Genomic DNA, 57671 nt, shown 5'->3' with positions numbered 1-57671 from the left:
CTATTCTTTGTTCTTTTCGTGTAAAATTCTTAAACCATCTAGTGTTAAAAATCTATCTACATGATCTATACTTTTAGTTTCTGAAGCAATAAGAGTAGATAATCCACCTGTAGCTATAACTTTAACATTTTCTTGATTTAACTCTTTCTTCATCATATCTATTATTTTTTCAACTAGCCCTACATAGCCATATATTATACCAGCTTGCATAGCAGATACTGTATTCTTACATGTAACTGTACCTGGCTTAACAAGTTCAACTCTAGGTAGTTTAGAAGCTCTTTGGAATAATGCTTCACTAGATATTTTTATACCTGGTGCTATAGTTCCACCTAAATACTCTGCATTATTTGTTATTGCACAGAATGTAGTAGCTGTCCCAAAATCAACGACTATAACAGGCGTACCATATTTTTCAACACATGCAACAGCATTCACTATTCTGTCAGCTCCAACTTGTTTAGGATTATCATATTTTATATTTAATCCTGTCTTTATACCAGGACCTACAACCTTAGGTTCTTTTTTACAGTACTTTTTACAAAAGTTTTCAAGAGAATGCATAACATCAGGCACTACAGATGATATTATAACATCTTCTACACAGTTCATATCTATATTCTCATATTGGAATAAGTTACTTATTAAAATCCCATATTCATCAGATGTTTTATATTTATCCGTAGTTATTCTCCAATACTTTATAAGCTCTTTACCTTTATATAGCCCTAAAACCATATTGGTATTTCCAACGTCAAATACTAAAAGCATATATCATTAACCTTCCTTCTATTTTTTCCTTTTATTAAAAACTATACAAACAGCTGATACAACAAAGCCTCCAACAATAGCTTCTGGTATTCCGCTTGTTGCTCCTAGTGTTAATATTAAAGTTTTTGCTGCTGATGCACTTTCTCCTAAAGCCTCAGCATATCTAGCTCCATACAATATATATATCATCCCTAGTACACCTACTGTGTTAACTAAAGATCCTACAACTCCTGTTATCCACCCAGATACAAAAACATTCTTAGTAAATTTAATAGTAAGCTTATAAACATAATAAGCTATTACACCTATAAGCATCCTTGGTAATATAGATACCAATGGATTTATAAATGCAAAAGAAGTTATTGTAGGCATAGTAAGCGCTTTTAATAAACTTGTCGCTCCAAATATAAATCCTACCGTAATACCAACTAAAGGTCCTTCTACTATTGCACCTATAATTACAGGTATATGCATTATAGTTGCATTTGTTGGTCCTATAGGAATAAACCCTAAAGGCGTCATAGATAACATAATAGAAATTGCCGCTAATACTCCTATTATCGCCATTTTTCTAACATCAACCTTTTTTACAGGTCTTGATTTAACTTTCAAAACCTCTGGTGATTCCATCACAACTTCTGCTTCCACAACTTTTAGTTCTGATGGATTTGACACTTCTTCTTTCGATGACTTTAAATTCATCATAAAAATACACCTCCGTTCCAGCTCATAAAAGATGCCGGACTTCTAAATTTTATTTTTCGCTATAGTAAAGTCAAGCTCTAAAAATTAGATACCTGCTATAACAAAACAATTGTATCAATAGTAATTTACATTGTCAATAATTCTTGAGTACGAGCTATATCTTTATATGAACGTATTTCTCCTATAGACTCCGCATTTTTTATTGCATTTATTATACTTTTTTCTACAACCTCTGTAGCTAAAGATCCTAAAAGGGTAATATCCGTTTCAACTTCTCCCGTAGCCATAGTAAATATAGTATCTCCATCATGAGGAGTATGTATAGGGAATATTGCTTTTGCATATCCATTATGAGCCATTTGAGATACTTTCTTACATCCCGCTTTATCTAATTTAGCATTTGTAGCTACAATTCCTATTGTAGTATTATCTATACTAAATCCTCCTTTATTAACTCCATTTTTCATCAACTCATAACTATTTAGCACATTTTTCTTTTCATCATCCATAACCCCTGCTATCACTTTTCCATTTTCATATACATCACCAAAAGCATTAACCGCAACCAAAGCAGATACAACCAATCCATTAGGAAGTTTAATTGAATGACTACCTATTCCACCCTTCATAGCATACTCTATACCCTTTATTTTACCTACTGTAGCTCCACAACCTGCACCAAAATTACCTTGGTTTAACTTTGTATCACTTGCTACCTGACAAGCTCTATATCCCATCTCTATATTAGGTCTAGACTTCGGATTTCCAACTCCTAAATCAAACAATACTGCTCCTACAACTATAGGTACCTTAGCAACACCTACATCAAAACCTATGTTATTCTCTTCTAAATATTTACTTACACCACATGTAGATTCTAGTCCAAAAGCTGAACCACCAGATAAAACCACTGCATGTACTTTTTGAATCATATTTATAGGATTTAATAGGTCTGTTTCTCGTGTACCTGGACCTCCTCCTCTAACATCAACGCCACATACAGCGCCTTCCTCACATATAACAACTGTACATCCTGTTAATCCATTTCTATCCTCAACTTGTCCTACTTTTAATCCTTTAACATCTAATATATTATTATACATATCCCTTTACTCCTCTTATCGATACTTCTCCTGACATAATTTCCTTTATAATATTATCTTTAGTTCGTACTACTAAGTTACCCTCTTGATTCATATCTAAACATTTAACTAACTCTTTTTCTTCACCTTTAATCAAGTACACATCTTTTCCTATAATAGCAGAGTGTTGTCTACATATATCTAGCGTTTCTTCCTTTAATTCTTTATTTATATACTGTAAATATAAATTTTCAAATTCCTTTAATATCTTTCTTATTATATCAACTCTAGATATTTTATGGCCTTCTTTATATAATGAAGTCGCAATTTCAGATATTTCCTGGGAAAACTCCATAGTTTTAACATTTATACCTATTCCTAGGATAATATAATTTATTCTATCGATTTCTGCTGATAGTTCAGTAAGAATACCTGCAACCTTCTTATTATTTATTATAATATCATTTGGCCACTTTATATTTGCTTGCACCCCTAAATCATTTAAAACTTTAGCTATACTAGCCCCAGCTATCAAAGTTATAAAGGGAGCTTTTTGAGGTATCATATTTGGTTTTAATATAATACTCATCCAAATACCTTCTTTAGATTTAGAATGCCACTGCCTACCTATTCTTCCTTTTCCTTTTGTTTGCTCCTCGCTAATAATCACAGTTCCCTCGGGTTCCTGTGATGCTACTTTTTTAGCATAATCATTAGTAGAGTCTATAGTTTCAAAATGAACTATGTTGTTCCCCATAATCTTAGTTTCTAGTTTATGAGAAATATTTTGATATGTTAGCAAATCTTCTGGGTCTTCTATTAATCTATACCCTTTCCTATTTACAGATTCAATATTATATCCTTCTTCTTTTAGAACTTTCATATGCTTCCATATTGCAGCTCTAGATATACCTAACTTTTTAGATAATTCTTCTCCTGAAATAAATTCATCCTTACTATCAAGTATAGTTTCTATTATTTTATCTCTCATGTCCAACCTCTATTCAATATTAGTAATTATTATAAATTATACATTATATCTATATAAGTTAATATATAGTCTTTAATTTGTACCTCTAACATTAAAAACTCTATTTTTTTATAGTGTCTATTTTGAAATTTATTGGATAGTTAATTATATTTTCATATAAATTATTTATATTTTTTATTTAATACTATCTTTCTATATATAAAAAATGACCTATAAATAGGTCACCTCAACTGACACCTAACGGTCGTCAGTTTTTTTGTATTCAAATTTTGCTCTGCAATTAGGACATACTAGTTCTGGCATAGGCTCATCTTCTAGCGGATCTATCGCTCCAAATATTATATCCATTCTAAATTCTTCAATAAGAAATTCTGGCACTCCTTTTTCAAATCCACATGACTTACAGTGGTAATTATATAATTTTTGACCAATACTCATCTCTTCTAATTCTTTTAACATAGTCATACTCCTAAAAATTTTATTTTTTATATTATACCTTATTTTGAGTACGACAAAATAAGGTTACTCATATTTCCAAAATAACCCTTTTAAAATAAGCATATTCGTTCACTTTTATTGGTATCTACTATTCTTATTGGCTTAAATTCATCTATTTCATTAATAATATTTTTATAATTTGATTTATTCAATACATTATATATCAAACCATATTTACGATACCAAATTTCCCATAACATCATTTCATTACCACAACTAGTACATATAAATGGATTTACTCCAAAAGTTTCTATCAATCTTTCTTTAAAACTTCTCTTCTTATTTTTCTGTTTCTGAATTAATTCAAATATATTTCTTTGTTTCATNAGAAATAATTTCTTAATTCTTCTGGTATTGTAAATACTGCATGTCTATGCTTTACATTTAACATATTCTCTGCTTGCTTTTCAGACCATTTAATTGAATACATTCTCCCACACTTAGTACAGAATTTACTTTTACATGAAAATCCATGAATATATTCTTCATAACAGTTCAAACATTTATGTTTTATATATCCATGCTCTATATTTCCACAATTCAATGCTTTTTCTATTACATTAATTATATGCTGACGCATTTCTTTACTTTTTATTCTTGATAACTTATCTTCTTTAAATTTTTCAAAATGATTTTTTAAAATTATATTTATAATTTTACTTTTTTTATATCTTCTACACTTATTCATATCACTATTATACAGAAGTTTTCCACAGGTTTAAATGTAATATAATGTCCTTGTAAGTAAAAAAGAGCCTTAAAGGCTCTTTTTTATTATTTATTTTCATCTTTATCTATTTTTCCCTGAGAAAATTCATCTCTTCTATTTAAATCAGTATCTGATTGTAATTCTCTAGATAAAGTTTCTTTCTTTTCGATTGCTTCGCTATTATTTGTTTCGTCATCTTTTTTTGTTTCTAAGACATCTAATGGCAATTCTTTATTAAATGCTTTTAAGAATTGTTCTGCATCTAGTGTTTCATATACTAATAATGCTTTAGCTACATATTCTAGCCTATCCATATTATCTTGTAGTATCTTTTTAGTTTGCTTGTATGACTCATCAACTATTCTTCCGATTTCCTTATCTATTTCATAAGCTACTTCTTCAGAATAATTCTGCTTACTTGCAAAGCTATTTCCTAAGAATACTTCATCATCTGAGTCTCCAAATGTCATAGGTCCTAATTTTTCACTCATACCATATTTAGTAACCATATTTCTAGCAGTTGCTGAAACTCTTTCTAAGTCATTTGATGCTCCTGTAGATATATCATCTAAAGTTAATTCTTCAGCTACTCTACCACCAAGTAACACAACTATGTTTTCTTTCATTTCATTTTTAGTTGCATAGAACTTATCTTCAACAGGAAGTTGCATAGTAAATCCTCCAGCTCTTCCTCTTGGAACTATTGTAACTTGGTGTACTGGGCTTACATGAGGTAGTACATGCGCACAAACTGCATGCCCTGCTTCATGGTAAGCAGTAAGTTTTCTTTCAGGTTCACTTATAACTCTAGATTTTTTAGCTACACCTGCTATAACTTTTGTTATAGCTTCTTCTATAGTTTCCATATGAATTTTCTTTTCTCTTTTTCTAGCAGTAAGTATAGCTGCTTCATTCATTAAGTTTTCTATATCAGCTGGAGTAAATCCAGGTGTTCTTCTTGCTAATACTTCTATGTTTACATCATCTGCTAAAGGCTTATTCTTAGAATGCACTTTAAATATTGCTTCTCTACCTTTTACGTCTGGTGCACCTACAACTATTTGTCTATCAAATCTTCCTGGTCTAAGTAAAGCCGGGTCTAATATATCTGGTCTGTTTGTAGCAGCCATTATTATTATACCTTGGTTTACTCCGAAACCATCCATTTCAACAAGTAATTGGTTAAGAGTTTGCTCTCTTTCGTCATGACCTCCGCCAAGACCAGCTCCTCTTTTTCTACCAACAGCATCGATTTCATCTATAAATATTATTGCTGGTGCATTTTTCTTAGCTTGTTCAAACAAATCTCTAACTCTAGATGCTCCAACCCCAACAAACATTTCAACGAAATCAGAACCACTTATACTGAAAAATGGTACTCCAGCTTCTCCAGCTACAGCTCTTGATAAGTAAGTTTTACCTGTACCAGGAGGCCCTACCATAAGTATACCCTTTGGTATTCTAGCTCCTAGTTCTATATATTTTTTAGGATTCTTTAAGAAATCAACAACTTCTTGTAAATCCTCTTTCTCCTCATTTAATCCTGCAACTTCCTTAAATGTTACTCTTGTTTTTTCATCATCCTTATGAACCTTAGCTTTTGATTTACCAAAGTTCATAACTCTTCCGCCTCCGCCTTGAGACTGATTCATAAATACAAACCAAAGTATTACCATAAAGAATATTAATAATAAAGTAGGTAATAGTTCTACAAACCAAGGTGTAGATGGTTTAGCTTCTCCACCAAAAACAATTTTACCTTCTTTAGCTTGATCTAGTACCTCTTTTGAAAGAGTGTCTCCCATTATCTCTTTAGGTACATAAGATCTAAATTTAGTATTTGAATCCTTTATAGTACCTTCTACTGCTGTATCACTTACAAAATATAGTCGCGATATATTTTCATTTGTTAATTCTCTATATACTTTTGAAAATTCTAAAGTCTCTACTTTCTGTGTAGGTTTTCCTGAAAACTGAACTATACCTACAATTATTATAAAAATTACTAGGTAGAAACCTATTCCTTTGAAAAATTTATTCAAAAGAAGCCCTCCTTTCATACGTTGTTTTTATTCTATAGATTCTTAAAGGTAACCTTTAAGACTTCTTTTGTTTTTTCATCTATTTTATAATTTTCACTAGACTTATATTTACCAACTTGTAATATACCTTGTTCATCAGCTATTACAGGTACCTTACATCTTTCTTCTCTTGGTATTTTTAAGTCTATAAATAGATCTTTAATTTTTTTAGATCCTCCTGCAAGTTTTATTTTATCACCTTGCTGTCTACTACGTACAACCATACCCCCTTTTATTTTGTTTAAATCAAACCCTTTAGACATTTTGTCTACTTTTCCATTTTTATATCTATCTATAGTCATTGTTTGGGTTTCAATTATAATATTTGTTTCTTTTATCTTAACAAATCCATTGTTAGGTATATTATATAAGAAATCTATTTCCTCAGTAACTATTTCTGTAGTAGTTAATGTTATACAATCTTGCTTTCTATATACAAATACACCTCTTGGAAGAGTTAACATCTTATTAATTTTAGATTCACTTTCAAATTCTAATACATCTTCTATGTGTTTTTGATCTATAAAATTCGTATCACCTAAAATAGATTTTATACCTTTTCTTAAAACCCTTACCTTTATTGCATTATGCAACTTACTAAAACCATTTATTTTTATGTCTACTGTATCAGAAGTAACTTTGCATATATCTTTAAACTTAGATTCAGCTTCAGCTTCAATATAATCACTATCACTTCTTAAACTATTACTCATCCTTACTATAGATTCTATTAAATTAGTATTAAAATTATCCGTCATATATGGTATTAATTCTAATCTAATTTTATTTCTAGTATAAATATTTTCTAAATTACTTTCATCTATTCTAGGATTTAAATTATGTACTTTACAGTATTCTTCTATATCTTTTCTTTCTATATCTAGAAGTGGTCTAATTACACCATTTTCTCTAGCATATTCTATACCTCTAAGACCTTGAAGACCTGTTCCCCTCATTATTCTCATTAAAACCGTTTCCGCTTGGTCGTTTAAATTATGTCCAATTGCTATTTTATTTGATTTAGTTCTTTTCTTTATCTCATCAAACATTTCATATCTAAGTTTTCTTGCCCCTTCTTCTATCGATAGACTATTATCTTTACAATATTTAGGAACATCTATAGACTTTAAAAAATACGTTATTCCCATTTCATCACATATCTCTGAAACATATAAAGCATCTTTTTGTGCTTCTATTCCTCTTATTTGATGATTTAAGTGGGCTGCATATAATTCTATATCTAGTTTATCCTTAAGTCTACTTAATATGTGCAATAGACAAACAGAATCTGGTCCTCCAGATATTCCTATAACAATCTTGTCTCCTGACTCTATTAAGTTATGTTTATTTATAGTGCTTAGCACTTTTTCAAAAACCATATTTATACCTCTTACATTTAGTTTTTTTATAACTCGTATCTATAGTTTTCTATAAAAAAACTATAATCCCTTGTATAAATTTTTAAAATATACAAACTTTAATATAACTATTATAATACCAAATAAATTAAATAAAAGGTAGTATTTTAACTACCTTCTATAAAATTTATAAACCGCATTATATATTATACTCTATTAATATATTTATTTCATTTTTTCCTTTAAATAAGTCTAATATATTTATATTATATTCTATATTTAATTTTATATAATTTTTTTCACTTTTATCAACTACTAATTTATTTGTTTCTGTTTCTATTATAAATAGACCTTGATTTGTTCTATATTTCGTCAAATGCTTATGCTTTTCTTTAAATACCATTAAAGAATTTACATTTCCAAATCTTTTTATAGAAACTTCATCATCAGATATCCTTACTGTAGTTGTTATTTTTTGATCTTCTTCAATTTCTTCATAAACTACATATATATCTTTATTTTTTTCAAATATTTTTCCTATAGTATCTACCTCTATAGTATCTACTGTTCCAACTTCATCATATTGTTTTGTAAGTATCTTTAGTTTTGCCTCCAAAATAAATCCTCTCCTAAAACAAGTATAAACTTTAAGCTTCTTGCTCAAAGTTTATACTCATAATTAATATTGTTATATTTTTACGCTTTTTATGTCATCTATTTCTTTCTTTAAAAATTCTTCTGCAATAGAAGCAAATTTTTCTGGTATATCTGATACATAATACTCATACTTAGGATCTTCTTCAGTTTCTTCTCTAAGTATATTATCATTTTCTAGTATTCTCTTTAAATCTTTTGCGGTTTCTCTTGCAGGATTTACTAACTTAACATTTTCTCCAACAATTTCTCCGATTGTTCTCTTTAGCAGTGGATAATGTGTACATCCTAATACTAAAGAATCTATACCTTTATCCATTAACTCTTCTAAGTATCTTCTTGCAGTTAATGATGCTATGTCAGTATTTGCCCATCCTTCTTCTACTATAGGAACAAATAAAGGACATGCTTTATCTACTATTTTTATCTCTGGATCTATTTTAGCAATTTCTATATTATATGCTTTTGACCTTATAGTCCCATCAGTTCCTATAACTCCCACTATTTTATTCTTAGTAGTATATGCTGCAGTCTTTGCACCTGCTTCTATAACTCCAATTATCGGCAAATCATACTTTTCATTTGCTTCTTTTAATGCTCTTGCCGTTGCTGTATTACAAGCTATTACTATAGCTTTTACATTTTTTGAAATTAAAAAGTCTATAGCCTGAAAAGTATATTTTATTATTGTCTCTTTAGATCTAGGTCCATAAGGAACTCTGGCTGTATCGCCAAAATAAACTATATTTTCATTTGGTGTGATTTTCATTATTTCTTTTAATACTGTAAGACCCCCTAGTCCTGAATCAAACACACCTATAGGCCTATTATTCATTTGTAACACCTACTTTACTTTTTAGAATCTAGTGCTAGCTCTATAAGTCTATCTATAAGTTTAGAGTATTCTAAACCTGTAGCTTCCCACATCTTAGGATACATACTTATATTTGTAAATCCTGGTAATGTATTTATTTCATTTATAAATATTTCACCTGAATCTTTATCTATAAAGAAATCTACTCTAGAAAGTCCTTTTCCATCGATTCCTTTGAATGCCTCTATTGCCATTCTTCTTATATCTTCCATATCTTCTGCTTTTATATTTGCTGGTATATCATAAGTTGAAGTACCATTTATATATTTATCTTCATAATCATAGAAGTCTTTAGCTGGCTTTATTTCACCTGCTATAGATGCTTTAACTTCTCCATTTCCGATAACAGCAACTTCTATTTCTCTAGCATTTATACCTTTTTCTAAAACTATTCTTGAGTCATATTTTAAAGCTTCTTCTATACCAACTAGAAGTTCTTCTCTATTTATAGCTTTAGATATACCTACACTTGAACCTAGATTAGCTGGTTTTACAAATATAGGGTAGTTTAATTTTTCTTCTATCTTGTCTAATTCTTGATCTTTATTTATATTAAATTCCCATTTATTTGTATATGTGTAATCTACTTGTGGTAATCCTATTTGTGAGAATACCTTTTTACATATAAGTTTATCCATACCTACACTAGATGCTAAAACCCCACATCCTACGTATGGTATTTGGCTTATTTCAAATAATCCTTGTATTGTACCATCTTCTCCGTATGGACCATGTAACACTGGAAATAATACATCTATCTTTTCTACTCTTCCATCTTCAAATTTTAATCCAACTTCTTTATTTCCTGAAGGTATTAAGTTTATCTCAACACTTGGATTAGCTAAATTAACCCAACTTCCATCTTTGATGTTTTCTTCATTTCCATCATAAAACATCCATCTTCCTTCTTTTGTTATTCCTATAGTAAAAACATTATATTTATCTCTATTAATATGCTTACAAATCGACGCTGTTGATAATAGTGAAACTTCATGTTCACCAGATTTTCCACCAAATATTAAAGCCACATTTATTTTACTCATAATATGCTCACCTTTCTTCAAATATTTGTTAATATTAACCATTATATGCATTTTGTTATCTAAATGATTATTATAATTTATTTTAACAAAAAAATAAAGGAGCAAACGCACCTTTATTAGTATTTGAAGTATATATTTTCAACTATTTCGCAAATACATGATTTCCTATCCTCATATATGGATTTAGTGTCTTTATCCAATTACATGTAGCTATATCCGGATTCCAAAAATAGATTGCATTATTAGTTGGATCATTACCATACAATGCATCTTGTGCAGCAGTATATGCTGACTCTGTAGGTTGCATATTTATAGATCCATCTTTAACTACAGAAAATGCATTTTTCTGATATATAACATCCTTTATAGTATTTGGAAACCTTGGATCTTTTACCCTGTTTATAACTACTGCAGCTACAGCAACTTGTCCTTCATAACTTTCCCCTCGAGCTTCTCCTGTAACTAACTTAGATAAAAGTAATAATTCTTCATTTGTAATATTTATTACTTCTCTTTTTTGTTGTTTAACAGTTTTAGCTTGAATAGGAGATGCTTTTATATTAGAATTTGTATCTAATTCATTTGAGTATATTAAGCTTGTAGGAATAAGCACACAAGTTAAAACTATTATTAAAACTTTAAGCTTATAACACCTATCCATAAATTTTGTCACTCCTTTAATTTTCTATTTGATTATATCTTGTATTATTTCTACTATTTTAAATTTAATTTGAACTCTATCTACTTGCTTACTAGTTTTTTGAGATATTAATTCATACTCCTCTTCAGTTAATACTTCTCTTAACTTATCATCTGTATCTTTATCTATTATACCTTTTTGTTCATCTACAAAGCATAGTGGTGGAAACATAACACACCACCAATTTTTTCCCTTTCCTTCACCTATTATTATTCTTAATGCTTTATACTCACCTGCTGGAAGTACTACATTAGAATATTGTTTTGTAGGGAATTTACTATAGTCAATTCCTACTTTAACATCATAGTCATATCCATTTTCTAAGATAATATTTTTACTTATTTTCTCAAGTTCATCATATTCTTTTTTTATTATTAATTCACTTTCTTCTATACTTTCTGATTCTAATAATTTAGGTTGTAAATAATTTATAATAGCATCTCTTACTTTTAATTTTAAATTTTGGTCTTCCTCTGAGTCACTATTTGCTATCACATGAAATCTTATAAGTTTATCTTTATAATCTTCTGATGCTGTACTTATTTTTTTTACTTCCCCACTTATTGATATTGTCATAATTGATATAATTGAAATTAAACTTAATATTAATATACTTAATCTTATTTTTATTTTATTAACCATCATTAATCCCCCTCAAAATATTACTATTTTGAGTATTACCACTTTAAATTAATTTATACTAGCTAAGCTAATAAAAATTTAATTTAATCGTATAAATATAACTAATCACTTTTTAATCTGTTGTGCTAGTTATTTTAATAAACATATTGAAATTACTATTTGAAATTACTATATAAAGTTTTTTAACTACTAAAATATAGCTTGTTAGACTCTAGCATGTTCAATAATTATAATTAACTTGCACAATGAGTTTTTTTATTATAAAAATATTTTTCTTAAATTATTTGTTATTAATTTATTGTTTATGCATAATTTTTTATAATTTATAGTTATCTAATATACAAAAAAATCATTGGACAAATTTAATTATCTTAAATTAATCCAATGATTTTTATTTTTATAATTCTTTATTATTTACTGTCGTTTCTATCATAAAGTTTTCAGCCTTTTGAATATGCTCCATAGCATACTTTTTAGCAAGCTTACTATCCCTTCTTTTTATAGCATCTAATATCATTTTATGTTCTTCTATTATATTTACAGTAGAATCATAGTCTGATATATACGTAACTCTAAATCTATAAACTTGCTCCCATAAAGAATTTATTAATTGATGCAATTTTTTATTATTTGTAGATTTAAATATACATTCATGAAACTCTACATCTTTTCTTAATAAGGCTTCTACATTTGATTCATTTATACCATATTTAAATTCTTCTACTATAGATTCTAATTTTTTTATATCTTCATCTGTTATTCTTTCAGCAGCAAGAGATGCTGCTAAGCCTTCTAAGCTAGCCCTTATTTCTAATACGTCTATTAAATCTTTTAATGACATATTAGCTACATAAGCACCTTTTCTTGGAAGCATAACAACTAACCCCTCTAATTCTAGTTTTCTTATAGCTTCCCTTACTGGCGTTCTACTTACACCTAATTGCTCAGCTAATTGAACTTCCATAAGCCTTTCTCCTGGCTTTAATCTTCCTTCTACTATTGCTCCCCTTAAGTTCTCAAATACCACATCTCTTAGTGGTTTGTACTCATCTAAATTTAACTTAGTTAAATTCTCCATTAACTTCAACTCCTTTTTCACTACTTCTGACAACATAAACTTGGTTATATTTCTTTAGTAGTTCTCCCTTTGTACTTAATGCATCTTCCTCTTTATCAAATAACCCAAAAACTGTAGGCCCACTTCCACTCATCATAGAACCTAAAGCATTATTTTCTAACATTACCTTTTCTATATCTTTTATCTCTTCATGCATTTTACTTGTTACAGTTTCAAGTACATTTACCATATTTGTTGCTAATAAATTTATATTCCCTTTTTTTAGACATTCTATCAAGAATTTATTATCTGGTCTATTTTTAATATTTTGTAAATCTAGTCCTTCATATACTTCTTTTGTTGATACAAATAAATTCGGTTTACAAACTAATATAACTGTATCTTTAGATAGTCCTTTTATATAAGTTAATTCTTCTCCTATTCCTTGTGCTAAAGCTGCATTTCCTGATATACAAAATGGAACATCCGCACCTAATTTAAGCCCTATTTCTTGTAACCTCACTTCTGATAAGTTAAGTTTCCAAAGTTTATTAAGCCCTACTAGAACTGCAGCTGCATTACTACTTCCTCCAGCCATACCTGCTGCTACTGGAATATTTTTTTCTATAAATATTTCTACACCATTTTTTATGTTAAATTGATCTTTCAATACTTTTGCTGCCTTATAAACAATATTATTTTCATTTAAAGGAATATCGGAACTATTGCTGTTTATATTAATTTCATCTATCTCAATTTCTTTTATCTTTATGATGTCATATAAATCTATTGTCTGCATTATCATTTCGACTAAATGATATCCATCTTCTCTTTTTCCTAGCACATCTATTGATAAATTTATTTTAGCTCTGCTTTTTAATTCTATTGAACTCATTTTAGCCTCCTTAAGTATTTATAATGCGTTTAATGCTCAATACTTATATTATACTACAAAAAATAAAATAATAGGGGACTATAATCCCCTATTTATTTTATTTTAATAACCACTAATTATAATTACTTGCTTTATATATAAATATTTTAATAAAATAAGTTTATATTAATCACACACTGCTACTTTTTTTTCTAAAATTAAGCATTTACCTGGTTTTAATGGTTCTTCTATTTTTAATTCATTTAATTCTGCTATTTCAGACTCTGTTGTGTTATATTTTTTTGCTATATTCCAAAGATTATCGCCTTCTTTACATATATATACTATTATACTTGGTGCTTTAGATAAGTCATATTCTCCTAAATCTTCACCCTTCACTATAAAACTTTCTGTCTTTTTATCTACTGCTTCTATAAATCTTTTTATTTTCACTGATAAATCTATATCATCTCTATTTAAATCAACTTCTAATTTTTCTATAGAAACTGTATTAAATATATTACAAGTATCAGTTAAATCATCTATTGTTATATCATGTTCAAAAGGTATTTCTTCACTTATTCTATAAACTGATTTTAGACCTTCTACAGGAACATATAGTATATCAATTTTTATTATACCTTGTATTATACTCTTATCCCCTTCTGCATAAGAATTCTCTATAGATATAGATGGGCAAACACTTACTATATCTTTTATTTGTATATCATCATTACTATTTTTTATAGTTTCTCTTACAACAAAACTTTCTGTTTCAGATTCTATTGTTTTGTTTACTTCCATTGTTCTATAATCGAATTTTATTATTTTCTCAGGAGAGTAAGCATCTTGTAAAATCTCTCTTGTTATTTCATCTGTAACTTTTACTTTGCATTCAACTGTACAATCTATTTCTAGTAAACCACTATTACTTTCATTATTTTGTTTAAATACATAATTGAATTCTTCCATAGATAATAAAGTTTCTTCTGTCATACCTTCACATGCACCTGGAACTTCTATAAATTGCGTAAAATCTATTCCTATCTTATCTAATTCAACTAATTCTCCATCATATGTACAAGCTAAAGGATTTATTTCTACTACTCCACCAACTATAACTTTATTATCAGATACTCTAGTTTCTTTTATTTTAGCATATGGATTTAAACTTATTATTGATTGAACTTCTTCTGTATTTATAGTTATAGTATCTCTTATTGCACTTTCTGATTTTTCTATACCTACAATATCTTGATAGCTTATTTCTTTTCTATGTTTTTGAACACCTTCAACTTGAGCAACATCTTTTACTATATCTAGTCTTTGCTTGTCAAATATACTTCCTCTTAAATTAATAAGAGCTCCTACTCTTATTTTTCTTTCATTCATTATAGTGCAATCTACATGCTCTACTTCTGGGAATAACATATATTCCATATCAGAAACTATGTTATCTTTTTCTATAACCTCATTTATGTCTATCTTACCATCTACATTTGAAACTGTTGTTTTATCATCTGTCGTATATATTACATTGTAGTTAAAGCTACCTCTACAAAGTACTTTCCCTTCTGTAAGTTCTACTTTCTTTAAAGATATGTACCCTTCTGTTTTTATTATCTCATATACATCTGATTTCTTATCAGGCACAACTGCCTCTGTTTCTATAAATGTTTGAAATTTACCAAAGTCTATTCTGTTATCTACTTTTATTATATCTTTTATTAATTCCATACTGGCCTCCCCATATATTAAATATAAATATCACACTATATTTATATTTAATATACAAAAAAAAAATTACACCTATTTTTGATAGGTATAATTTTTTAACTTACGTGTAATTTATCTTGATTTCTAAATACTTGCAATTTTACATTAGATGTTAGTAAATCTGAGTAGCTATAAGATACTCTAGAACAACCTTCATTGTCACTATCTAACTTTACAACAAACACACTCGGATAAACTTTTTCTAAAATTCCCTTTTTTGTAACAACTTGTTTTCTTCCCTTGTTAGCTTTAAGTAGTATTTTCTTACCTAAATGCCTCTCTAAACTTTCCCTTATCTTATCTAGAGTTTGAACAGTGGCCATAATATCACCTTCTTTAAACGTTTGTATGTTTACATAATATCATAAGTACAATTTTTTGTCAAATGTTTAAACTAATTATTTTATATACTTTTAATAAAAAAGTCAATATATTTTTTTGCCATATTTGTCATATTATTTATTTTTTTTAATATAACATAGATTTAGGCATAGCCCATCTAAATTTTCCTCTTGTTTCAGAACCTCCTATACCCTTTAAACCTGTTACAGTCTGTTCTATGACTTCTTCTATAGGAACTATAGTATCTATCCTTGAGCAAGCAATCTTTTCAACTACAAATACTGGATCTAATGCATGTATCATTATTCTTCCTGGTGAACTAGCATAATTAGCTCCAGCTCTTATTAGCTGTTCATAATTCGATTGGCATGCTCCTGCAAATATAACTAAATTATCTAGGTTAGGTTCCCATTTACGAGCTTGCTTTACTGCTTTGATAAAGTTTAAAGAATTTCTATAGTTATTTAAATCTGTAATATTTCCTTTTCTAGATGTAAGAGCATCATGACCAGTTATAACTAATATATCTGGATTGTGTTTTTCTAAGAGATTAATTATCTCTTTATATTGATTTTCTTCAGGTATAGCTACACCTACTGCAGGTATTCCAAGCTCTGTATATACGTCTAAACATATTTTTAAGTATTCCTTATCTCCGTCTATTTGTAGTACCTTTCCTGGTATACCGTAAACATTTGGATTTGCTTGTAATTTTGGCACAGCTCTATTCATTTTCTTTTCTCTATCTTGGGCACTTCTAACTGATTTATATATTAAATTTTCTACTGTAGGATCTATTAATATCTGTTTTATATCTGATACTTTTACAACTTCTAAGTCTTCTAAGTATGCATCTGCTATTACCCTAAATGCTACACCTTTTAAAATAGCTATCTTTTCATTTTTATTATCTATACCAAATCCAACTATTTTAAATATTATATCTTTGTTGTATGATTTTCTAGTTACTATATCACCAATTTTCATAACTTGCCTCCTAGCTATAGTTATATTAATATATGATATGTAAAAATATTTTTTTTGTTACCTCTACAATAATTTGCTAACGGATTATTAAAAGAGTTTTACCCTAAAAAAATTAGCCAATTGGATGTTGAAAGATACATCCAATCATCTAAGGTTTACGCCTATTTTTAGTATATTATCACTGAAAATCTTTATAAAAAAGAAAATAGCCATTTTATATAAGTTAAAAATGGCTATTTTGTCTACAATCTGAGGCTATCTCTAAATAGAGATAGCCATCTTCTTATTATATATTTATTCAAATTTAAATACTAAATTAAACTTACCTTTTGAACTTCCACCTTTAAAGTTTTTACCATGTTTACTTGTAAAACTTAACTTAGATACATAAGGATTAGATAAATTAGTTGCTCTTTTCAAAGTACCCAATTTAATTTCATCCATATTTTCTAATAGCCATAAAGGTTGGTCTTTTGTTAATTCTACATCTAAATTAGAGTTTACATATAATCCTTCTTTGTTAAATATACCTAAAGATATTTTTTTCATAGATTCATCTTCAGATAATGTATTCCAATTTGAAACTGAATTCGGATCAACAATTTCAAGTCTATCGTAATTTCTATTTTTGGTAGTATTACTTTCTACTCTAGTAAATGATTCAATAGAAACACTAACATCACTTGTATTATTATTTTTAACATTCATAACTCCAGATATAAATGGATCTAAATCTTCACCGTCATCATCTTCTTTTTTCTTTAAGTTTGTTACAACTTGGAATGGAATAGTTGTCGGTACAGAAACATTTATAGTTCTACTAACTGTTATATTTATTACTTCTTCTGTTTCTTCTCCATTTAAATCTGTAGCTTTATATGTTACTTCATAAATATTTTCTAAATTTGGATTTACATCGTGTTCTACAACCTCTAACTTAGTTTCTTTTCCAAATAATTCGTCATCTCCATCTCTGGCTATTACAGCCTGTTTAAGACGACTTATTATAGCATCCTCATCATTACTATCTATAGAGTTAAGCTCTATTCTACTTAAACTAGTTTCTGTTATTGTAGGTCTATCGTATACTACTATAGTACTTGATCTTCTAGCTGTACGATTATTACTATTTACAACACTATATGTTACCTCGTATACACCAACTTTATTTGTATTTACAGATGTAGTGTCGATAATTATAGTTCCAGTTGGATATGTTTTTGATTGTGTATTTTTACCAATTATAACCTTCTCACTATAATCACCATCTATATTATCTCGAGCTCTTAATTCATCTATTAATTGTTCTATATTAAGATCTTCATTTTTTAGTACTCTAGCATCTTTTACACCAGTTATTTTAGGTGCTTCTTTATATACAGCTTCTAATCCTGTTTCTGTTAATCTAAATACCGCATCTTCTAAGTTCCTACTATTGTCTACACCATCTGAGTAATCTTCTCTTTTTCCTTGAATCTCTCCTTTTATAAGAAGTCTCTTAGGAATTTTATGCCAAATAGTTAGTGTATCTCCAATTTCAAAACTTCTATTGTTAAATGCATCTCTAAACTTATTGTTATCACCTTGATCTCTAGAATACCCTGTAACATTTGCTTTTGTCTGTCCATTTGAACCTGTTAAAGTCATTCTAAATGTTTCTATGTTTTCTCCTAGACCATATTGAAGACTCGTAGAATTATAAGAAATGACATTTATTCTTTTTGTAATTGGATCAACTTTAAATTTAATAGGTATATTTTCATCTGCAACTAATGAAATTATATTTTCATTTGCATTTAGATTACCATTATCAGCATCCGTATAAATAGATTTTAATCCTGAATCTGTAACTTTAAACTTTATTGAAGTTAAGTTTTCTGGATTTTGTACTCCATCAAAGTACTCTTCACGTGCATTTCTAACACTTCCTTTGATTTTAAATTTACTTGGATGCCCTGCAGTAAATTCAAATATTGTTCCATACTCAAGTTCTATATTTCTAATAGCATTAAGCTTAGGTGTATTTCCATTATCGATACCATTAAGACCTATATTAAACCTAGGTTGAGTTTGGTTTGGATTATATATTTTTATTGTATAGTAATTTTCTCTATTCATACTCCACATAGTATCATTTGTTGTTTCTAAAGTCATACGCACTTTATTATTCTCAGTAGCTGTAAAATTCATTTTTATAGCATCAGGACTACTATCACCATCAAAGTGTATAGTATTATTTAGTATACCATTTGTTAAATTTACTGTTCTAGTAGCTATTTTACTTCTTCCCCATGAATCTGTTACTTTATATTGAAGAATATTTTCTCCAACTTTAGCATATCCTTTTATATTTTCATAGGTATCATCTGTATTACCAGTATAACCTGGATTCCAAGTAACTTCTACATTATCTTTAGTTAATTTGTCATGGTCGTCTAAAAGTTTTACACCCCTCATATAAGGAATTTCATCACCTTTTACAAGATTTAATTTTATACTTTCATCGATTACTATTTTAGGTTCTTCATTATATACTGATTCTAAACCAAGATCTGTTAACTTAAATCTTACATTTTCTATATGATCAATATTTTGTATCCCATTTGTATAATCAGATTTCTTATTAACTACTGTACCTTGTATTTTAACACATGATTTAGTATCTTCTGTTATACCTTCTATACCTATATAGCCGCCTCTTTCATACTCAAAATCATTTAATTCATCTAGTCGTGTGTTAGTATCGCTTCCTAACAGGTTAACTTCTTTTACAACTTTTCCAGCTGAACTATATATTTTTATAGTCATAAAAGTAGATTCTATGCTACTTGAATTAAATTGAACACTAGATCCTTTTTCGATACTAAGTTTATTTTTATCATTATCTTCATCTCTAACAAACTTTATAGAAAATGCTTTATTATCACCATTTTCATTTTGTGAAGTTCTTCTAGTTCTTTTTGGATATACATCAATACTATTATTTTCCATAGAAGATTTAATATTTATTCTTCCTGACTTTTTACCAACTCTACCCCAGTTATCTTCAACAACATATGTTATATCATAGATTCCAAGTTCATCATAATTTACATTGTCATCATCTATTATAATCTGGTTTCTACTTATTGTATCATAATCATCATCTACTTTTATACTGCTTGGTAGAGTTAATATGCTACCTTTATAGTAATTAATTATGTCATCTCCTCCGGATATTATTGGAGCTTCATTATAAATATATGCTAATCCATTATTTAAAATTTCAAATCTACCATTTTCCATTTTATCAATGTCATCTTTAAGAATTGATGTTCTAGAACCTATTATTTTCTTAGTTTCTTTATTTAAAGCTTTTATATTACCTTCTAGAGTTAAATGAGTTTGCGGATGTTTTGCCCATATAGATAATCTATATCCCTCAACATACTCAAAATTATTTAATTTATCTATTATTATTTGATCTATATTCTCAGTCCCTTTTAATTCAATATTACCAATTGTGTTACCTTCTGAGTTGTAAGCATTTATAGAAAAGGCTAAACTAGTATTGTTAGAATCTATATTTGCATTTAATCTAGATTCTAATACTCTAAGTTTGTTTTCTATTGAATCAAAACCAATTTTAAGTATAACTTCTCCGTTATTATTTTTAAGACTAAGTTTATTTTTTTCTAACTCATTTCTAGGCTCAACAGTTATAGTTCTATTATGTTCAACACTTTGGCCCCAACTATTAGTTATTGTATATTTTACAGTATACTCATTTTCTTTCAATTTATTAAAGTTACTATCATCTACTACTATTTTATAGTCTTCATTATAATCATCTTGAGTATCTACAGTAACTCCTTCTAATAAATTTATATCAGATCCTCTTTTTATAGTCTTTGAGTCTATTCCTAATACTCTTAAATCTTTATTAATTGTTTCTTTTAATCCATCATCAGTTATTTTAAATCTAACTAATGAATAATTTTCAATATTAACAAATCCATTTGAATAATCTTTATTTCCATTATTATCTTTATTTATTACACTACCTGTTATTTTAATTCCATTAGCATTATTGCTATACAGGCTTATTGTATCATATTTAGAGAAATCTTTATTGTGTATTTTTTTCAACTCATTAACATCATGTTCTTGATCTCCATTTAAAATTACACTATATTTAACATCTCCTCTTATATCTCTTACAATCATTTTAAAATCTCCAGATTCATCTGATTCATTAATTACTTCATCTGTAGTTTTATTAGCTTTTGAAGAAATATCATTAACAAAATTACTTTCATCAGTTAATATAAATTTGCTATTTGTTGTATCAAATTTAATTTTAAATGCTAAATCATTATTAGTTTTATACACATTAATTTCATTATCTCTAACCTTAGCTTCTACTTTTATATTGACCGTTTTTAGTGTTCCTCTTCCCCAAGAATCATATACAGTATAATCGATCTTATAAGTTCCAAGCTCATTAAATTCATATTCTACTGGTTCATTTAAAGAATCAAATAATAAAACCTCTCCATTTATACTAATATTAATAAATTTCTTATCAGATATATTTCCATCCTCTTCATCATTGAAATTTATACCTTCTAACAGATTTAAAACTGTATTTTTACTTACAATTCTATCTTGTAGTTCATTATTTGTATCTGTTATAGTAGGTGAATTATTATATTTTACTGTTAAGCCATCCTCTCTTACTATAAATCCAGTATTTTTCATAATATCTAATCTTTCAGTATTATCTTCAAAAGGTTTGTTGGGTTCAGAATTTTCTATATTACCAACAAATTCAATTGCGTCAAAATCACTTCTATAAATTCTTATAATATCTCCAATATCATAATCTACTTCGTTAAGTTTATCTAATTTAGGAGATGTACCTCTGTCATTACCTGTTAATGAAATAGATGCTTTTAAACTTTTGTCTGAACCTAGTATATTTATATAAAACTTCTCCTCTGAAGAATTATCTGTTGAAATTCTATCACTTTTCCTATTAAATACTCTATATTTATTAGTAACAGTATCAAATCCAATTTCAAATAATAGATTTTTTTTATTTTCAGTACTATCTGATTCAGATATCATCTCTTCTTCATTAACATCAGAAAATATCTTAAATGTATTTTTATATAAATCAGGTCTTACAATTATCTTTCTATTGATAGTAGTTTCTTTACCCCAACGATCTGTTGCCGTATACGTTACAGTTTTTTCTCCAACAGTTGATGTATCAAGTAAAATACTGCTTGGATTTAAAACAGTACCATTATTACTAGTTGTCACACTTCGTCCATTAATCGATATAGATCCTAGATGATCTGTGTCAAATTTGTCTGTAATTGTGATTCCTTCTACTAAATTAAACTCACTACCTTTATATACATCTACACTTTCAGCACCATTTATTACTGGTGCTTCATTATATATTGATTCTAACCCATTTTGAGTTAATCTAAATACAACATGATTCATATTATCAGGATTATCAACACCATCTTCATAATCTTCTCGTTTATTTATTATGTTACCTTTTATAATAGATCTCTTTGGATCTTTGTGCCATATATATAAACAGTCATTATAATCAAACCTTTGATTATGCCAAAACTCGTTATCATTAATAGTATCGGCATACCTCTCCCCTCTAAAAGATGAATCTCTTTTAATTCTCCCATTTGAACCAATAAGAACCATCCTATATACATCATCATCATCACCACTTGAAAATTTAGTGGTTGTTTTGTCTAAGACCTTAAATTTCCTTTCACTAAAATCAATCTGTATCTTTACAGGGAATTTTTCTGGTGCCATAGGTCCAAATACAACCTTATTATCAGTAATATTACTTGTATCTGGATTCGTATATATTGCTTTTAATCCACTTTTTGTAATCTCAAATGTAGTGTTGATTAAGTTTTCTGGGTTATCAACTCCATCTTCATAATCTTCTCTTGCATCAATTACCTTTCCATTTATCAAAAACCTAATTGGATGTCCATGATAAATTTCAAGTTTATCTCCATAGTTAAGTTGATAATTTATTAATGGTTGTAGTTTATTTGATACATTTTCATTACTAAAATTCTCATTAACATTAAATTCTACTGGTCTAACAGCATAAGTATTGTTAGCTCTTTTTATAGCTATACGTACATATCCAGAAACATTTCCTTCTCCAAATGCTTTATTCTCCTTAGATATTACTAATTTATTATTAGCATGATTAAATCCAATACCTATAACTTCTCCATCTACACCATTAAAGCTTATTCTATTTTTATCTATACCATTAGTTATTACTAACGTTCTAGTTGTAGTAGATTCTCTACCCCAACTATCTACTACACTTAAGTAAATAGTATTATCTCCTATTATTAGGTCATTTTCAGTTTTCTCTTTTGCTACACCCTCTTCAGTCTTTTCTCCAAAACTAACCTTTATTTTTTCAGTAGGAATAGTTTGATCATGGTCATCTATAACCTCTACACCTTGAATATAGTCAATAGGGTCTCCTGCATACTGTGTAAGTATATCTTCAGACGATATGATTATTTTTGGCTTTTTATTATATACAGCCTCTAACCCTCTTGTTCTTAGTTTAAATCTTACATTGTTCATATGGTCGTCACTACTTATACCTGTTGAATAGTCTTCATTTTCATTTCCAGATTCACCTAATGTATTATTTCCTTCCATATAACCTGTAATTTTTATTCTAGATCTATTATTACTCCATACACTAAAGTAATAATCATCATAGATATCAATTTCTTTTAATCTATCAAGATTTTTAGGATTAGATATTTCCTCTTCAGATAATTCAAAAGTTCCTACTTCTTTTCCATTAGTATTAAATACACTTAATTTAAATACTTTTTCTGGTTCTGTTGGAGATTCTGGTACATCACTGCTTGGTGGTTGTTCTGTATCTGGATTAGATTCCAAATCACCACTTTCTGAATCTTCTTGGTCTATCGATGGATTTGTAGTATCACTTTTCTGATCTAATTGATTTTGTGAATGATCTATAACCTCGTTTGGTGGATTATGTTCATCACGAATAAAGTCAAATCCATGCTCTATTGGTCTATATTTCAAATAAAATAACCTTTCTCTTCCATCTTCACTATAAAACTCAATATCATTTGATGCAGATTTTGATATTATAGATACAATTCTCTCTCCATAAGTTGTTCTTCCCCAAGAATCTGTTATCTCATAAGTTAATATAATATCACCAATTTGTGTTGTGTCTATGCTACTTAACTCATTACCATCTTCAGATTTAACTATTAAATTATCTGTACTTATGTCATTATCTAAAGCATCTTCCACATTTATACCTTCTATAGCTTTTTGAAAATCTAATGTTTCTCCACTATATAAGTATAAAATATCTTCTAAACCATCAATTTCTGGTGCAGCATTATATATCATTTGTAGACCTTCTTGTTCTATTTTAAACCTTGAGTTTTCCATTTGATCTACATCTCTAAATCCATTTAATAATTCATTTGGATTAGATGGTGTTTCATCTAAGTCATTTGAGCCATCTGATATATCACTTGACTTTGTTTGTTCATTATTTGATTCATTTGATGTATCATCTGATTTAGCTGATATAAGTATCCCATTTGCATAATCATAAGAATTAAATACTAAATAATCACCATAGTTGTATTGTATATTTTCAAATTTTTCATTTAATGTGTTATTAATTAAATCTTGTCTTGTAATAGTTATAGTTTCTTTATTACTTGATTTTAAAATACTCTTTTTATTTTGCTTAATAAGCTCAATTTTTAGTAGTTCACTATTATTACTTAAACCACTTGGTATTTTACTTACATCTAATTTATTAACCTTAAACTTCCTATTATCTTCATCAAATCTAATAGATAAGATTACCTCATTAGTTTGATTATTTTTTATATTTATATAGTTATATTCTAAGTTGTTGTAAGGATAGACAGTAATTTTTCTTTTTATAAGAGCATTTCTACCCCAACTATCTACTACTTTATATTCAATATACTTTTCTCCAATATTACTAGTATCAATTTCAGTGTGTGTTATATTTAGGGATGAATCATCATCATGATCATCTGACGCACTTATCCCATCCATATAATTGACATCTCCTTTTCTTCTCACTCTTAAGTCTTTACTTATTGTAAATACTGGAGCTTTATTGTATATATACTTTAAATTAGTTTTACCAATTTCAAACCTTACATTTTTCATGTAATCTTGATTATCTATACCATTTGTATAATCTTCACGATAATTTTCACCATCTACTTCATTACTTACATAAGGTATATCTGTACTTGTATTTGTACTATTGCTTTCTACTAAATTTCCAAATACTCTAATATTTTTAGGATTTATTGACCAAAGTTCTATACGGTCATTCTCACTATAAGTATATCCATTGATTCTTCTAAGTACTGTTTTTAGTTTATCAGTACCTTTTATATTTAATGTTTTTTGTAGTACTCCACCTCTTGTATATATTTTTAATTTAAATATAGATGATGATCTACTTGGATCTATTTGCGTATCTGGTAAACTATTTAAGTTATCTACTATCAATTGTTTTTTAACTGAGTCTATCTTTAGTTTAAATAAACTTTCGTTTGTAGATTCAGATTTCATAAGCTCAATATAAGTACTATCAAGAGGATTTCCTGAATTTACAGTTATTGTTCTATCCACTGTACCCTTATTGCCCCATCTATCTGTTGCAGTGTAAGTTATTATTTGAGTTCCAACATAAGTATTATCAAATGGAGTATGTGTTATTGACACATAACCTTTTTCTATATTTTCAGCATCAAATGTATCAAAGTCATCACTTACTCTTTTAGCTACACCTTCTAAAAGGTCTTTATCTTCACCCCTATTTACTACAATAGGTTCTAAAGTACCTATTGTAGGTGCAGCATTTTTAACTTCCTCAAGTCCAGTTGTTTTTATTCTAAATCTACGCTCAGAAATTTGTGCTTGTGGTACACCTTGCGAATAATTTTCTACTTCGTTTTGTATAACTACAGCTTCTTTATTTTCATTGATTCGTGTTTTCTTTACAGTCCCATCAATTTTAAGTTTAGTATCTGATTCTTTATGCCAAATACCTATATAATCACCATCTTCAAAAATATAGTTATTTATAGCATTCAATTTGTCAGAATCACTTTTGTCATTACCTAATAGTGTAACAGAAGTTTTTTCTTCCATATTTTTGTCATATAATACAAACTTGAAATATTCTCCTTTTTCATTATAGCTAAGAACCCTTCCATCATCATCTGTTACCTTAATTTCCTTAGATACGGCATTAAATCTTATTTTAAATCTTTGTGTTCTATTATCAGAATATGGTACCCCATCTACTGTAATTGTGTTAGATTCTATACTATTAGTTACTGTAGGAGTAGGAGTAGGAGTAGTAGCACTATCATTTCCTGATGAATTAATTGTATTAATTTTTTCTTTGCCTGAAATATTTCGTGTAGTGCTAGTTGTTCTTCCCCAGCTATCTTCTACTGTTAATTGCAATATAGCTGAAGATTCAGTTTTTTCCTGAACTGATACTACTATCTTAGAGTTATCAATTAAACCATCGTGATCATCAGTAACTTTTATACCTTGAAGAACATCTACAGATGGATCTTCTACATCTAATAAGTCTGTTAATCCTTCAAATACTGGTGCATTATTATAGACAGTCTCAAGATTAGTTTCAGTTATTTTAAATCTTACATTTTCAATATAATCAAGATTATCAACACCGTCAGAATAATCTTCTACCTTTTCATTTTCTTTATCTGTTTGTTTTTCTTTGTTTATATCTCCTTTGATTTCTCCTAAAATTTTAATGCCTTTCTTAGGGTCAAAAGAAGCTATTTTTATGGTATCACCAGTTTCATACTTAGTATCTTTAAGTATATTTAGTTTTTCAGAATTTCCAGTATCTTTGCCTAGAAGCTCTATATTTAATTTTTCTTTATTTTCTTTATCATATATATTAATTTTATATATTATGCTATCTAGATTTGTTTTAGATAATTGTTTTTCACTTTGATTACTTAATTTAAACTTCTTTTCTTTTTCATCAAAGCCTATAGAAAAGCCTAATTCATTTTCTATTTTATCTAGTATATACATATTAAATACATTATCTTCTAGCTTAGGTTTACTTTCTTCTTTTTGTTTGTCTTCTTTTTGTTCAGTAGATTCTTCTTCAGATTTAGTTTCTTCTGAACTTTCTATTGGCACAATTTCTGAAGTAATATTAGATAATGCATTTACTGGAATAGTTTCCATAAAAATAGCTACCAAACAAATATAAGAAATTAATTTTCTTTTCATAAAAAGTTTTGTCCTCCTTTCATTAAATTTTTATTTATGGCATACCAAATATTATCGAATCTTCGGTATGCCATGAGAAAATCTATATTTAGTTTTAAATATATTCGTTTGATAATCTAATCTATTTACTAATTAATATCTATAAATATTACTTTCTATCTTAATGGTATTAAAACATTATTACAGTATTATAACATATAATATACCTTTTTGTATATTCCTATCGTTTATTGTCGAAAATTGTTAAATAAGTTAACAAATATAATATGAGTTATGATATAAAGTTTAAACAAAGAGCAGTAGAATACCAAAGAGAAGGCCATACTTACAAAGAAACTTGTAAAGTATTTAAAATATCTGAAACAACACTAACTAGGTGGATAAATAAAGAAAAGGAAGGTAAATTAGGTGAAGTAAAAATACAGGTTAGAAAACCAAAAAAGATTTATCCAGAAAAGTTAATTAAATATATAAAAAAACATCCAGATGCATATTTAGTTGAGATTGCAGAGGAGTTTAATTGTAGTGAGTGTGCAATAAGAAAAGCATTAAAGAAATTAAATATAACACGAAAAAAAAGACAACTTCATACAAAGAACAATGTAAGGAAAAAGTAAATAAATATTTAAATGAGATAAAAAACTTTAGCGAAGAAGATATAGTATATATTGATGAAACAGGAATACAAGGTTATATTTATAGAGAATATGCAAGAGCTATAAGAGGTAAAAAAGTTTACGATAAAATACCAGGTAAAAAATACAAAAGAACAAATATAGTAGCAGGAAAATGTGGAGATAAGATTATCTCTCCTTTAGTGTACGATAAAATAATGGATAGTAAGTTTTTCGAAAAATGGTTTAAAGAAATGTTTTTAAATGAAGTAGAAAAAAATAAAGCTATTGTAATGGATAATGCAACATTTCATTGTAAGAGTAGATTATACGAATTATGTAAAAATGCTAATAAAAATCTAAAACTAATATTTTTACCACCATATTCTCCAAATTTAAATCCTATAGAAAAGTATTGGGCAACATTAAAGAAAAATTTGAAAAAAATAACTAAAAATAACAAGAGCCTTGAAGAATCTATTTACGAACTTTTTTAAGTTCGACTACTATAAATTATATTTAGTTAAACAAGTGTATATTGATATAAAAAATCCTATAATTAAAAGATTATTTATATGTAAATAATCTTTTAATTATAGGTATAATATCTTGTGTATCTAAACTTATAAAATTCAAATTATAATATCATTAAAAATATATTACTAAGCAATTTAAAAACTAAAATAAATAAATTAAATAATGATATAATTTATATTATACATTTTAAAAATTCAAATATATATTTAACTTAAATTTATTATTTTCATAATTTTTAATCTTCTTTAAGATTTGGTATTACTTTTTTTACTTCTTCTATTTGATGCCATGTTTTTTCTAGATTCTTTTGATTTATATATTCTTTTAAATCAGCTAAAGATACAAATTCTTTTACTGATAAGTCATCATCATCATTAATAAATCTTAAAATAAACATAACATTACCTTATTTTCCACAACACTTCTTGTATTTCTTTCCACTTCCACATGGACAAGCATCGTTTCTTCCTACTTTTTCTTCTTTAACTACTGTTTTAGAAGTTTTATATGCTTTTTGTAATTCTTTTCTCTTTGCAGCTGGTAATATAGTCTCCCAACCTGGTAAGTTATATAACCAATGAGCTTCTACTTCTACCATGTTATAGTATAATTTTTCGAAATCTATATCTAATTTTATAGTACTACCAGCTTCTATAGTTTCTAAAGTTATATCTTCTTTTAAACTTTCGCTTATTCCATCTATGAATCCCATGAAATATTCAACTGAAACATTATATTTAGCAGCTAATTCACTAACTTTACCTTCTATAACTTCTTGCTTGTTATTTAATAATTCATTGTATATTGAAGCTTCTGCTTGTAAGTATGCTTCCCAAAACTTTACTTCTGCTTCTTGGTTTTCATGATTATCACTTAAATTTCTCCATTCAGTATATAAACTCATACCTTTGTCCTCCTAGTTATATTTAGTATATTTTTATATTAAAAATTAATTATGTATTTATTAAATACGTTAAACTAACTATTATATTATATCATAATTAAATAATTCTTTTAATACTTTTATAGCATAGTCTTGTTCTATAAAAAATGGACTAGATGCTATTGTTATTACTTTTGCTTTTTTTATTAAATCTTTTATTTTTGAAACTTTTAAATCATAAGGAATATAATCCATGTCCTTTGAGAATATATCTAAATCTATGTCTAGTACATATTCTCCTTCTATATCTAAATTAAATCCATAAGAACTATCTATTATAATTACCTCAGAAAATATATCATGTTTTAAAGCAGGCTTAATAAAACTTCCTACATTTAAAGTTTCATTAGTATACTTAAATACATCATCAATATTATCTATATCTACATTATAATTTTCAGGTTCTCTTGTATCTTTGTGTTGATCTACATGGACTAATTTACACCCTTTAGTAAAGTTTCCCTTTTTCAAACTTTTTATCCAAAAATAAAAGGCATGGTTATGATTATCAAATATATATACATCTTTATCTTGATACTTATATATAATCATATTCTTAAGTCCCTTAGCCTTTATTTCAATATCCTCATCAATTTCATTGAATACTATTTCTTCTCCAACTGAAACATCATCTAAAGTTCCTTCTATAAGTTTTGGTACATATATTTTTTTATTTTCTCTATCTTCATATGAAAATATATTATTACCAATAGGTCTATCTATATAAAATCCTATATATTTATCCATACTAATTCCTCTTAACTATTAAAATAAGTTCCATGGATATTCCTTAGGTGGTTCACATGTAAACTCCATTTTTTCTTTAGTTGTAGGGTGTATTATTTCTAGTTTATAAGACCATAGTGCTATTTGTTGACCAACTTTATTAACATTTTGTCCATATCTTTGATCTCCAAATAAAGGATGCTTTCTACTTGCAAATTGAACTCTTATTTGATGAGGTCTTCCTGTTTTTAAATCTATCTCAACAAGACTAAATCCATCTTTTCTATCTAAGGTCTTATAACTTAACTCAGCATTTTTGGCTTCCTTATGATCCCTATTAACTACACTTACCATGTTAGTCTTTTTATTCTTATAAAGATAATCTTTAAGAGTATCTTCTTTCTTATTCATATCACCGTGTATAACAGCTCTATAAGTCTTTTTAAAGGTTTTAGTCCTAACTTGGTCAGATAGTCTAGATGCAGCTTTAGAAGTCTTTGCAAATACCATAATTCCACCTACAGGTCTATCCAATCTATGAACTAAACCAATATATACATTACCTGGTTTATTATACTTTTCCTTTACATATTGTTTAAGTAAGTTGACCATATCTTTATCATTAGTATCATCACCTTGAGAAAGTATATTTACAGGCTTTTCTACAACTAAAAGATGATTATCTTCAAATATGATTTTAATCATTATTTAGACTCCCATCTTCCAAATATACCACATGGAAGAACTTTACCATCTCTAGATGTTGGTATACCGATTTCTCCTCCATATATTTTTCCACCTTTAGCTTTTTTAGCTACTGTAGCATCTAATATATGCTCAAGTATTATTGGAGATAATCCAGTTGTATATGAGTTTATTAAGAAGAATAAAGGTTCATCTGATAATACTTTTGTACATAATTCAACTAAACCATATAATTTCTCTTCTATTTGCCAAACCTCACCTTTAGGCCCTCTTCCGTAAGAAGGTGGATCCATTATTATCGCATCGTATTTATTGCCTCTTCTTATTTCTCTTTCAACAAACTTAACAACATCATCAACTATAAATCTTACTTTTTTATCGCCTAATCCTGATGTATGTAAATTTTCCTTAGCCCAAGTTACCATACCTTTAGAAGCATCAACGTGACATACTTCTGCTCCTGCTGCTGCACAAGCTACTGTAGCTCCACCAGTATATGCAAAAAGATTTAATACCTTTATTGGTCTTTTAGCATTTTCTATCTTATCCATTGCCCAATCCCAGTTTGCTGCTTGTTCTGGGAATAGTCCAGTATGTTTAAATCCTGTCGGACTTATATTAAACTTTAAATTTTTATAACTTATTGTCCATCTTTCTGGATATTTCTTTTTATGTTCCCATTGTCCTCCGCCTCTGTTACTTCTGTGGTAATGTCCGTGAGGATTTTTCCATAACCCACTTTCATTTGGTATAGGCCACATAACTTGAGGATCTGGTCTTCTTAATACTATATCTCCCCAACGCTCTAATTTTTCTCCGTTACCCATATCTATAAGCTCGTAGTCTTTCCATTTATCTGCTAATAATAACATTGAATTCCTCCTAAATTAATTCTATCAATTTATGTATTATACCATATAATTACTTAATATTTTCGGTATTTTATATACTTTATATTCCTAGTTATTAATTATTTAAGGGTTCTAAAATTATATATTATAAATAAGTTTATATTATAAACCTATTTGCTATTTTTATAAACTAGCATACTATATTCTAATTGATTTTCTATAACAGGAGGTAATTTAATATGAATTATTATGAAAGGTCTGATAACTGCTTATATAATCCTATACATGTAAAATTTAATGAAGATTTAAGTATAGGAAGTACTTTTTCTTCTTCATTACAATATCCTTCTTTTTTTACATTAAGAAATTCTTATTTTAATGTAAGCCAAAATGTACTTAATAATATAAACTCAACAATAAAATCTGATGTATTTACATTTAAAAATGGATTAATAGATGAAGAAATACAGGTAAATGATGATAATAATAAAAACAATAACCCAGAAGTTAAGTATAGAGTAATTACAAACTATGCTAATACATTTAGTAAAAACCATATATTAAGCACTATAGTTAATCTTATGGCCTTTGTTGATGAAAAAATTGAATACAATGAATTAAACAATTATAACTTTGATTTATTAACTGGAAATATGTTTACTATTGGAAATGTGTTTAATCCTAATGTTGATTATTTAAAAGTTATAACTAATTATGTCAATTATAAAATAAGTCAAAATAAAGAATTATATTATAAGGATGTAGTTGTAGATATTCCTGAAGATCAAGCTTTTTACTTAACTGATGTAGGAATAGTAATTTATTTCGGAGTAGATGAAATTGCACCTAAGGAATTTGGTATTCCAAGATTTACAATGGAATATAAGAAATTTGCTCCATATATAAACCCTAGATTTTACTGCACTCCTGAAAATATTTATACAGCTATGAGACTAAAATCAAATTATAGAAGATAATATAAAGGATAAAGGGATAAAACATTAAGTTTTATCCCTTTATTATTATTCAGCTATGTTATATACTTCTAATCCTGCATCTTTTATTTCTTTTTTCTTAACCTCTACTAAAGCCTTTAATGTATCTAAAGATGTCATTACTTATAAAACATTAAGTTTTATCCCTTTATTATTATTCAGCTATGTTATATACTTCTAATCCTGCATCTTTTATTTCTTTTTTCTTAACCTCTACTAAAGCCTTTAATGTATCTAAAGATGTCATTACTTCTGTTGAAAATTCTGTTGCAGTTCTTCTTATCTTAAATCCATCTCTTGTAGAATCATTTCCTTTAGTTGGAGTATTTATTACTATATCAACTTGCTTATTTCTTATAGCATCTAATATATTAGGTCTTGCTTCTTCTACTCTGTTAACTATATCAGCATCTATTCCATTATCTTTTAGGGTTTTTGCTGTTCCTTCTGTAGCAACAAAAGTATATCCTAATTCCTTCATATCTCTTGCTATTTCTATAAACTCTTCTTTATCGTAATTATTTATAGTAGCCAATACTACGCCCCTCTTATCAGACATAGTCTTTCCTGCTGCTAAAAATCCTTTGTATAAAGCTTCTTCTAAGTTTTCACCTACACCTAAAACTTCTCCCGTAGATTTCATTTCAGGTCCTAAACTTACATCAACTCTAGCAAGTTTTGACATTGAGAATACTGGAACCTTAACTGATACTAATTTAGGTTCTTTGTATACTCCTGTTCCATATCCTAAATCAGCTAACTTTTCTCCTAACATACATCTAGTAGCTAAATCTACTATTGGTACATTACTTACCTTACTTATATACGGTACTGTTCTACTTGCTCTCGGGTTAACTTCTATTACATATAATTCATTTTGGAATTCTATAAATTGTATATTAACCATTCCAAGTACGTTTAGTTCTAATGCTATTTTCTTAGTGTAATCAAGTATTTTAGCTTTTATTTCATCAGTTACATTTTGACTTGGATACATTGTTATACTATCTCCAGAGTGAACTCCGGCTCTTTCTAAGTGTTCCATTATACCTGGTATTAATATATCCTTACCATCACATATTGCATCAACTTCTATTTCTCTACCTGTTAAGTACTTGTCTATAAGTACAGGATTTTTAGAGTCTCTTTGGAATGCACTTTCTAAGTATTTAGATAACTTAGCTTCATCGTAAGTTATTTCCATACCTTGACCTCCAAGTACATAAGATGGTCTAACTAAAACTGGATATCCTAGCTTTTCAGCTTCTTTTATACCTTCTTTAACTGACCATATAGCTTTTCCTTTTGGTCTATTTATATCTAATTTTTCTAATAATTCTTCGAATTTTTCTCTATCTTCAGCAGCATCTATATCTTCAAAGTCAGTTCCTAATATCTTTATATTCTTTTCGTGTAAGAACTTAGCTAACTTTATAGCTGTTTGACCACCAAATTGTAGTATCACTCCATCTGGATTTTCTTTTTCTATTATGTTTAATACTTCTTCTTCTGTTAATGGTTCGAAGTATAATTTGTCAGATGTATCAAAGTCTGTACTTACAGTTTCTGGGTTGTTATTTACTATTATAGTTTCTATTCCCATGTTTCTTAATGATTTTACACAGTGAACTGAACAATAGTCAAACTCTATACCTTGACCTATTCTTATAGGACCAGAACCTAAAACTACAACTTTTTTCTTATCACTTATTTCTACTTCATCATATTGTTCATAAGTTGAGTAGTAGTATGGAGATAATGCATCAAACTCACCTCCACAAGTATCAACCATTTTGTATGCTGGTTTTATGTTATATAACTTTCTTAATTCACATAATCTTTCTGGACTTATTTTCATCAAGTCAGCTATACCTTTATCAGAGAATCCTTTTTTCTTTAATTCTAATAAGTATTCCTTATTTAAATCTTCTATTTTCATTCCCTTTAACTTTTCTTCTTGCTCTACTATCCACTTAAATTTATTTATAAACCACTTATCTACTCCAGTGATTTGTTCTATCATTTCTACTTTGTAGCCTCTTCTTATCATTTCAGCTAAGTCAAATAGTCTTTCATCATCAGGAACTACTATACTCTTCTTTAATTCTTCTATACTCTTTTCTTCAGAAGGAGCATGAACTAAAGAATATTTTCCTATTTCAAGAGATCTTATACCTTTAAGTATAGCTGCTTCAAAGTTGCTTCCTATACTCATTATTTCTCCTGTTGCCATCATTTTAGTTCCTAATTTTCTGTTTGCTTGCTTGAATTTATCAAATGGCCACTTTGGTATCTTAACTACTACATAGTCAAGTGTTGGTTCGAAACATGCATAAGTCTTCTTAGTTACTGCATTTTCTATTTCATCTAATGTGTAACCTAAAGCAATTTTCGCTGCAACCTTTGCTATTGGGTATCCTGTAGCTTTTGATGCAAGAGCTGAAGATCTAGAAACTCTTGGGTTTATTTCTATTATTGCATATTCTAAACTATCTGGGTTTAATGCTATCTGAACATTACATCCACCCTTAACTTCTATAGCATTTATTATATCTATAGATGCTTTTCTTAACATTTGGTATTCTTTATCACTTAAAGTTTGACTTGGTGCTACAACTATACTATCTCCTGTATGAACACCAACAGGGTCTATGTTTTCCATGTTACATACAGTTATACAGTTACCATTGCCATCTCTTATTACTTCATACTCTATTTCTTTCCAACCTTTTATACTTTTTTCAAGTAACACTTGGCTAACTGGACTTAATTGTAATCCTTGAGTAAGTATCTCTGTTAACTCTTCTACAGTTTCAGCTATTCCTCCTCCAGTTCCTCCTAATGTATAGGCTGGTCTTACAACTACTGGGTATCCTATTTTTCCTGCAAATTCTAAACCATCTTCTAAGTTAGTTACTATATCGCTAACTACTACTGGTTGGTTTATTTGTCTCATTACTTCTCTGAATGTATCTCTATCTTCACCTTTTTTTATAGACTCTACTGAAGTACCTATTATCTTAACTCCATATTTATCTAATATTCCGGCATCATGAAGTTCAACAGCTAAATTAAGACCTGTTTGACCACCCATTCCAGCTAATAAACTGTCTGGTCTTTCTTTTTCTATTATTTTTTCTATAAATTCTATTGTTAATGGTTCTATATATATTTTATCCGCTACTTCTTTATCAGTCATTATAGTAGCTGGGTTACTATTTACTAATACAACTTCTATTCCTTCTTCTTTTAAAGCTTGGCAAGCTTGTGTTCCAGAGTAATCAAACTCTGCCGCTTGCCCTATTATTATAGGTCCTGAACCTAGTACTAAAGTCTTTTTTATACTATCTATTTTAGGCATAATCTTTTCTCCTTATCTAATTAACGATTTTTATAATTTTCTATACTAACTCTAAGAACTTGTCGAATATATAATCGTTGTCTTTTGGTCCTGGACAAGCTTCTGGATGATATTGAACACTGTATATAGGTAACTCTTTATGTCTCATTCCTTCTACAGTATTATCATTTAAGTTTATATGTGTTACTTCCATATTTTCTGGCATTTCAGATACGTAGTAACCGTGGTTTTGAGATGTTATAAATATTTTATTCTTCTCTAAATCTTTAACTGGATGGTTTCCACCTCTATGTCCAAACTTTAATTTAGATGTTTTTCCACCTAATGTTAAAGCTAATAATTGATGTCCTAAACATATTCCTACTATAGGTTTTTTTCCAATTAATTCTTTTATATTTTCTATAACATCTTCTAAATCTTCTGGATCTCCAGGTCCATTTGATAAGAATATTAAATCAGGATTTATTCCTAAAATTTTTTCTGGCTTAGTAGTTGCTGGGAATACTGTTATATCACAATTTCTTTTCGCAAAAGATCTTAATATGTTTTGCTTAACTCCAAAGTCCATAACAGCAACCTTAGCACCTTCACCTTTTATATGCTCTATTTCTTTTCTTGTTACAGTTCTTACTGCTTCAGTATTTCTGAAAGCTTCTAACTTTGATTTTACATCTTCTAAAGATGCATTTTCTAAAGTTATTATACCTTTCATTGTTCCATTATTTCTTAGTATTTTAGTTAATGCTCTTGTATCTATGCCTTCAAGTCCTATAACCTTATTTTGCTTTAAGTATGTATCTAAATCCATCTCACATCTAAAGTTATTTGGATCATTACTTTTTTCTCTAACTATAAACCCTTTCACATGAGATTTATTTGATTCCATATCTTCTAAATTTATTCCATAATTCCCTACTAATGGATAAGTCATTGTTACTATTTGACCATAGTATGATGGGTCTGTTAATACTTCTTGATATCCTGTCATAGAAGTATTGAATACTACTTCACCTATACTATCTCCTAAGTATCCAAATGCTTTTCCTTCAAAAATTGTTCCATCTTCTAATATTAATTTCCCCTTCATTTGACCTACCCCCTATTCATTTTCTATTTCTTTTACTATATTAATTGCTGCTTCACTTGGGTTTTCAGCTTTAGTTATAGGTCTTCCAACTACTAAGTAATGAGCACCTTTATTTATAGCATCCTTAGGAGTAACTACCCTTTTTTGATCTCCTACAGAAGCATTTGCTGGTCTTATTCCTGGACATACTGTAACGAAATCCTTACCACAAGCTTCAACTATTTTATCTACTTCTTGTGCTGAACAAACTATTCCATCTATTCCAGCTTCTTTAGCCAGTTTAGCTCTTTTTATAGCTAGTTCTTCAGTTGTCATATTACATCCTATATCTTGTAAATCTTGATCGCTTAATGATGTTAAAACAGTAACCCCTACTATTATTGGTTTTTCTATACCTAATTTCTCAGCCTCTTCTTTAGCTGCTACTGCACACTGTCTCATACCTTCCATATCTGATACATGTATCGTCATTAACCATACATTATCTCTTACTGCTGCTCTTACTGCACTTTGCATTGTATTTGGTATATCGTGAAACTTAAGATCTAAGAAAATTTTCTTACCTTTTTCTTTTAAATAATCAACTGTTTTTCCCCTTGTAGCTACATATTGCTCTAACCCTACCTTAAATATGTCTACACTATCTTCTAGCTTATCTATCAATTCTTTAGCTTTATCAAATTCATTTGTGTCTATTGCTACTATTAATTTTTCTTTTCCATTTACCATTATGAACTCTCCCTCTTTAATAAAGCCTAAAAAAAATCCTTACACCAAAATGAGGTATAAGGATTTTATCTATTACAGATATCTTTCCCAGCCTCTCTGGACTAGTTTAAAAGACTTTATTATATTTTATTTTTATATTAAAAAACCTCTAACTAATCCAGTTAGAGGTTGAAAATACAAGTTTAAATAATATAAAATATTTAACCTTTTTAGCCTCTCTGGACTACTTTTAAGGATTTTATTGATTATAAATTTATTATTTGAAAATATACTTAATATCCTCTCTGGGATAATTTAAAGTTTATCTTTGTGTATAATTATCACACTTTTAACTTTTAATGTCAACATATATTTTAAGGTTAAATATATTTATTACTTTAAAGTAGCAGTTATATAATACTCTTTTGCCATTCTTTTTTTAACATCTATTTTAGAATAATCAACTTCTAATCCAAATTTATTACATGCTATATCAAAATGTCTAAGCGCTATACCCATACTTATTTTATTATCTTTAATATTTTTCTTTTGTTTTTCTTCATATAAATGAACCATATTTGAGTTATTATATAATATCCAAGGTTGAGAATTTTTCACAGATGGTGCCCATCTAAGTGCTTCTACAATTTTTTCTAAATTTTTATCTAATTTTCTACAAACATGACTTATACGCTTTCGATCTACATCCTTATTAGTCCTAAATAATTTTTCATCTTCATCTGGATAACCAAATGCAATTATTGAATATGGCTGTTCTAAATTTACGTTTTTTGACTCTTCGTTTTTTTCTTCTGATTCTACTATCGTATCATTTTTTTCTTCATCTGAGTCTTTTAGTTGTACAAATTCTAAAATATCTTCTCTTTTTATATTACATTCTAACCAACATGTAGCTAGTCCTAAAGTAGTTAGTTTTAAAACTACCTCCTCCATAGCAAATCCGATATTCTGTAAATAATCATTTCCTTTATTAGATGTTACTATTATATAATGAGGTGCTTTTACCTTGCATTTTTTCCCCATTAAAAAATGTACTAAATGGCCTCTATCTACAACATGTGCTTTTATATCTAATTCTTTATTTAAATAGGTAATTTGTGAACATACATTTTTAACTTCTTCTAATAAACCCTCTTTTACCTTTTTATTAGAGTATTTTCTAGTTGATTTTCTATAAAAAATGGCATCATATAGCTCCATTTACTTCCTCCTAATTAAATCTCTTTATGTGTCTACATTATATTATAAATTCTTTTTTTATTTTTTGTATATGTTTTATGATAAAATATGCTATTTTGCAACATTTTAATATTTATCAATACATTTTATTTATTTTTTATTATATTAGTTTAATAACTCTATATTTTATTATTATTATATTTGTTCAATTTAATTAGTCTATGAATGTATAGAGTATTATTACAAAAATAACCATTTATTTTTATTTATTAAGTATTTTTATAACTTATATGTATTAAAATATAATTAGGTTTAAAAATGATTAAAAATTCAATATCAAGGAGGTTAAATTATGTCATTTGAAAAAAATCTAGATAGATACGCAAAATTAGCAGTTAAAGTTGGCGTAAATATACAAGAAGGCCAAACTTTACTTGTTAGATCGCCAATAGAATGTGCTCCTTTTGTTAGAAAAGTTGTTAAACACGCTTATGAAGCAGGTGCTAAAAATGTACATATAGAATGGTCTGATGAAGAATGTACTTTATTAAAATATTTACACGCTCCAGATGAAACATTTAATGAGTTTCCTAGATGGATATCTGACCAATATGTAGATATAGCAAAAGAAGGTGGAGCTTTCTTAACTGTTTACGCTCAAAATCCAGATTTACTTAAAAATGTTGATCCTCAAAGAGTTGCAAACTTCCAAAAGGCTTCTGGTGTAGCTTTAAAAGAATGGCGTTCTTACACTTTATCAGATAAATGTAAATGGAGTATAGTTTCAATTCCAACTAAAGCGTGGGCTACTAAAGTATTCCCTAACGTGTCTACTGATGAAGCTGTAAATAAACTTTGGGATGCTATATTTAAATGTACTAGAGTAGATAATGAAGATCCTGTAGATGCTTGGAGAAAGCATAATGCTGATTTAAAATTAAGAATGGACTTCTTAAATGATAAGAACTTCAAAACTTTAAAATTTAAATCTTCTAAAACTGATTTAACTATGGAATTACCTGAAGGTCATATATGGTTAAGTGGTGCTTCTAAGGACCCTAATGGTGTTGATTTTAATGCAAATATGCCAACTGAAGAGGTCTTCTCTATGCCTCATAAATTTAAAGTTAATGGTATAGTTCATAGTACTAAGCCTTTAGTATACGGCGGTAATGTGATAGATGACTTCGCTTTAACATTTAAAGACGGAAAAATAGTTGATTTTACAGCTGAAAAAGGTGCTGAAACACTAGGAAAGCTTATTGATACAGATGAAGGCTCTCACTACTTAGGTGAGGTTGCTTTAGTTCCATTTAAATCTCCTATATCAGATACAAATATAGTCTTCTTTAATACTTTATTTGATGAAAATGCATCTTGCCACTTTGCTATAGGCTCTGCTTACAAAACTTGTATAAAAAATGGCGATGATATAAAAGATGAAGAATTAGATAAATATGGAGTAAACAATAGTTTAACTCACGTTGACTTCATGATAGGTTCTAATGATATGAATATAGTGGGTATAACTCATCAAGGTGAAGAAGTTCAAGTATTTAAGGATGGAAACTGGGCATTTTAAAAGAAAAAAAGACTGAAAGTATATACTTTCAGTCTTTTTAATGTTGACGACAAATTTTAATTTATATGAATTAACCTATTTCAGATTAATCTATAGCTTTATTATATTATACATAATTTCTTCCATATAGTAAATTTTTATTTATTATAATTTACTTCTATCCACTCTATCTTGTCCATATATTCTTTAACTAATTCATGAGACATGTCTGGATGTATTGTTTCTTCTGTAGATATAGTTATTGTTGACATAGATATTGCATATTTTACAGTATCTACTATATTTGTATTATTCATATATCCATTAGCTATACCTGCAACAAAAGAATCACCTGCACCTGTAACATTAACTACAGATACTTCTTTAGCTTTTATTTTTCCTTCTTCTATACCATTATTATAGTATATTCCGTCTTCATCTAATGTTATAAATACATTTTTTATTCCTAAATCTATAAAGTATTTACCTGCTTTTCTTAAATCTTCATCATTTTTAATTTCAAATCCGCACATTATTTCAGCTTCATATCTGTTTGGCTTTATAGTATGGAAATATTTAATTAAATGCTTTATATTCTTTGCTTTAGCAGCTGATACTGGATCTAGTATAAATTTAGTATTTTCACTAAATGTTTTTATTAGATATTCAACGATATCAGGTCTATCTGAATCTAATATCATATATTCTGCATTTTTTATTATTTCAGATTTTGAATCTATAAAATCTGTAGTAAACATATCTATTATCTTCATATCAACTACAGCAGATACCATTTCACCTTGCTCATCTAAAATAGCCATATAAGTAGGTGTATACCCACCCTTAACTATTAAAGATTCACTCATATCATAATTCATTATTTTAGAATGTTCCATCATTCTATTTCCAGTTTCATCATCACCTAGAATAGATATAAATTTAGTATTAACACCTACTCTTGCCATACATTCAGCGATATTTCTACAAACGCCTCCAAAAGAAGTCTTTACTTTACCAGGATTAGAATCATTGCATCTATAATTTCTATCTGTAAAACCACAAATATCAAAAACTGATACTCCAAAAACTAATGCATAAGGCTGTCTATTTTCAGTCATCGTTGTCTACCCTCCCTAAGAATCACCTTCCTATTTTATCACATTCTTATTAGTTTTTTCTATATATTTTATACATTAATATTATTTATACATATTTTTACATAAAATTTACTTTTTTCATATATCAACGATGCATATTTGCTACCCCTACGTGTATGTTCGTTACAAAAAAATAGGGAAAATTCCCTATTTTTTAATTGAAATTCAATTTTGCTATTTCTACTGCTGATTTTGCATCTTTTGAATAATAATCAGCACCAATATCTTTTGCATATTCTTCAGTAAGTACAGCTCCCCCTACAAATATTTTTGTATTTAATCCTTCTTTTCTTAGTGCATCTATAGTTTCTTTCATACTATGAACTGTTGTAGTCATTAGTGCACTCAACCCTACTAACTGTATATTATTTTTCTTTGAGTGATTTACAACTTCTTCTATGGGTACATCTTTGCCTAAATCAATTACTTCGTATCCATAGTTTTCTAACATTATCTTTACTATATTTTTACCTATGTCGTGAATATCTCCTTTTACAGTTGCTACTATTATTTTTCCTTTTGATACTGTATTAGTATTATTCTTTGCTAAACTATCTTTTATAGTATTTAAAGAAACTTTTACAGTTTCTGCTGATTGTATTAATTGAGGTAAAAATATTTCACCTTTATCATATTTTTTTCCTACTACATCTAAAGATGGAATTAAAATTTCATCTAATACATAGTTTTCATCATACTTTTTTAAAAGATTTAATGTCGCATCTTTTGCATTTTCTTTTAAACCATGCTCTACTATACTCTCTAAAGATAAATCATGTTTTCTATCATTAGTTGTTTTAATAATATTATTCTTCTTGTAACCACTATATTTCTCTATGTATTTTACACAACCTTTATCTATATTATTTATAACTTTAAATGCATTTATAGTTTCCATTATGCCCTCTTCATTAGGATTTATTATTGGTAAATCTAATCCTGCAGATAAAGCTAAATTTAAATATGTATTATTTAAAGCTTTTCTATTTGGAACACCAAACGATATATTCGATACTCCTAATATAGTTTTTACTCCTAATTTTTCTTTTACCATCTTAATGCATTTCAAAGTTTCTAATGCTTCTTCTTGTTGAGCTGAAACTGTTAATGAAAGACAATCTATAAATATATCCTCTTTTTTTATTCCATAAAATAATGCTTTGTTTACTATTTTTTCTGCAATTTTAAATCTACCTTCTGCCGTACTTGGTATACCTTTTTCATCTAAAGTAAGTCCAACTATACAGGCTCCATATTTTTTTACTATAGGTAATATAGCATTAAGTGATTCTTCTTTTCCATTTACAGAGTTTGCTATAGTTTTTCCATTATAATATCTTAAACCTTGCTCTAATGCCTCTATATTTGAAGAATCCACCTGTAATGGAACATCCATAACTGACTGCATTTCCTTTATAACTTTTAGCATCATTTTCTTTTCATCTATATCAGGCAATCCTACATTAACATTTAAAATATCAGCTCCACCTTCTATTTGCTCTAATCCTAAATTTATTATGTAATCAAGATTTTCATTTATAATAGACTCCTTTAGAAGCTTTCTACCTGTTGGATTTAATCTTTCACCTATAACTGTTGGTGCTTTTATTTCTACAAATTTTGATGGAGAACATACTACACAACTATTATTTTTTTCTATTTCTACTTTTTTTAATATTGATATATTATCTGAAATTTTCTTTATAAATTCTGGGTTAGTTCCACAACATCCACCTATTATAGATGCGCCTAATTGAACAAACTTCTCCACTCCAATAAAAAACTCTTCTGAATCTACATTATATATTGCTTGGCCATTAACTATATCAGGAAGTCCTGCATTAGCTTGTACTATTACTGGAACTGTAGCCATTTTTGATATCTTTTCTACTATAGGTATTAGTTGTTTTGGCCCTAATGAGCAGTTTACTCCAATAGCATCTACACCTAATCCCTCTATAGTTGCAACCATGCTTTCCGGCATACAACCAGTAAAGCTTCTTCCATTTTCATCAAAAGTCATGGTACAAAATACTGGTAAGTTTGTATTTTCTTTTGCAGCTAAAACAGCAGCTTTAGCTTCATACAAATCCATCATAGTTTCTATAATAATTAAATTTGCACCTGATTTTTCTCCTTGTATAGCTTGTCTTTTAAATATTTCATATGCTCTATCAAAACTTAAAGTACCAATTGGCTCTAACATTTCTCCTATAGGACCTAAATCTAGAGCTACAAATCTAGGCTTGGATTTATCTGATTCTTCTATAGCTTTCTTAGCCATATTTATAGCATTATCTACTACTTCTTCAACTGTATATCCTAATTTATCTAACTTAAGCTCATTAGCTCCAAACGTATTAGTTGTTATTACATTTGAACCTGCTTCTAAATATAATTTATGTATTTCAATAAGCTTATCTGGATTTTTTAATCCAAATACCTCTGGATTTTCACCTATCTGAAGACCTTTTTGCTGTAGCATAGTTCCCATAGCACCATCAAATATTAGTATATTATTTTTTATGTATTCCCTTACATCCATAATTATCATCCCCTTTTTTATATTTACAGGTATTATAGTTTGAACATTCTAAACATGATTTTTGTTTATATGTTGATTTATTTTCTGATATACCTATTATTGCGACCACTGATTTTCTAGGTATCATTATTTTATCTTTAGTTATAGTTAAGCCTATTTTATTCGATGTATTTAGTAAGTTTATAATATCTTCATTTATATCTATTGGTAAATCTCCATATCCTGGACTATATCTATTAGTTATATACTTGCCTTCTTTTCTTAGTTCATCTTCTATATTACTTTGTAGTATATCACAAAATTCTTCTATTGCTGTGGTTGCACAGGCATCGATTATAATGCTTTTTGTAAGATTTGAGTATGAATTTATTTTGATTTGCTTTTCTATGTCTATCCCTAAAGTAGTTGATAGTAAAATGCATTGACTACAACCATCTAATAGTTTATATAAGTCTTTGCTCTTTATAGATATGTTACTATCTTTAAATTTTATTTGGTAGCTATCATCTATCTTCTCTTTTAATATAGAATAAACCCCCAAAGTATATCGAGGGTTTATTTTCTGTTTGGTTATTTTTATACACTCATCTATTATATGGTCTAACTTTTCATCTATATATTGACCATTATATTCTAAATATCTTAAAACTTCATTTTTATCTATTTCTATTAAATTAGCAAAGTTTTTTTCCAATTTAATTAATCTCCGTATATATTAAGAGAGAATCCCTTTTCTAGAGCTTCTTTTGCATATTCTTTAGCACCAAATAAAGATAAATCCTTGTAATTTCCACATTCTACTTTAGTAGCTGCTGGTATTTCAGTTGCTTCTAAAACCATTTTTAATGCCTTTTCTAGTCCATCTTTAACTGTTTGTGGTTCAACTTCACCCCACATAATTAAATAAAAACCTGTTCTACATCCCATTGGTGATAAATCAATTATACCGTCTAAAGTTTCTCTTAGATATGTAGCTAATAAATGCTCTAATCCATGTATAGCTGCTGTTCCAAAAGTTTCTTCATTTGGTTGTAAGAATCTTAAATCAAACTTTGTAACTATATCACCATTAGTTCCTTTAAGCTCACAACATTTTCTTATATAAGGTGCTTTTACTTTTGTATGATCTAATTTAAAACTTTCTACTTTTTGCATTTTATCTTCCTCCTAATTTTTTTAAAATATATTTTCCCTTTTTTTAAACCAATCTACAGATTATTTTATGTTTCACGTTTTACATAGTTATGCTTATTTTAATCTTATTTCAATATTTATATTTTATTCTATTTATTTTCATTGTTTCCTTTAAATAAGTTTGTTATAATATTTTGAGTTATTTTTACTTACATTTTACTTGTAGAATATCGTATTATTATTCAAAAACTTCTTAGTAAAGTTTATAAAGTGATACAAAAAGATGATAAAGTTAAATTATTATATAAACTAAAAAATCATACCTTTAAAAGGTATGGTTTTTTAGTTTATATAATAATAGATTATGCTTTTTTAACAACTGAAGATTTTAACTTCATCGCTCCAAATCCATCTATTTTACACTCTATATCATGTCCGTCTGCTGCATCAGGAACTAAACGTATATTTTTCACTTTTGTTCCTATTTTTATAGATGATGATGCTCCTTTTACTTTAAGATCTTTAACTACTGTTACAGAGTCTCCATCATTTAATACATTTCCATTTACATCTTTTATAACATTTTCTTCTTCATTGCTTGCTTCTTGTGACCATTCATATGCACATTCTGGACAAACTAAAAGGCTTCCATCTTCATAAGTATATTCTGAATTACATTTTGGACAATTTGGTAAGTTTTCCATATTTAAATTCCTCCATCTACTGTTCTTCCCTTTGCAATAGGGTTTCTTATAGTTCTATATAATATCATATTATTATAATATTTACAAACTTTGACCCTATATGTACTATTATGTAATTAAAAATGAGGAAAGGCTAATTATCTAACCCTTCCTCATTTTAATTACTTGATTTTATTTGTATCCACGCATTATCATATTCTTTTTTAACATCTTTAGGTAAATCAGTATATATTTCACATCTATCCATTATCTCTTTTGGCATATATGCATTCGGATTATTTCTAACTTCTTCTGGTTGCTCTAATCTTGCTTCTTTATTTGGGGTTGTATAACCTATTTCATCAGCTATTCTTAATGCACTTTCTTTATCACTTACAAAGTTGATGAATTTTTCAGCTCCTGAAACATTTTTAGCATTAGAAGGTATGCATAAACTATCAATCCAGAAGTTTGCACCTTCTTTAGGTACAACATAAACCAAATTAGGGTTCTCAGCTTGAAGATTTAATCCTTCTCCCGACCAAATCATATTTATATCAGACTCTCCAGCTGGAATCATAGTTGTCCCATTATCTACTCCATATATTGGGTCTACTAATTTTCTTTGTTCTAATAATAATTCTTTAGCTTCCTCTATTTCTTTTTGATTTTCAGAATTTAAAGAATATCCAAGTTTCTTTAAAGCTGCACCTAATGTATCTCTATAAGTGTCAAACATAAATATTCTATTTTTATATTTTTCATCCCACAATATATCCCAGCTATCAACATCTTCTTTCACTACATCTTTATTATATATAAGTCCTACTGTTCCAAACATATAAGGCACTGAATATTTATTGCCTGGATCTATATCTAAGTTTAAGTAATCTTCATCCATCTGAGATATATTAGGTATATTATCTTTGTTTAATTCTTGAACAAGGTTATTTTTAATCATCCTTGGCATTAAAGCATCAGATACTAGAATAACATCATATTTAACTCCTGAATTACTAACTTTTTGGTACATAGTTTCCATGTCATCAAAAGTTTCAACATTAACTTTTATACCATATTGTTTCTCAAATTCTTTTATAGTCTCTTCATCTATATTTTCTCCATAGTTAAAAAAACTTATTTCTTCAGAATAATTTTTATTACATCCTACAAAAGATGTTCCAATTATTATGACACAAATTGATAAAAGTAATAATTTAAATGATCTTTTCATATTATAATTCCTTCCATTTTTATATAATTATTCTAATACCCTAAACTAAAAATAATCAATCTATTTTTCTATAATTTTTGAAATTTAACAATAAATATATATATGGATATTAGAACTATTATAAAATAAGAGTATAAATATTATAAATAAGATTTTATTTGTATAATAATTTATAACATTGAATATAATATGTAAAAATAAGTTGTAAATTTATTTATTATTTCTATTTAGAAATAATAAACCTCATAAATATATTAAATGTTATATACTTATGAGGTCTTAATTAGTTATAAAATATTTCAATTTTATTTAAAATTTAGTCATCGTATCTGTCATCGTAATCATCGTCATAGTCATATCTGTCATCATCATATGGTTCTATACGCTCTTTACTAAACTCTATTATTTCACCTGTTAATGCATTTACTGATATATCGTATTCATAACCATCTTTTATAAGCTCTGCTTCATATTCTGGTGTTGAGTCATTATCAAAGTGGAACCCTCTTATTATAGCTCCTGGAACATTGCTTAACATTATTGACTTAGCTTTTGATTCTCCTATATATGTTCTATTAGTTGTGCTTCCATTATTATTTGTAGGCACATTGTTATTTACATTTGTATTATTATTTGTAGCTACATTGTTATTTGCATTTGTATTACTATTTGTACTTGTACTGTTATTTATTGTTGGATTATTATAATTTCTTATACGTTCTTTACTAAACTCTCTTATTTCACCTGTTACTGCATCTACTGATATATCATACTCATAATCACCTTTTATAAGTTCTCCATCATATTCTGGTGTTGCATCATTATCAAGATAGAATTTACTTATTGTAGCTCCTGGTACTTTATTCAGCATTATTGATTTTGCCTTTGATTCTCCTATATAAGCTTTCCTAGTTGTACTTGCATTATTATTATTTTGCGTAGTACTTTGTTGAGTATTTGCTGATGCATTATTTGCATTTCCATTACTATTAGGTGTAAATATAGCTTCTTTTTCAAACTTAATGATTTGTCCAGTTTTTGCATTTACATCAACTTCATACTCGTAATTATCTTTTATTAAAGTTCCATCATATTTAGGAGTTTTATCATCTCCATCATATGAAAATTCTAAAATATTTGCTCCTGGTACCTTATTTAACATTATTGATTTTGCTACTTCTGGTGTCACTTGTTTCACATTACTTACTAAATTTTGTGATGCATATGATACACCTACTACTGATATCCCGAAACCAGCTACTATTCCTAAACCTAATGTCAAATATTGTTTTGCCTTCATAGTTGTCTTATCCTCCTAGTTGTCTTATTATATAAAATAATTTTTAAATCCATAAAATTTAAAACTAATATTATAAATTTTTATTCAAATTCTATTGTTTAAAAACTACAGTTACTTTAGTGTATTTATCTAATTCACTACTTATAAAAACTTCTCCATTATAATTTTTAACTATCCTACTTGCAATAGATAAACCTATTCCGAAAGAACTATTATGTTTTCTAGATTTATCTACTTTGTAAAATCTTTTCATAACATTATTAATTTCTTCACTTGGTATACCTATACCATTATCAATAACTTCTAGTTGCATTTTATTTGATATTTTTTTAAAATTAATTCTAATTTCTATATTATTTTTATTGTTGTATTTAATTGAGTTATCAATAAATATAATTAATAATTGTTTTAAATCATTAGGGTCAATTTTTACTTTTATGTCATCAATATTAGTAATATAATTTACATCTGGATTTAAAATCTTATACTGTTCTATTACTTCATTAATTATTATTTTTGGTTCAATTTCATTTATATTTTCTAAGTCTATCTCTACTTTTTCTGCTCTAGATAAAGTTAACATATCATTTACTATTTTTGTCAGTCTTTCGACTTCGCTTATGCATGTATCTAATGATTTTTCTAAACGTTCTTTATCATTTTTTCCCCATCTCTTAAGCATACTTAAATGTCCATTAAGTGCTGTTAATGGTGTTTTTAATTCATGTGAAGCATCTGATACAAATCTAGTTTGCTCATCAAATCCATGTTGAATTTCATCCATCATTGAATTAAATACAGTATTTAATTTATCTATTTCATCATTTACTTCTGAAATTTCTGCTCTTTTATTTAGTCCATTTGCCTTTATCTCATTCATTGTTTCTATAAGTTTCCTAATTTTATATATGAATTTTTTAGAAACATACATAGCTCCTATACCACTTAGTATTAATCCTAAAATTATAGATACTATTAAAATTGGTAAAGAATTATCTATAAAATCACCAAACATTTCATTTTCTAATACTATTTGTAATGTATATTGTGAATTATTTATTTGTATGGGACCTGTTATTAATTTATATATTTCAAAATCAAAAGACTTAGATTTTATATGAATATTTTGATTTGCATAATCAAAATTAATATATTGCCATACTTCTGAAGGTGATTGATAGTATAGTTCATTTGGCGAATAAATTCTAATATATTCATCATTTTCATTGTAATCTAGTCTTTCTAAATACTCTATAAATCCCTTTTCTGAAAATTCTGTATTAATACTATTAGATAAATTAATAATTTCTTGATATCTACTCTTTACTAAATCTATTTCATGTTTATCTATAAATATCCAGAATACAACTAATTGGCTAACTGTGTATATGGTTAAAATTAAAATAATTGCAAAAAAAGAATTTTTTGTAATTTCTAAGAATATTGGTCGTTTTTTTAGTTTCATATTTAACTCCTCATTATATAACCAATAGACCTAACAGTTTGTATATATTCTTCTTTATTTTCATTATTTAATTTAGATCTTAGATGTCTAATATATACATCAGTAACATTAGTTTCTGTATCATATCCCCATATTCTTTCTAATAATTCATCTCTTGTAACTACTTCATCTTTGTTTTCTATTAATATCATCAATAATTCGTATTCTTTATTTGTTAAGTTGATTTCTTCATTATTTCTTTTAACTATTCTTGATTTTGTATCAATTGTAATATCTTTAAATTTAAATATAGAATCTTTTGGATTAGATTCTCTTCTAAAAACTACTTCTATACGTGCAAGTAGCTCTTCTATAGCAAAAGGCTTTGATATATAATCATCTGCTCCTAATTTAAGGCCATTTACTTTATCTATAACACTACTTTTTGCACTAAGCATTATAACTGGAGTAGCTTTTACTCTTTTTATTCTTCTACATATTTCAAATCCATTCATTGATGGGAGCATTATATCTAATATTACAAGGTCGTATTCATTATTTAGAGCTTCTTCTAGACCTTCTCTACCATCTTCTTTTATACAAACCTCATATCCTTCATATTCTAATTCTCCCTTTACAAAATCAGAGATACTACTTTCATCTTCAACAATTAATATCCTATTCACTATAACCACTCCCTTATAATTTATTACTTACTGAAATTATACTTTTATGCGATTTAAATGTAGTAATCAATCATCTAATTCTGTAATAATAGATTGGCATACACTGTTACTTTCTAAGAATATTATCTTAATGCTTAATTTATATTCGGTTTAAAATATTCTATTATTTATAAATAGCTTTTATTTTTTCTAGCTACAATCTTTAATTTAATTATATAATATAGATTTTAGTTTTTCATGAATACAGAATTAGAGTTAAATTAAAATTTTTTAATCTTTTTTAATTTATTAATTTTTATCTAATATATACCATATTATAAATATAAAAATATATTTCTATACTTAATAATACGGTAATCTACAACTTCTTCTATAGTTTTTAGCTATCTTATATTTATAGGTAAATGGTAAGGTTGTAAATAATACAAATTAAAATAAAAGGTATCTTATTATAATTTAAATTATAATAAGATACCTTTTTGTTAGTTTAACTTGTTGCGCTAGTTAATTATAATTGCTGAAAATATTAGAGCCAAACAATCTCTATTTTGATAGTTAAAACTTCGTATAGTAACTTCAATATGTTTAATAAAATAACTAACACAACAGATTAATTTACTATTCTATAAATATAGTTTTTAATATGTAGTACTATTATTTAATCATTATAATAGTAGTTTTCAAAGTCTGATATAGCTCCATATTTTGAATCAACAGTAACTTCTCTAATTATATTATTTTTATCCTTTATCTTTATATCATATTCTAATCCTAAATGATCTAAATCTATATCTTTAGTTACATAAACAACTTGTCCTGGAACTTGTGAAAGTGCTATTTCTTTTGCTTGTTGTTCTGTATAGTTTATATTTGATTTAACTATATTGTATAATACTACTCCTCCAAGTGCACATAATCCGATTGCAGATGCTGAAAAAATTGAAACAACCTTTATTATGTTTTTTTTAGTTTTATTTTTCTTTTCATCTACTGTAACTACATCTATTATATTTTCTGTATTTTTATCCATTAATTTATCCTCCTAAATATTGCTTCCTAATTCATGTCTAAATTATATAATATGTATTTATAGTTGTCATGAAATGTAAATTAGAGTTTTGTTAAATTTTTTTAATTTTTACATAATATTTAATAATTAATAGATTTATCTAATATAAAAAAACCATATCATCTACTTGTGATATGGTTCATTATTATTTATTCTAAACGCTCTATAAACTTGTTCTAACAATATAAGCCTCATTAATTGATGAGGGAAAGTCATCTTAGAAAAAGATAACTTATAATCGGCTCTTTTTAAAACTTCATCTGATAATCCTAAAGAACCACCTATAACAAAAGTTATATGACTATTGCCTCTAACCGCTAACTTACTCATTGTATCTGCAAGTTCTTCCGAAGATAAATTTTTACCATCTATAGCAAGAGCTATAACATAGCTATTATTTTTTATTTTACTAAGAATTTTTTTACCTTCTTTATCTTTGACAATAAGCATATCCTTTTCACTTAAATTTTCAGGGCATTTTTCATCATCAAGTTCTATTACATCTAACTTACAATACTTAGTTAATCTCTTTGAAAATTCATCTATTCCTAACTTTAAATATTTTTCTTTTATTTTACCTACTCCGATTATAGTTATATTCATAAATTTCTCCTTAATCCGTCCTACTTTTATATATACTATTTTACATTATATATATCAGATACTTCTTCTCTTAATAAAACATCTAGTTTTAGATCTTGTCCAATTATTATATCATTTTGAGCTAAAATAGATTTAGATGTTTCATATGCTAACTCTGGGAAGTTATTCTCTTTACTTAAGTGTGCTAATAATATTCTTTCTGTTCCTTCTTTTACAAGGTCTATACAGAACTTAGCTGCATCTTCATTTGATAAATGTCCTGTATCTGACATTACCCTCTTCTTTAATGAGTAAGGATAAGATCCCATCATAAGCATATTAGGGTCGTAGTTTGATTCTAATACTACTAATTTTGATTTATATAAGTGTCTTCTTATATTATCCGTTATCATTCCTATATCTGTAGCTATAGACATTTTCTCATTTTCCGCATAAAAATTATATCCTACTGCATCGGATGCATCGTGAGATATAGAAAAAGGTCTTATTATTAAATCCCCTAAAGAATAACTTCTATCATTTTCAAATACCTTCATATTGCTATCTTTTATATCCCCAAGTTTATCCTTCATTGCACACCAAGTTTTTACATTTGCAAATATAGGTATATCATATTTTCTAGATATTATACCTGCACCTTTTATATGGTCTGAATGTTCATGTGTAATAAATATTCCTTTTATATTTTCCATATCTACATTTATATCATCAAGACCTGTAGTTATTCTCTTCCCACTAAGGCCTGCATCTACTAGTATGTTGGTATCTTTATATCCTATATAATGGCAGTTCCCACTACTTCCGCTTCCTATTGAACAATATTTCAGCATACTGTCACCTCATTCTTTATAGTCATAGATTATATTATACCAAAAAATTAGAGCATTAAATAAAAATTTAATGCTCTAGTTAAAATTTACTTGTATTCACTTATTATTTTATCTATATCTATACCTTTTTTATTCCATAAATCAACAAATTTAGCTCCATTTACATTTTGGAACATATATGTGTTGTAGTATTCTTTTAAAGTTTCAAAGAATACTTCATCTCCCACTTTTTTTCTTACTTCATTAAATGCTAATGCTCCTTTAGTATATACGTTTAAGCTATAATCTATCGAATTTTTATATTGAGTTGTTGCTTTAAATATATCTTCACTAGAATGATTTCTTGTTTGCATTTCCATAGTCTTTATAAGTTTAGACCCTACTTCTTTACCATACTTTTCTTCAAAATAGAGAACCGTCGAGTATTCTGTAAGAGCCTCATCTAACCAAGGTTCACTTATTTCATCATTTCCAATTACTGAATACCACCATTGATGTGCAGTTTCATGTGCTATCACGTATTCAAGTAAAAATTTGTCCTTTTCATTATATAAACTTTGATCAATCATAACTAGTGTTGGATATTCCATTCCACCTATGTAAAAATCACTTGCTATTACTGAATATGTATCATATGGGTATTCCCCAAATAAATTACTAAATATACTAATTGAATCTTTAGCTATCTTAGTTACTTCTGTTGATAGCTTTTCATTTAAATTATATGTATTTATATTCACACCTTTATAAGTGTCCTTCTTAATTTTAAATTTATCACTTAAGATAAATGCAAAATCTCTTACTTTTTTTGCTTGTATTTCATAAAGTACTTTTTCTGAGTCAGATTTCTCTGAAACTATGTTTCCTGTGCAACCCACTTTATATTTTCTAGGGATTAGTAATTTAACATAAAAATTACTTGTATCACTATAGAATGGATCCCCTACTGCTTCATAACTCTTTAGATTCCATCCCCTATCATCATGAACACATGCTATAGGAAACCAGTTGGTTATATTTATAGTATTTTCCCCATATCCAAATCTTCCTTCTGAGTTAGGTATTTTTACATTAAACTTCATATCTATGGATATTTTTTCACCTGGCTTTAGTTGTCTTCCTATTTTTACTTCTAATAAGTCATTTTTTTCACCTTTTATCTCATATTCCAACTTATTATTATTATTTAATACATTTTTTATATCTATATATCCTTCATTGAATCCATTTGGATATGCTTGATTCATTTCATCTTTTTCAAATGGAGCAAACTCTTTCTTAGAAAAAGCATTAGGATATATATGGAAGTATATTTTGTCTAAAGCTATATTTGTATTATTTACATACTCTACATTTTGATTACACATTAGCCTTTTACTTTCATCATCGAAAATAACATCCATAATATATTTGTTTAAATTTTTACCTTCTTCAATATTTGATGTTTGTACAGAATTTTTGCTCTGATATACATATACTCCGCCCCCTATAACAATTAATAACGTGAGTATCGTTCCTGTTAATATTCTTACTTTTTTCGTAAAGTTTATTATCAACTTCTTTCCCCCTTTCTTTTTTAATGTGAATAATTTTTCTGTTTTTTCTGTAAGATAAACTTGTGTAATTAAAGTTTTAGCTTTTTATGATATAATCTTATCTGAGGTGATAAAATGTTTTTCAAAGAAGTCAATGAGATAGATTTAGGTGAAACTACTATTGCCAATATCTTTATAGATATATTTATGCCTATGGCTAATGGATTATACGTTAAAGTTTATCTTCTAGGTTATAGACAAGCATGCGACCCTAACTCTAATCCTAAATTTGATAATAATTCAATTGCTAAGAATTTAAATATACCTCTTTCTGATGTAATAGATGCATGGAAATTTTGGCAAAATAAAAATATTATTAGAATGCATAAAAATGAAGGGTTAGATGATTTTGACTATTCAATAGAGTTTTTAGACTTAAAGAAGTTTTATATGGACAATATGCATATAAATACAAAGTCTATAAAATCTAATAGTGATAGCATAGTTTCAGCTTCAGAAAACCCTAGCGTTAGAAAGATGTTTACTACGATAAATAAAATAGTTGGAAGATACCTTGACCCAGGTGAAAAAATAAGTATATTAGAAATAATGAATAAATATAATATGGATCCTGATATGATAGTATGTGCTTATGAATATGTCAGGGATAAGCACGGTTCTTCTAGACCTGTTAAGTATATTGAATCTATTCTTAGAGGATGGTACGATTCTAACTTATTCACTCCTCAAGATGTTAAAGATAGCTTTATGGTGAGAAGTGAAAGATATATGATTTATAAAACGATATTTAATGAGCTAGGATTCTATAGACAGCCATCTAAGCCAGAAGAAAGAATTATGGATAGTTGGTTTGATAAGTATAATATGGATATTGAAGTTATATTATCTGCATGTTCTAGAGCTAAAAATACATCTAACCCATCTATATCATATATAAATGGTATAATTGAAAAATGGAAAAAATCTGATGTAAAGACTTTAGATGACATAAAAAGACTTGATGATGAGTTTAAGAAAAAATCTGAAGAGAAAAAACAAGTATTTAAAAACACTAAATCATCTGAGCCTACAGTAAAAACTAGATTCCATAATATAAATCAAACATTTACAAAATATACACCTGAAGAGCTTGAAAAAATGCTTCAAGAAAGCCAAAAAAATAAATTTAAATAGGTGATTAAATGAAAGAATCAAAAATAAGAGAAATACTTATTTCTTACCAAAAGAAAAGAGATAAAGCTGAATCTGATTTAGAACTTAGGAAAAACGATGTTTATTCACAAATTCCGGAGTTTAAAAAACTAGATGATGAAATAAGCAAAGTTGGTTTACAATTAGCTAAATTAGTATTACAAAATCCATCAAATAAAGAAAATATTATTTTAGAATCTAAGAAAAAAATGGATGAATTAAAAAGTCAAAAAAAAGAGCTACTAACTAAATATAAAGTTCCAAATGGATATCTTGAAATCCAACATGATTGTAATATATGCAAAGATAAAGGATTCTTAGATAATGGACATAAGTGCAATTGTTTAAAACAAGAAATAATAAATGAAGCATACAAAATGTCTAATATATCTAGGATGCTTGAAAAAGAAAATTTCACTACTCTAGATACAAATATATTTTCTTCTGAAAAAGATCCAGAATCTAATATATCACCACAACAAAATATGCTTCAAATAGTATCTATATGTGAGTCATTTATATTAGATTTTGATAAAGATAACGGAGAGAACTTATTGTTCTATGGTGATACAGGACTTGGAAAAACTTTCATGTGTAACTGTATTGCAAAATCTCTTTTAGATAAAGGACATCTAGTTATATATCAAACTGCATTTAAAATGTTTGAAATAATAGAAGACTATAAATTTAAAAATGCAGATAGTCATATTTCTAAGGAAAACTACGAAAATTTATTTGACTGTGATTTATTAATTATTGATGACTTAGGAACTGAACTTACAAACTCATTCACTAATAGTGAATTATTTAATATATTAAATACTAGACTTTTATCTGGTAAGAAAACTATTATATCAACAAACTTATCTCCTATGCAATTAGGTTCTAATTATGCACAAAGGATATTCTCAAGAATATTTGATAGATTTAAAATGGTTAAGTTTATCGGAAAAGACTTAAGATGGGAAAGTAAACAGTAATAGAAGAAAAATACTCTTAATATTTTTCTTCTATTTTTTTATTTATAAAGTTATATAGGTTTATAATCATATTTAAGTTTAATTTCGACATTCTTAATACTCTATATTAAATTTTATATCCAAAGTTTAAAGTTAATATCATTTTTGTAATGTATGAATTTATTTCTTTTGTATACTATTTTATAAAATAAAAAACTCTTAGAATAATCTAAGAGTTTTATTGGAGCTGGTGATAGGAATCGAACCTACAACCTGCTGATTACAAGTCAGCTGCTCTACCGTTGAGCCACACCAGCATAGTATATTAAATTGGCGACCTGGAAGGGACTCGAACCCTCGACCTCCAGCGTGACAGGCTGGCATTCTAACCAGCTGAACTACCAGGCCGCATTTATGTAATTGGTGGGACTAACAGGGCTCGAACCTGTG

General features: G+C 27.6%; 48 protein-coding genes and 2 tRNA genes. 6 read left to right on the top strand and 44 right to left on the bottom strand.

Annotated features, from left to right (window positions below; translation table 11 throughout):
- From BN7997_RS00475 to BN7997_RS00380, 20 genes are all read right to left on the bottom strand, one after another.
- A complete protein-coding gene (locus tag BN7997_RS00475) occupies positions 1–771 on the bottom strand; it encodes a type III pantothenate kinase (protein ID WP_071118924.1) in 771 nt (256 codons plus the stop codon).
- Positions 772–789: 18 nt separating this feature from the next.
- Positions 790–1476, bottom strand: a complete 687-nt coding sequence (locus BN7997_RS00470) for an ECF transporter S component (RefSeq protein ID WP_330385843.1) — start codon at positions 1474–1476, stop codon at positions 790–792.
- Positions 1477–1601: 125 nt separating this feature from the next.
- On the bottom strand, positions 1602–2579 hold the full coding sequence (locus BN7997_RS00465) for a P1 family peptidase (RefSeq protein ID WP_071118923.1): 978 nt from the start codon (positions 2577–2579) through the stop codon (positions 1602–1604).
- On the bottom strand, positions 2572–3549 hold the full coding sequence (locus tag BN7997_RS00460; RefSeq protein WP_071118922.1) for a biotin--[acetyl-CoA-carboxylase] ligase: 978 nt from the start codon (positions 3547–3549) through the stop codon (positions 2572–2574). The genes BN7997_RS00465 and BN7997_RS00460 overlap by 8 nt, the downstream gene beginning before the upstream one ends.
- Before the next feature lie 237 nt (positions 3550–3786).
- Positions 3787–4008 (bottom strand): hypothetical protein, encoded by a 222-nt coding sequence (locus BN7997_RS00455; RefSeq protein WP_071118921.1) that lies wholly within the window; start codon positions 4006–4008, stop codon positions 3787–3789.
- Positions 4009–4097: 89 nt separating this feature from the next.
- Complete coding sequence (locus BN7997_RS00450) at positions 4098–4373, bottom strand: hypothetical protein (protein WP_071118920.1); 276 nt, start codon at positions 4371–4373, stop codon at positions 4098–4100.
- Positions 4370–4735: a transposase zinc-binding domain-containing protein gene (locus tag BN7997_RS00445; RefSeq protein WP_071118919.1), complete on the bottom strand. Its 366-nt coding sequence runs from the start codon at positions 4733–4735 to the stop codon at positions 4370–4372. Before BN7997_RS00445 ends, BN7997_RS00450 begins: the two co-directional genes overlap by 4 nt.
- A gap of 86 nt (positions 4736–4821) precedes the next feature.
- Positions 4822–6798, bottom strand: coding sequence for an ATP-dependent zinc metalloprotease FtsH (gene ftsH, locus BN7997_RS00440; protein ID WP_071118918.1), 1977 nt, complete (start codon positions 6796–6798; stop codon positions 4822–4824).
- 32 nt (positions 6799–6830) lie between these two features.
- Positions 6831–8216, bottom strand: a complete 1386-nt coding sequence (gene tilS / locus BN7997_RS00435) for a tRNA lysidine(34) synthetase TilS (protein WP_071118917.1) — start codon at positions 8214–8216, stop codon at positions 6831–6833.
- A gap of 178 nt (positions 8217–8394) precedes the next feature.
- Positions 8395–8811 (bottom strand): YwiB family protein, encoded by a 417-nt coding sequence (locus tag BN7997_RS00430; protein ID WP_071118916.1) that lies wholly within the window; start codon positions 8809–8811, stop codon positions 8395–8397.
- Positions 8812–8883: 72 nt separating this feature from the next.
- Complete coding sequence (gene murI / locus BN7997_RS00425; RefSeq protein WP_071118915.1) at positions 8884–9684, bottom strand: glutamate racemase; 801 nt, start codon at positions 9682–9684, stop codon at positions 8884–8886.
- Between the two features lie 14 nt (positions 9685–9698).
- Complete coding sequence (locus tag BN7997_RS00420; RefSeq protein ID WP_071118914.1) at positions 9699–10766, bottom strand: D-alanine--D-alanine ligase family protein; 1068 nt, start codon at positions 10764–10766, stop codon at positions 9699–9701.
- A 142-nt stretch (positions 10767–10908) separates the two neighbouring features.
- Complete coding sequence (locus BN7997_RS00415; RefSeq protein ID WP_071118913.1) at positions 10909–11427, bottom strand: cell wall hydrolase; 519 nt, start codon at positions 11425–11427, stop codon at positions 10909–10911.
- 24 nt (positions 11428–11451) lie between these two features.
- Complete coding sequence (gene spoIIR, locus BN7997_RS00410) at positions 11452–12108, bottom strand: stage II sporulation protein R (RefSeq protein WP_242873360.1); 657 nt, start codon at positions 12106–12108, stop codon at positions 11452–11454.
- A gap of 397 nt (positions 12109–12505) precedes the next feature.
- The gene (locus BN7997_RS00405; RefSeq protein ID WP_071118911.1) at positions 12506–13186 is read right to left on the bottom strand and encodes a GntR family transcriptional regulator; all 681 of its coding nucleotides are present in this window, start codon (positions 13184–13186) and stop codon (positions 12506–12508) included.
- Positions 13170–14060 (bottom strand): 4-(cytidine 5'-diphospho)-2-C-methyl-D-erythritol kinase, encoded by an 891-nt coding sequence (gene ispE / locus BN7997_RS00400; RefSeq protein ID WP_071118910.1) that lies wholly within the window; start codon positions 14058–14060, stop codon positions 13170–13172. Before ispE ends, BN7997_RS00405 begins: the two co-directional genes overlap by 17 nt.
- A gap of 165 nt (positions 14061–14225) precedes the next feature.
- Complete coding sequence (locus BN7997_RS00395) at positions 14226–15776, bottom strand: DUF3794 and LysM peptidoglycan-binding domain-containing protein (RefSeq protein ID WP_071118909.1); 1551 nt, start codon at positions 15774–15776, stop codon at positions 14226–14228.
- 95 nt (positions 15777–15871) lie between these two features.
- A complete protein-coding gene (locus BN7997_RS00390) occupies positions 15872–16138 on the bottom strand; it encodes a Veg family protein (protein WP_071118908.1) in 267 nt (88 codons plus the stop codon).
- Between the two features lie 145 nt (positions 16139–16283).
- The gene (gene yabG, locus BN7997_RS00385; RefSeq protein ID WP_071118907.1) at positions 16284–17144 is read right to left on the bottom strand and encodes a sporulation peptidase YabG; all 861 of its coding nucleotides are present in this window, start codon (positions 17142–17144) and stop codon (positions 16284–16286) included.
- Positions 17145–17438: 294 nt separating this feature from the next.
- A complete protein-coding gene (locus BN7997_RS00380) occupies positions 17439–27542 on the bottom strand; it encodes a putative mucin/carbohydrate-binding domain-containing protein (RefSeq protein WP_071118906.1) in 10104 nt (3367 codons plus the stop codon).
- Positions 27543–27808: 266 nt separating this feature from the next.
- Between BN7997_RS00380 and BN7997_RS00375 the strand changes: the two genes are divergently transcribed.
- On the top strand, positions 27809–28159 hold the full coding sequence (locus BN7997_RS00375) for an IS630 transposase-related protein (RefSeq protein ID WP_071118905.1): 351 nt from the start codon (positions 27809–27811) through the stop codon (positions 28157–28159).
- Positions 28072–28653 carry an IS630 family transposase gene (locus BN7997_RS00370; protein ID WP_143023134.1) on the top strand — a complete coding sequence of 194 codons (582 nt, stop codon included), beginning with the start codon at positions 28072–28074 and terminating at the stop codon, positions 28651–28653. The genes BN7997_RS00375 and BN7997_RS00370 overlap by 88 nt, the downstream gene beginning before the upstream one ends.
- A 275-nt stretch (positions 28654–28928) precedes the next feature.
- On the opposite strand, the gene BN7997_RS15355 is transcribed toward BN7997_RS00370, so the two are convergent.
- From BN7997_RS15355 to BN7997_RS00350, 5 genes are all read right to left on the bottom strand, one after another.
- Positions 28929–29090, bottom strand: a complete 162-nt coding sequence (locus BN7997_RS15355) for a hypothetical protein (protein WP_143023133.1) — start codon at positions 29088–29090, stop codon at positions 28929–28931.
- Between the two features lie 9 nt (positions 29091–29099).
- A complete protein-coding gene (locus BN7997_RS00365; RefSeq protein ID WP_071118904.1) occupies positions 29100–29597 on the bottom strand; it encodes an SEC-C metal-binding domain-containing protein in 498 nt (165 codons plus the stop codon).
- A gap of 81 nt (positions 29598–29678) precedes the next feature.
- Positions 29679–30383, bottom strand: a complete 705-nt coding sequence (locus BN7997_RS00360) for a peptide arginase family protein (RefSeq protein ID WP_071118903.1) — start codon at positions 30381–30383, stop codon at positions 29679–29681.
- An 18-nt stretch (positions 30384–30401) separates the two neighbouring features.
- Positions 30402–31067: an RluA family pseudouridine synthase gene (locus BN7997_RS00355; protein ID WP_071118902.1), complete on the bottom strand. Its 666-nt coding sequence runs from the start codon at positions 31065–31067 to the stop codon at positions 30402–30404.
- Positions 31067–31939 (bottom strand): class I SAM-dependent methyltransferase, encoded by an 873-nt coding sequence (locus tag BN7997_RS00350; protein WP_071118901.1) that lies wholly within the window; start codon positions 31937–31939, stop codon positions 31067–31069. The genes BN7997_RS00355 and BN7997_RS00350 overlap by 1 nt, the downstream gene beginning before the upstream one ends.
- 218 nt (positions 31940–32157) lie before the next feature.
- Between BN7997_RS00350 and BN7997_RS00345 the strand changes: the two genes are divergently transcribed.
- Positions 32158–32895: an RsiV family protein gene (locus BN7997_RS00345; protein WP_071118900.1), complete on the top strand. Its 738-nt coding sequence runs from the start codon at positions 32158–32160 to the stop codon at positions 32893–32895.
- 172 nt (positions 32896–33067) lie between these two features.
- Here the strand turns inward: BN7997_RS00345 and carB are convergent, their stop codons facing one another.
- The 4 genes from carB to BN7997_RS00325 all read right to left on the bottom strand — a co-directional run bounded on the left by carB (position 33068) and on the right by BN7997_RS00325 (position 39290).
- Positions 33068–36274, bottom strand: a complete 3207-nt coding sequence (carB, locus tag BN7997_RS00340; RefSeq protein WP_071118899.1) for a carbamoyl-phosphate synthase large subunit — start codon at positions 36272–36274, stop codon at positions 33068–33070.
- Between the two features lie 40 nt (positions 36275–36314).
- Positions 36315–37361 carry a carbamoyl phosphate synthase small subunit gene (locus tag BN7997_RS00335; protein ID WP_071118898.1) on the bottom strand — a complete coding sequence of 349 codons (1047 nt, stop codon included), beginning with the start codon at positions 37359–37361 and terminating at the stop codon, positions 36315–36317.
- A 12-nt stretch (positions 37362–37373) separates the two neighbouring features.
- Positions 37374–38090, bottom strand: a complete 717-nt coding sequence (gene pyrF, locus BN7997_RS00330) for an orotidine-5'-phosphate decarboxylase (RefSeq protein ID WP_071118897.1) — start codon at positions 38088–38090, stop codon at positions 37374–37376.
- Between the two features lie 372 nt (positions 38091–38462).
- Entirely contained in the window at positions 38463–39290 is an 828-nt protein-coding gene (locus BN7997_RS00325) for a nitroreductase family protein (protein ID WP_071118896.1), read from the bottom strand.
- Positions 39291–39621: 331 nt separating this feature from the next.
- Between BN7997_RS00325 and BN7997_RS00320 the strand changes: the two genes are divergently transcribed.
- Positions 39622–40851: an aminopeptidase gene (locus BN7997_RS00320; protein ID WP_071118895.1), complete on the top strand. Its 1230-nt coding sequence runs from the start codon at positions 39622–39624 to the stop codon at positions 40849–40851.
- 137 nt (positions 40852–40988) lie between these two features.
- Here the strand turns inward: BN7997_RS00320 and BN7997_RS00315 are convergent, their stop codons facing one another.
- The 13 genes from BN7997_RS00315 to BN7997_RS00255 all read right to left on the bottom strand — a co-directional run bounded on the left by BN7997_RS00315 (position 40989) and on the right by BN7997_RS00255 (position 55071).
- Positions 40989–41948: a carbohydrate kinase family protein gene (locus tag BN7997_RS00315; protein WP_071118894.1), complete on the bottom strand. Its 960-nt coding sequence runs from the start codon at positions 41946–41948 to the stop codon at positions 40989–40991.
- 193 nt (positions 41949–42141) lie between these two features.
- Entirely contained in the window at positions 42142–44532 is a 2391-nt protein-coding gene (locus tag BN7997_RS00310) for a homocysteine S-methyltransferase family protein (RefSeq protein WP_071118893.1), read from the bottom strand.
- The gene (locus tag BN7997_RS00305; protein ID WP_071118892.1) at positions 44504–45226 is read right to left on the bottom strand and encodes a vitamin B12 dependent-methionine synthase activation domain-containing protein; all 723 of its coding nucleotides are present in this window, start codon (positions 45224–45226) and stop codon (positions 44504–44506) included. The genes BN7997_RS00310 and BN7997_RS00305 overlap by 29 nt, the downstream gene beginning before the upstream one ends.
- Positions 45227–45231: 5 nt before the next feature.
- Positions 45232–45687, bottom strand: coding sequence for an S-ribosylhomocysteine lyase (locus BN7997_RS00300; protein WP_071118891.1), 456 nt, complete (start codon positions 45685–45687; stop codon positions 45232–45234).
- A 341-nt stretch (positions 45688–46028) separates the two neighbouring features.
- The gene (locus BN7997_RS00295) at positions 46029–46370 is read right to left on the bottom strand and encodes a zinc ribbon domain-containing protein YjdM (RefSeq protein WP_071118890.1); all 342 of its coding nucleotides are present in this window, start codon (positions 46368–46370) and stop codon (positions 46029–46031) included.
- Between the two features lie 157 nt (positions 46371–46527).
- A complete protein-coding gene (locus BN7997_RS00290) occupies positions 46528–47583 on the bottom strand; it encodes an ABC transporter substrate-binding protein (protein WP_071118889.1) in 1056 nt (351 codons plus the stop codon).
- Between the two features lie 316 nt (positions 47584–47899).
- Positions 47900–48883 (bottom strand): PepSY domain-containing protein, encoded by a 984-nt coding sequence (locus tag BN7997_RS00285; RefSeq protein WP_071118888.1) that lies wholly within the window; start codon positions 48881–48883, stop codon positions 47900–47902.
- A gap of 91 nt (positions 48884–48974) precedes the next feature.
- Positions 48975–50348, bottom strand: coding sequence for a sensor histidine kinase (locus BN7997_RS00280; protein ID WP_071118887.1), 1374 nt, complete (start codon positions 50346–50348; stop codon positions 48975–48977).
- Positions 50349–50350: 2 nt separating this feature from the next.
- The gene (locus BN7997_RS00275) at positions 50351–51013 is read right to left on the bottom strand and encodes a response regulator transcription factor (protein ID WP_071118886.1); all 663 of its coding nucleotides are present in this window, start codon (positions 51011–51013) and stop codon (positions 50351–50353) included.
- A gap of 658 nt (positions 51014–51671) precedes the next feature.
- Positions 51672–52043 (bottom strand): PepSY domain-containing protein, encoded by a 372-nt coding sequence (locus BN7997_RS15870; protein ID WP_071118885.1) that lies wholly within the window; start codon positions 52041–52043, stop codon positions 51672–51674.
- A gap of 162 nt (positions 52044–52205) precedes the next feature.
- Positions 52206–52685: a 23S rRNA (pseudouridine(1915)-N(3))-methyltransferase RlmH gene (rlmH, locus tag BN7997_RS00265; RefSeq protein ID WP_071118884.1), complete on the bottom strand. Its 480-nt coding sequence runs from the start codon at positions 52683–52685 to the stop codon at positions 52206–52208.
- A 35-nt stretch (positions 52686–52720) separates the two neighbouring features.
- A complete protein-coding gene (locus BN7997_RS00260; protein WP_071118883.1) occupies positions 52721–53515 on the bottom strand; it encodes an MBL fold metallo-hydrolase in 795 nt (264 codons plus the stop codon).
- Between the two features lie 86 nt (positions 53516–53601).
- Entirely contained in the window at positions 53602–55071 is a 1470-nt protein-coding gene (locus tag BN7997_RS00255; RefSeq protein ID WP_071118882.1) for a M1 family metallopeptidase, read from the bottom strand.
- A gap of 114 nt (positions 55072–55185) precedes the next feature.
- On the opposite strand from BN7997_RS00255, the gene BN7997_RS00250 reads away from it, so the two are divergent.
- Together BN7997_RS00250 and BN7997_RS00245 are read left to right on the top strand one after the other, a co-directional pair.
- The gene (locus tag BN7997_RS00250; RefSeq protein ID WP_071118881.1) at positions 55186–56244 is read left to right on the top strand and encodes a DnaD domain protein; all 1059 of its coding nucleotides are present in this window, start codon (positions 55186–55188) and stop codon (positions 56242–56244) included.
- Between the two features lie 8 nt (positions 56245–56252).
- Positions 56253–57242 carry an ATP-binding protein gene (locus BN7997_RS00245; protein ID WP_071118880.1) on the top strand — a complete coding sequence of 330 codons (990 nt, stop codon included), beginning with the start codon at positions 56253–56255 and terminating at the stop codon, positions 57240–57242.
- 221 nt (positions 57243–57463) lie between these two features.
- Here BN7997_RS00245 and BN7997_RS00240 read toward each other — a convergent pair.
- Both BN7997_RS00240 and BN7997_RS00235 read right to left on the bottom strand, forming a co-directional pair.
- A tRNA-Thr gene (locus tag BN7997_RS00240) sits at positions 57464–57538 on the bottom strand.
- A gap of 14 nt (positions 57539–57552) precedes the next feature.
- Positions 57553–57629, bottom strand: a tRNA-Asp gene (locus BN7997_RS00235).
- Positions 57630–57671 lie beyond the last annotated feature (42 nt).

Origin of the sequence: Romboutsia timonensis (assembly GCF_900106845.1) — a bacterium.
GTDB lineage: Bacteria > Bacillota > Clostridia > Peptostreptococcales > Peptostreptococcaceae > Romboutsia > Romboutsia timonensis.
Note: the sequence above shows the minus strand (reverse complement) of the source record. Positions and strands in the feature narration are given on the sequence as shown.

Bases quoted from the DNA above. Each gene is read 5' to 3' on its own strand.
- BN7997_RS00475 (WP_071118924.1), bottom strand. From the start codon at position 771: ATGCTTTTAGTATTTGACGTTGGAAATACCAATATGGTTTTAGGGCTA.
- BN7997_RS00470 (WP_330385843.1), bottom strand. From the start codon at position 1,476: ATGATGAATTTAAAGTCATCGAAAGAAGAAGTGTCAAATCCATCAGAA.
- BN7997_RS00465 (WP_071118923.1), bottom strand. From the start codon at position 2,579: ATGTATAATAATATATTAGATGTTAAAGGATTAAAAGTAGGACAAGTT.
- BN7997_RS00460 (WP_071118922.1), bottom strand. From the start codon at position 3,549: ATGAGAGATAAAATAATAGAAACTATACTTGATAGTAAGGATGAATTT.
- BN7997_RS00455 (WP_071118921.1), bottom strand. From the start codon at position 4,008: ATGTTAAAAGAATTAGAAGAGATGAGTATTGGTCAAAAATTATATAAT.
- BN7997_RS00450 (WP_071118920.1), bottom strand. From the start codon at position 4,373: ATGAAACAAAGAAATATATTTGAATTAATTCAGAAACAGAAAAATAAG.
- tilS (WP_071118917.1), bottom strand. From the start codon at position 8,216: ATGGTTTTTGAAAAAGTGCTAAGCACTATAAATAAACATAACTTAATA.
- murI (WP_071118915.1), bottom strand. From the start codon at position 9,684: ATGAATAATAGGCCTATAGGTGTGTTTGATTCAGGACTAGGGGGTCTT.
- BN7997_RS00420 (WP_071118914.1), bottom strand. From the start codon at position 10,766: ATGAGTAAAATAAATGTGGCTTTAATATTTGGTGGAAAATCTGGTGAA.
- BN7997_RS00415 (WP_071118913.1), bottom strand. From the start codon at position 11,427: ATGGATAGGTGTTATAAGCTTAAAGTTTTAATAATAGTTTTAACTTGT.
- spoIIR (WP_242873360.1), bottom strand. From the start codon at position 12,108: ATGGTTAATAAAATAAAAATAAGATTAAGTATATTAATATTAAGTTTA.
- BN7997_RS00405 (WP_071118911.1), bottom strand. From the start codon at position 13,186: ATGGAGAATTTAACTAAGTTAAATTTAGATGAGTACAAACCACTAAGA.
- ispE (WP_071118910.1), bottom strand. From the start codon at position 14,060: ATGAGTTCAATAGAATTAAAAAGCAGAGCTAAAATAAATTTATCAATA.
- BN7997_RS00395 (WP_071118909.1), bottom strand. From the start codon at position 15,776: ATGGAATTAATAAAAGATATAATAAAAGTAGATAACAGAATAGACTTT.
- BN7997_RS00390 (WP_071118908.1), bottom strand. From the start codon at position 16,138: ATGGCCACTGTTCAAACTCTAGATAAGATAAGGGAAAGTTTAGAGAGG.
- yabG (WP_071118907.1), bottom strand. From the start codon at position 17,144: ATGAAAATTGGTGATATAGTAACTAGAAAATCATACAACAAAGATATA.
- BN7997_RS00380 (WP_071118906.1), bottom strand. From the start codon at position 27,542: ATGAAAAGAAAATTAATTTCTTATATTTGTTTGGTAGCTATTTTTATG.
- BN7997_RS00375 (WP_071118905.1), top strand. From the start codon at position 27,809: ATGAGTTATGATATAAAGTTTAAACAAAGAGCAGTAGAATACCAAAGA.
- BN7997_RS15355 (WP_143023133.1), bottom strand. From the start codon at position 29,090: ATGTTTATTTTAAGATTTATTAATGATGATGATGACTTATCAGTAAAA.
- BN7997_RS00365 (WP_071118904.1), bottom strand. From the start codon at position 29,597: ATGAGTTTATATACTGAATGGAGAAATTTAAGTGATAATCATGAAAAC.
- BN7997_RS00360 (WP_071118903.1), bottom strand. From the start codon at position 30,383: ATGGATAAATATATAGGATTTTATATAGATAGACCTATTGGTAATAAT.
- BN7997_RS00355 (WP_071118902.1), bottom strand. From the start codon at position 31,067: ATGATTAAAATCATATTTGAAGATAATCATCTTTTAGTTGTAGAAAAG.
- BN7997_RS00350 (WP_071118901.1), bottom strand. From the start codon at position 31,939: ATGTTATTATTAGCAGATAAATGGAAAGACTACGAGCTTATAGATATG.
- BN7997_RS00345 (WP_071118900.1), top strand. From the start codon at position 32,158: ATGAATTATTATGAAAGGTCTGATAACTGCTTATATAATCCTATACAT.
- carB (WP_071118899.1), bottom strand. From the start codon at position 36,274: ATGCCTAAAATAGATAGTATAAAAAAGACTTTAGTACTAGGTTCAGGA.
- BN7997_RS00335 (WP_071118898.1), bottom strand. From the start codon at position 37,361: ATGAAGGGGAAATTAATATTAGAAGATGGAACAATTTTTGAAGGAAAA.
- pyrF (WP_071118897.1), bottom strand. From the start codon at position 38,090: ATGGTAAATGGAAAAGAAAAATTAATAGTAGCAATAGACACAAATGAA.
- BN7997_RS00325 (WP_071118896.1), bottom strand. From the start codon at position 39,290: ATGGAGCTATATGATGCCATTTTTTATAGAAAATCAACTAGAAAATAC.
- BN7997_RS00320 (WP_071118895.1), top strand. From the start codon at position 39,622: ATGTCATTTGAAAAAAATCTAGATAGATACGCAAAATTAGCAGTTAAA.
- BN7997_RS00315 (WP_071118894.1), bottom strand. From the start codon at position 41,948: ATGACTGAAAATAGACAGCCTTATGCATTAGTTTTTGGAGTATCAGTT.
- BN7997_RS00310 (WP_071118893.1), bottom strand. From the start codon at position 44,532: ATGGATGTAAGGGAATACATAAAAAATAATATACTAATATTTGATGGT.
- BN7997_RS00300 (WP_071118891.1), bottom strand. From the start codon at position 45,687: ATGCAAAAAGTAGAAAGTTTTAAATTAGATCATACAAAAGTAAAAGCA.
- BN7997_RS00295 (WP_071118890.1), bottom strand. From the start codon at position 46,370: ATGGAAAACTTACCAAATTGTCCAAAATGTAATTCAGAATATACTTAT.
- BN7997_RS00290 (WP_071118889.1), bottom strand. From the start codon at position 47,583: ATGAAAAGATCATTTAAATTATTACTTTTATCAATTTGTGTCATAATA.
- BN7997_RS00285 (WP_071118888.1), bottom strand. From the start codon at position 48,883: ATGAAGGCAAAACAATATTTGACATTAGGTTTAGGAATAGTAGCTGGT.
- BN7997_RS00280 (WP_071118887.1), bottom strand. From the start codon at position 50,348: ATGAAACTAAAAAAACGACCAATATTCTTAGAAATTACAAAAAATTCT.
- BN7997_RS15870 (WP_071118885.1), bottom strand. From the start codon at position 52,043: ATGGATAAAAATACAGAAAATATAATAGATGTAGTTACAGTAGATGAA.
- rlmH (WP_071118884.1), bottom strand. From the start codon at position 52,685: ATGAATATAACTATAATCGGAGTAGGTAAAATAAAAGAAAAATATTTA.
- BN7997_RS00260 (WP_071118883.1), bottom strand. From the start codon at position 53,515: ATGCTGAAATATTGTTCAATAGGAAGCGGAAGTAGTGGGAACTGCCAT.
- BN7997_RS00250 (WP_071118881.1), top strand. From the start codon at position 55,186: ATGTTTTTCAAAGAAGTCAATGAGATAGATTTAGGTGAAACTACTATT.
- BN7997_RS00245 (WP_071118880.1), top strand. From the start codon at position 56,253: ATGAAAGAATCAAAAATAAGAGAAATACTTATTTCTTACCAAAAGAAA.